Here is a 57,671-nt window from a genome sequence, read left to right on the forward strand (position 1 = left end):
TTGGACTGCAGGTTGAGGTTCGTGTCGAGGATGGTCGAGACGAGGTCGCGGAGCGAGTCGTTCTGCTCGGCGACCCTGATGACGTGGTCGTAGACGTCCTGGTAGTAGGGCTGCATCACCGGGTCGAGGTCGTGCAGGTCGCGGCGCAGCAGCGTGTTGAGCACCTCGCGCATGGGGGAGGCGACCCGCCTCAGCCGGACGAGGCTCTTCCGCAGGGCGAACGAGCGCTTCTGCACGTCGAGGGTGCGCGGCGCAGGGTCGAACAGGTCGTCGGCGATGCCCTCGATCTCGTCGTCGAGCGCGTCGACGGCCTCGAAGTGCCGGTCGACGACGACGTCGAGCACGCCCCAGAGCAAGAAGGAGACGCCGTGGGCGGCGAGGTCGGGGCTCTGGTCGAACGCCTTCTCGAGCCGCGAGACGTCGAAGTCGGCGTGGTGGATGGTCACGAGGGCCTTCGCGGTCAGGAACGCCTTGACCTCGCTCGTCGTCAGCTCGCCCGAGGCCGCGTCGAACGAGACGTCGTACAGCGCGGTGAAGAGGTGGTTCTCGTAGCGGTCGACCTTCGGCCGCTGGCCGTCCTGCAGGGCGTCCTCGACGGCCAGCTCGTGCAGCCCGAGCTCGTCCTCGAGGTCGTCGAAGTCCGCCTCCGTGGGGTCGGTCAGGTCGACCCAGACGGTGCAGCCCTCGGTCTCCAGGTGATCGCTCACCTCGGCCAGCGGGAACCCCTGCGCCACGAGCCGCCCCTCCCGGTACGCCCGGGTCTGCGTCGGGGTGCGGGTCGTGGTCGGGGCCTCGGTCATGGGGGCATGCTATCCACGTGACCCCACACGTTAAGCAGCGCGCCGACGCCCCTGAGCACTTCTTCGAGGCGGAGGCGGCAGGGCTCGCGTGGCTCGCCGAGGCCACGCCCCTGGGAGGCGCCGTGATCGTGGCCGTCGAGTCGGTCTCGCCGGGGCGGATCGCGCTCGAGACCGTGCGCGAGACGCGTCCGACGCCCGAGACGGCACGGCAGTTCGGCGCGGCGCTCGCGGTCACCCACGCGGCCGGTGCGGACGCCTTCGGGGCGCCTCCTACGGGCTGGCAGGGCCCCGTGTTCATCGGCCGACGGCAGCAGGAGTGCACGCCCCGCGCCAGCTGGGGCGAGTTCTACGCCGCCCAGCGGGTGCTGCCGTTCGCCCGCACGGCCCTCGAGGCAGGCTCGCTCACACGGGACGAGCTCGACCTCGTCGAGCGCGCCTGCGACCTCGTCGCCGGGGGCGCCCTCGACGACGACCAGCCGCCGGCTCGCCTGCACGGCGACCTCTGGAGCGGCAACGTCCTCTTCGGCGCGGACGGCGTCGTCCTGATCGACCCGGCCGCGCACGGCGGCCATCCCGAGACCGACCTGGCGATGCTGCAGCTGTTCGGCCTGCCCTGGCTCGAGGAGGCGCTGGCCGGCTACCAGGACGCGGCCCCGCTCCGGGACGGCTGGCGCGACCGCGTGCCGCTCCACCAGCTGCACCCGCTCGCGGTGCACGCGGCGGGCCACGGGCGCAGCTACGGCCGGGCGCTCGCCGAGGCCGCGGCGCAGGTGCTCCGGCTCGTCTGAGCCAGGGGCACGGGAGACCGGTCGCCCGGCGGAGGGCCGGCCGGCGGAGGGCCGCCCGGGGGACAGGCCTCGCCGGGGTCGCCGACGGGCGCGCTGATAATCTGGCCGTCCCCCGTCTCCCGGGGGTCGAACGGAGCTGATCACCCCCATGCCTGACACCGCTGAGCGCTACGGCTTCGTCGTCGTCTCCAACCGCCTGCCCGTCGACCGCGTCATCGCCGAGGACGGCTCCGCGTCGTGGCAGCACTCGCCAGGCGGACTCGTGACCGCCCTCGAGCCCGTGATGAAGGCGAACGACGGCGCCTGGGTCGGCTGGGCCGGCCAGCCCGACCTCGAGTTCGAGCCGTTCGTCGACGAGGGCATCCACATCGTGCCCGTGCCCCTCAGCGCCGAGGAGGTGCAGCGCTACTACGAGGGCTTCAGCAACGACACGCTCTGGCCGCTCTACCACGACGTCATCGCCGCACCGACGTACCACCGCCTCTGGTGGGAGGCGTACGTGCAGGTGAACCAGCGCTTCGCCGACCGGGCCGCCGAGATCACCGAGGAGGGCGGCACGATCTGGGTGCAGGACTACCAGCTGCAGCTCGTCCCGAAGATGCTGCGCGAGGCGCGACCCGACGTGACGATCGGCTTCTTCAACCACATCCCGTTCCCGCCGCTCGGCATCTTCTCGCAGCTGCCCTGGCGCCGTCAGATCCTCGAGGGGCTGCTCGGCGCCGACGTGATCGGGTTCCAGCGCGGCGACGACGCGTCGAACTTCTCGCGGGCGGTGCGCCACCTGCTGGGCTACGGGACGACCCGCCCCTACGTCGAGGTGCCGGTCGACGACGACGCGGCCACGGAGTCGTCGCACGTGTCGCGTCGGGGCGCGAAGGTGCGCCGGGTGCTCGCCAAGCACTTCCCGATCTCGATCGACGCCGCCAGCTACGAAGAACTGGCCGCGCGACCCGACATCCAGGCCAGGGCGGCCGAGATCCGCGCCGGCCTCGGCAACCCGAAGACGGTCATGCTCGGCGTCGACCGGCTCGACTACACCAAGGGCATCCGCCACCGCATGAAGGCGTTCGGCGAGCTGCTCGCCGACGGCCGGCTGAGCGTCGAGGACGCGACGCTCGTGCAGGTCGCGAGCCCCAGCCGCGAGCGGGTAGAGACGTACAAGACGCTGCGCGACGAGATCGAGCTGACCGTCGGCCGCATCAACGGCGACTACGCGACGATGAGCCACACGGCCATCAGCTACCACCACCACGGCTACCCGCGCGAGGAGATGGTGGCGCTCTACCTCGCGGCTGACATCATGCTGGTCACGGCCCTCCGCGACGGGATGAACCTCGTCGCGAAGGAGTACGTGGCCGTGCGTCGCGACAACGACGGCGTGCTCGTGCTCAGCGAGTTCGCCGGCGCCGCCGACGAGCTCAAGACCGCGCTGCTGATCAACCCGCACGACATCGGCGGCCTGAAGAACACCATCATGCGGGCGATCGAGATGCCCAAGCGCGACCGGACGACGCGCATGCGCGCCCTCCGTCGCCGCGTGCTCGAGCACGACGTGGCGAGCTGGTCCGCGTCGTTCCTGCAGGCGCTCGAGAACGTGCGCCCCGGCCAGCAGATCACGGCACCCGCCGAGGAGGACGCATCGTGACCACGAACCCCCTGCCCGCCGACCTGCCCGCCGACGACCGGTCGCGAGCCCTCTCGGACGCGCTCGGCCGTCTCGCGACGACGCCGCGCCTCCTCGTCGCCCTCGACTTCGACGGCACCCTCGCGCCCGAGGTCGACCAGCCGATGGCGGCCCGCCCGCTGCCCGAGTCGAAGGAGGCGATCCGTCGCCTCCTCGAGCTGGAGGGCACCTCCGTCGCCCTCGTCTCCGGTCGCGACCTCGCGTCGCTCGACCGGATCAGCGAGATGCCCGAGCAGGTGCTGCTCGTGGGGTCGCACGGGATCGAGGTGCGCATCGGCGGCGAGGTGACGTCGCTGACCGACGACGAGCTCGCTCGTCGCGAGGTCATCTCCGAGGCGCTGCACACGGCGGCCGACGGCCGCGACGGCGTCTTCGTCGAGGAGAAGCCGGCGGGCCTGGCCCTGCACACGCGGCTCGCGGACGAGGCGACGACGACGGAGGTGCGCGAGGCGGTCCGCGCCCGCCTCGCCGACGAGCCGGGGGTGCACGCCCGTGAGGGCAAGAACGTGCGCGAGTACGCCGTCCGCCCGACCGGCAAGGACGACGGGGTCGCGCGGCTCCGCGAGGCCGTGGGAGCCACCGCCGTGCTGTTCGCCGGCGACGACGTCACCGACGAGGACGCCCTGCGGTCGCTCGGCGACGGCGACCTCGGCATCCGGGTCGGGCCCGGCGAGACCGCCGCGAGCCACCGCGTCGCGGACCCCGCGGCGATCGGCCGGCTGCTCGGCGAGCTAGCCGACCTCCGCGAGCACCTGGGGCATGCCTGATCGCGCATGCGTCCCCGAGGGCCGTGCCCTTCGGGCGGTCTTCCCAGGTGACTGCAAGGTAAGCTGACCTCTCCGCCCGACTCCTCGTCGCCGATCAGCCCGAACGACCGACGAACTCGCCAGCCGACGGAGGTGCACCTTGATGATCGCTGCTCTCGCGGCCTTCGCGGCCGCCTCGATCGTCGTCGCCGCACTCGGTCGCCGACTCGGGCCGTCGCTGTTCCTCTGGGCCTCGGCCGTGCCCTTCGCCGCCATGGTGATGACCGCCCTGCAGGGGCCGCAGGTCCTCTCGCAGGGGCAGGTCGTCGAGTCGGTCCCGTGGATCCCGCAGCTCGGCATCACGCTGACGCTCCGCCTCGACGTGCTGTCGTGGGTGCTCGCCCTGGTGGTCACCGGCGTGGGCGGGCTGGTGCTCGTCTACTGCTCCCGCTACTTCAAGCCGGGGGAGAAGAGCCTCGCCCGCTTCGCCGCCGTGCTGGTCGCCTTCGCCGGCGCCATGTACGGCCTCGTGACGAGCGACGACGTCTTCGTCCTCTTCGTGTTCTGGGAGGCCACGAGCGTCTTCTCGTACCTGCTGATCGGGCACTACACGAACAAGCAGGCGAGCCGTGGGGCGGCGCTCCAGGCGCTGATCGTCACCACGGCGGGCGGGCTGGCCATGCTGGTCGGGCTCGTGATCCTCAGCGTCCAGGGCGGCACCTCCTCGATCGAGGCCCTCGTGGCGTCGCCGCCGAGCGGCACGGCCGTCACCGTCGCCGTGATCCTGGTGCTCGTCGGGGCGCTGTCGAAGTCGGCACTCGTGCCGTTCCACTTCTGGCTGCCCGCGGCCATGGCGGCGCCCACCCCCGTCAGCGCGTACCTGCACGCCGCGGCCATGGTCAAGGCCGGCATCTACCTCGTCGCTCGCTTCGCGCCCGGCTACCACGACTCGCCCGGCTGGCAGGAGGTCGTGGTCACGGTCGGCGTCGTCACGATGCTGCTCGGCGGCTACCGTGCCCTCCGCCAGCACGACCTCAAGCTCGTCCTCGCCTACGGCACGGTCAGCCAGCTCGGCTTCCTCACGATCATCGCGGGCTACGGCACCCGGGACGCGGGGCTCGCGGCCCTCGCCCTGCTAGTCGCGCACGCCCTGTTCAAGGCGACGCTCTTCCTCGTCGTCGGCATCGTCGACCACCGCACCGGCACACGCGACCTCCGCAAGCTGAGCGGCCTGGGCCGCCAGGCGCCCGTGCTCGTCGTCATCACCGTGATCGCGCTCGCGTCGATGGCCGGCGTGCCCCCGACGTTCGGCTTCGTGGCGAAGGAGGCGGTGCTCTCGGCCCTGCTCGCCGACGCCGAGCACGGCAGCGCCTGGGGCGTGATCGCGCTGGTCGGCGTCGTCGTGGGCTCCGTCCTCACGACGGCCTACAGCCTGCGGTTCCTCTGGGGGGCGTTCGCCCGCAAGCGCGACGTCGCCCCGGTCGACTTCGTCCGCGAGCACATCGACTTCCTCGCCGCGCCGGCCGTGCTGGCGGCCCTCAGCCTCGCGCTCGGCTTCGCCGCGGCGCCGGTCGACTCCGTCATGGCGCGCTACGCGGACACGCTGCCGCACGTCGAGGGCGAGCACGGCCCGTACCACCTGGCGCTCTGGCACGGCTTCGAGCCCGCACTCGGCCTCACCGTGCTCTCGCTCGTGCTCGGCGCCGTGATGTTCTGGCAGCGTGACCGGGTGTCCGCGGTGCAGAAGGCGGTCTCGTTCCTGCCCCGCGCCTCCGACGGCTACGTCCGCATCATGACCGGCATCGACAAGACGGCGTCGCGCACGACGGCGACGACCCAGCGCGGCTCGCTGCCGTTCTACCTCGGCACGATCCTCGTGGTTTTCGTCGTCTCGAGCATCGTGACCCTGTCGTCGAACCGCAGCTGGCCCGACGCGGCCGTCATCTGGGACTACCCAGCCCAGCTGGCCGTCGGCAGCCTGATGATCGTCGGCGCCGTGGCCGCTGCCCGGTCGAACAAGCGCTTCCAGGCCGTCGTGCTCGTCGGCGTGACCGGCTACGGCATGGCCGCGCTGTTCGCCCTGCACGGTGCTCCCGACCTCGCGCTCACCCAGGCGCTGATCGAGACGATCACCCTCATCGCCTTCGTGCTGGTGCTCCGACGCCTGCCGGCCCGCCTGGGCGACCGCAACGGACGCTCGCACCGCGCGCTCCGTGCCGTCATCGGCATCTCGGTCGGCTGCGTGATGGCGACCATCGCCGTCGTCGCCCTCGGCGCCCGCAGCGGCGGCACGATCTCGAGCGCGTTCCCGGAGCTCGCCGTCGTCGGCGGGCACGGCAAGAACGTCGTCAACGTCACCCTCGTCGACATCCGCGGCTGGGACACCATGGGCGAGATCAGCGTGCTGATCGCCGCCGCCACCGGCGTCGCGAGCCTCGTCTTCCTTACGTCGCGCACGGACATGCTGCCGCGTCCGGCCCGCCGCACCCGCGCCCAGCGCTTCCTGGCCCGCGTGCGCCCGGCCCTCGAGCCTGCTCCCGTCGTCCCCGGTACCGGGGGCGGCGGCAGCCAGGCGGACCGGGCCGACGCCTCCTCGAGCACGGCGGTCGGGTCAGAGGTCGAGGGCGACCGGCGTGCCTGGCTGCTCGCCGGCCGCAAGCTGGCGCCGCAGAACCGCTCGATCCTGCTCGAGGTCGTCGTCCGGCTGCTGTTCCACGCCATCGTCGTCGTCTCGATCTACCTGCTCTTCGCGGGTCACAACCTGCCGGGCGGCGGCTTCGCCGGTGGATTGGTCGCGGGCATGGCGTTCGTGGCGCGCTACCTCGCGGGCGGACGGTTCGAGCTCGGCGCCGCGGCGCCCCTCGACGCCGGCAAGGTGCTCGGCAGCGGTCTGCTGATCGTCGTCGCCACGGCAGTCGTGCCCCTCTTCTTCGGCGTCGACGCGCTGACCTCGACCTGGTTCGAGGGCGAGGTGCCGCTGCTCGGCCACGTCGAGTTCGTCACGTCGACGTTCTTCGACATCGGCGTCTACCTCGTCGTCGTGGGCCTCGTGCTCGACGTGCTCCGCAGCCTGGGGGCCGAGGTCGACCGTCAAGAAGAGGAAGACGACCGCGGCGACGCCTCGGTCACGGCCACCACCAAGGCGGAGGGTCCCGCATGAGCGCGTCGCTGGTCCTGATCGTCGTGATGGCCGCGCTCTACGCGTGCGGCATCTACCTCATGCTCGAGCGCAGCATGACGCGCGTGCTGCTCGGGTTCCTGCTCGTGGGCAACGCGACGAACATCCTCATCCTCACGATGTCCGGCCGCAGCGGCGAGGCCCCGATCGCCGACGGCCAGGTGCCGGAGTCGACCTTCGCCGACCCCCTGCCGCAGGCCCTCATCCTCACGGCCATCGTCATCACCTTCGGCGTGTCCGCGTTCCTCCTCGCGCTCATCTACCGCTCCTGGCGGCTCGCCCAGGAGGACGACGTGGCGGACGACCTCGAGGACCTCGAGATCGGCATCCGCGGGGTGCCCGCCGAGGACGAGACGCAGGGCGACGGCGACGACGAGAGCGACGGGGACACCGAGTTCGGCCCCGACGCCGAGGCGGCCGTCCCGAAGACGTCCTTCGACGACGACGACCCGTGGGACCACGCCCCGAACGAGACGATCCCGGTCGCCGACCCGGAGCACGCTCCCGACCACGACCCGGCCCACCCCGAACGAGACCGCGACCGCGGCACCTACCGTGACGACCCGAGAGGAGGCCGGCCGTGAACCTCGACTTCCTCGTCCCCCTCGTGGTCCTCGTGCCCCTCATGGGCGCGGGCGCAGCCCTCGTCGCCACGAGGCGGCCCCGGCTCCAGGCCGTCCTCACGATCGCGGCCCTCGCGATCGTCGTGGCCATCAGCGCCGTCCTCCTCGTCGTCGTCGACCGTGACGGCGCCATCGCGGTGCAGATCGGCGGGTGGGAGGCGCCCTTCGGCATCCTCCTCGTGGTCGACCGGCTCGCGGCGCTGATGCTCACCATCTCGTCGATCGTGCTGCTGGCGGTCTTCGTGTTCTCGGTCGGGCAGGGCTCGGCGGACGGCGACGGCGACGCCCCCGTCTCGATCTACAACCCCACGTACCTGATCCTCGCCGCCGGCGTCTTCGACGCGTTCGCGGCAGGCGACCTCTTCAACCTCTACGTCGGCTTCGAGATGCTGCTGATCGCGAGCTACGTGCTGATCACCCTCGGCGGCACCGAGCAGCGGATCCGGGCCGGCGTCACGTACATCGTCGTGAGCCTGCTCTCGAGCGTGCTGTTCCTGGCCTCGATCGCGATGATCTACGGCGCCCTCGGCACCGTCAACATCGCGGACATCGCGCAGAAGATGGACACGATCCCGCCGGACGTCCAGACGATCATCCACGTGATGCTGCTGACGGCCTTCGGCATCAAGGCCGCGATCTTCCCGCTGTCGTTCTGGCTGCCCGACTCGTACCCGACCGCGCCGGCCCCGGTCACGGCAGTGTTCGCGGGCCTGCTGACGAAGGTCGGCGTCTACGCCATCATCCGGACCGAGACCGTTCTCTTCGTCGAGAGCAACGTGAACGTCTACCTGCTGATCATCTCGTTGCTGACGATGGTGATCGGGATCCTGGGCGCGGTGGCGCAGGCGGACATCAAGCGCCTCCTGTCGTTCACCCTCGTCAGCCACATCGGCTACATGATCTTCGGCATCGCCCTCGGCACCGTCGAGGGGCTCGCGGCGACGATCTACTACGTCGTGCACCACATCACGGTGCAGACGACGCTCTTCCTCGCGGCGGGGCTGATCGAGCGGCGCGGCGGGACGGCCTCGGTGCTGCGTCTCGGCGGGCTGCTCAAGGCGGCGCCCGTGGTGGCGGTGCTGTTCTTCATCCCGGCCCTCAACCTCGGCGGCATCCCGCCGTTCTCCGGCTTCATCGGCAAGGTGGCGCTCTTCGACGCCGGCGCTCGCCTCGACGACCCGCTCGTCTACGTGCTGATCGGCGCCGGCGCGGTCACGTCGCTGCTCACGCTGTACGCCCTGATGCGAGCCTGGAACCTGGCCTTCTGGCGTCCCGGCAGCGACGTCGAAGATCATGAGTCGCCCCTCACCGAGCGCCTCGAGGAGGCGCCCGGCCGCACCGCGGTCCAGGCGAAGCGAGCCAACCCGCGCACCATGATCGGCGCCACCGTCGGCATGGTCGGCGTCTCGCTCGTGCTGACCGTCTTCGCGGGCCCGCTCTACGGGGTCGCCGAGCGCGCGGCCGGCAAGGTCTACGGGTCGAACTCCTACGTCCAGCTCGTCTTCCCCTCCGGTGAGGGCGACACCGCCGAGAACGAGGGGAGCGCACCGTGACCGCCCGGCCCTCGGCCCACGAGGTCGGACGCAGCCTGCTCCGTCAGCTGCCCCTCCTCGTCGGCCTCGTCGTCCTCTGGATGTTCCTCTGGAACCAGCTGACCGTGCTCTCGTTCGTCACGGGCGTGCTCGTCGCGCTGCTCGTCACCCGGGTGTTCTTCCTGCCGCCGGTCGAGCTGAGCGGGCGGTTCAACCTCGGCTGGGCGCTCGTGTTCCTCGGCCGGTTCCTGTTCGACCTCGTCGTCGCGTCGGTCGAGGTCGCCTGGAAGGCCGTACGGCCCCGGGGCGTGCAGAGCAACGCGATCGTCGCCGTGCAGCTGCACACCCGCTCGGACTTCATCATGACGCTGGTCGCCGAGGCCGTCTCGCTGGTGCCGGGGTCGCTCGTCGTCGAGGCCGACCGCGAGCGGTCGATCCTCTACATGCACGCCCTCGCGGTCGAGGACGCCGACGGAGTCGAGGAGGTGCGGCACAGCGTGCTCGGCTTCGAGAAGCGCATCGCGCGCGCCCTCGGCAGCGCCGACGACCTGCGCCGCATCGCCGACGGCACGCCCGCCACCGAGGACGCGCCCACCGACCGGTCCGGCGCCGAGGTGCCCGTGAACGAGAAGAACAAGGGGGTCGCCTCGTGACGATCGTCTCCTGGGTCGTCGGCGTGCTCTTCGCGTTCGCCGCGCTCGCGTCCGTGCTGCGGATCGTGCGGGGGCCGTCCATCCTCGACCGCATGATCGCGAGCGACATGCTGCTCACGACCCTCATCTGCGTGCTCGCCGCCGACATGGTGCTCGGGAACCACACGCGCACCCTCCCGGTCATCATCGTGCTCGCCCTGACTGCCGTGTTCGGCTCGATCACCGTGGCGCGCTACGTGTCGAGGCAGGACCCGTCATGAGCGAGCAGTTCTACACGATCTCGAGCGCGGTGCTGCTCGTCGCGGGCGCGACCCTCTCCGCGGCCGCCGGCGTCGGCCTGCTCCGGTTCCCCGACGCCCTCACCCGGATGCACGCCGCCACGAAGCCGCAGATCTTCGGGCTGATCCTGATGCTGTCGGCGATCGCGCTGGACCAGCACAACCTCGGGACCATCGCCTCCTTGCTGGTCGTGCTCGTCTTCCAGATGCTCACGGCGCCGATCTCGGCGCACATGATCGGCCGGGCCGGCTACCGCAACGGCGACCTCCGCCGCGACATGCTCGTCGTGGACGAGCTCGACGAGGCCGTCGCCCGCGCGGGGGAAGAGCTCGTGGCCGACGGGCAGTCGCTGTCGGACGTCGACCCCGCGACCCTCCCGGTGGGCTCGGCCGACGCGCTGGCCGTCGAGCTCGACCGCGCGGACGGGCTCGACGACTCCGAGGGCGACGACGACGCCCACGACGACGAGGCCAGGGAGCGCGAGCACGACGCCCCGCTGCACGTCAAGGGCGGCCACCACCACGCCCCCGATCCCGGCCTCGGCTGAGGGGCGCGTCCGCTGGCCCTAAACTCGACCCATGCCCGTGAATGACAGCCAGCCGTCGGACGCAGCCGCCCGATGCCCCATCGACGCAGCACCCATCGACGCAGCGCCCATCGACATCAAGCCCCGCAGCCGCGTCGTCACCGACGGGGTCGAGGCCACCACCTCGCGCGGCATGCTCCGCGCCGTCGGCATGGGCGACGAAGACTGGGAGAAGCCGCAGATCGGCATCGCCAGCAGCTGGAACGAGATCACCCCCTGCAACCTGTCGCTCGACCGGCTCGCCCAGGGCGCGAAAGAGGGAGTGCACGGCGGCGGCGGCTACCCGCTGCAGTTCGGCACCGTCTCGGTCTCCGACGGCATCTCGATGGGCCACGAGGGCATGCACTTCTCCCTCGTCTCGCGCGAGGTCATCGCCGACAGCGTCGAGGTCGTGATGAACGCCGAGCGTCTCGACGGCTCGGTGCTGCTGGCCGGCTGCGACAAGTCGCTGCCGGGCATGCTGATGGCGGCCGCTCGCCTCGACCTCGCCAGCGTGTTCCTCTACGCGGGCAGCGTCGCCCCCGGCTGGGTCAAGCTCAGCGACGGCACCGAGAAGAACGTCACGATCATCGACTCGTTCGAGGCCGTCGGCGCCCACAAGGCCGGCACCATCAGCGACGAGGACCTCAAGGCCATCGAGTGCGCCATCGTGCCCGGCGAGGGCGCCTGCGGCGGCATGTACACCGCCAACACGATGGCGAGCGTCGCCGAGGCGCTCGGCATGAGCCTGCCCGGCTCGGCCTCGCCGCCCTCGGCCGACCGCCGTCGCGACTATTTCGCCCACCGCTCGGGCGAGGCCGTGGTGAACTTGCTGCGCCTCGGCATCACCACCCGCGACATCCTCACGAAGGAGGCGTTCGAGAACGCCATCGCCGTGGCCATGGCGTTCGGCGGGTCGACGAACGTCGTGCTGCACCTGCTGGCGATCGCCTACGAGGCCGAGGTCGACCTCACCATCGACGACTTCAACCGCATCGGCGACACGATCCCGCACATCGGCGACCTCAAGCCCTTCGGCAAGTACGTGATGAACGACGTCGACCGCATGGGCGGCGTCCCCGTCGTCATGAAGGCCCTGCTCGACGCGGGCCTGCTCCACGGCGACTGCCTCACCGTCACGGGCAAGACCGTGAGGGAGAACCTCGAGGCGATCAAGCCGAAGCCGCTCGACGGCGAGGTGCTGCGCACCCTCGAGAACCCGATCCACGCGACCGGCGGGCTCACCGTGCTGAGCGGCTCGTTCGCCCCGGAGGGCGCCGTCGTCAAGACCGCGGGCTTCGACGCCTCCGTCTTCGAGGGCCCTGCCAAGGTCTTCGAGCGCGAGCGCGGCGCGATGGACGCCCTCACCGCCGGGCGGATCGAGGCCGGGGACGTCGTCGTCATCCGCTACGAGGGCCCCAAGGGCGGCCCCGGCATGCGCGAGATGCTCGCCATCACCGCCGCCATCAAGGGCGCTGGGCTCGGCAAGGATGTACTACTCTTGACGGACGGGCGATTCTCAGGCGGCACAACCGGCCTCTGCATCGGCCACATAGCACCCGAAGCGGTGGACTCCGGTCCCATCGCCTTCGTGCGTGATGGCGACCTCATCCGTGTCGACATCGCCGCTCGCTCGATCGACCTACTCGTCGACGCCGCTGAGCTCGAGGCCCGCCGAGAAGGCTGGGCTCCCCTCCCTCCGCGCTACACCCGCGGCGTCCTCGCCAAGTACGCGCGCCAGGTCCGCTCCGCGGCCGAGGGCGCGGTCACGTACTGACCACCACCACGAAGAGGGACTCGGCACTGATGCCCCACGACACGACCCCCCAGCCCGGCACGCCCGTGCGCCCCGCCGCCCGACCGGCCCCCGCGGCCGGCCAGACGAGCCCCGCGACGACGACGCAGCCCGTCGTCCTCACGGGCTCCGGCGCGATCCTCAAGTCGCTCGAGCACCTCGGGGTGACCGACGTCTTCGGCCTGCCCGGCGGCGCGATCATCCCGTTCTACGACGAGCTGATGGCGTCGACCGCGATCCGGCACATCCTGGTGCGGCACGAGCAGGGCGCCGGCCACGCGGCCGAGGGCTATGCGGCGGCGTCCGGCCGGGTCGGCGTGGCGATCGCCACCTCCGGGCCGGGTGCCACCAACCTCGTCACCGCCATCGCGGACGCCTACATGGACAGCATGCCGCTGCTCGCGATCACGGGCCAGGTCTTCTCGACCCTGATGGGCACCGACGCGTTCCAGGAGGCCGACATCGTCGGCATCACGATGCCGATCACGAAGCACTCTTTCCTCGTGACGAAGCCGGAGGACATCCCGGCCACGCTGGCCGCCGCGTACCAGATCGCGAGCACCGGCCGGCCCGGCCCCGTGCTCGTCGACATCACGAAGGACGCCCAGCAGAACTCGGCGCCCTTCGTGTGGCCGCCCGTCGTCGACCTGCCCGGCTACCGGCCGGTCACGAAGGCGCACGGCAAGCAGATCGCCGCCGCGGCCCAGCTGATGGCCGAGGCGCGGCAGCCCGTCTTCTACGTCGGCGGGGGAGTCATCCGTGCCGGCGCCTCGGCCGAGCTCGCGGCCCTGGTCGAGCTGACCGGCGCCCCCGTCGTCACGACGCTGATGGCGCGCGGCGCGTTCCCCGACACCCACGCCCAGCACCTCGGCATGCCCGGCATGCACGGCACAGTGCCCGCCGTGCTCGGCCTGCAGGAGAGCGACCTCATCATCGCGCTCGGCGCCCGCTTCGACGACCGCGTCACCGGCAAGGCCGACCTCTTCGCGCCCGGCGCCAAGGTCGTCCACGTCGACGTCGACCCGGCCGAGATCTCGAAGATCCGACTCGCCGACGTGCCCATCGTGGGCGACGCGAAGGTCGTCATCCCCGACCTGGCCGCGGCGTTCGCCGAGATCCCCGTCGCCGACCGTGCCGACACGTCGGCCTGGTGGGAGAAGCTGAACGGCCTCCGCGAGCAGTTCCCGCTCGGCTACACGCAGCCCGACGACGGGCTGCTGTCGCCCCAGGCAGTCATCCAGCGCATCGGCCAGCTCTCCGGCCCCGAGGCGATCTACGCCTCCGGCGTCGGCCAGCACCAGATGTGGGCCGCCCAGTTCATCGAGTACGAGCGTCCCCACGCCTGGCTGAACTCGGGAGGCGCGGGCACGATGGGCTACTCGGTGCCGGCCGCCATGGGCGCGAAGGTGGCCCAGCCCGACCGCGTCGTCTGGGCGATCGACGGCGACGGCTGCTTCCAGATGACCAACCAGGAGCTCGCGACCTGCGTCATCAACGACATCCCGATCAAGGTCGCGATCATCAACAACTCGTCGCTCGGCATGGTGCGCCAGTGGCAGACCCTGTTCTACGAGGGCCGCCACTCGTTCACCGACCTGAACACGGGCCACGAGACGCGGATGGTGCCCGACTTCGTCAAGCTCGCCGACGCGTACGGCGCCCTCGGCATCCGCGTCAGGCGGGAGGACGAGGTCGACGACGCCATCAAGCTGGCACTCGAGACGAACGACCGTCCGGTCGTCATCGACTTCGTGGTCAGCCGCGACGCCATGGTCTGGCCGATGGTGCCCCAGGGCGTGTCGAACTCCGAGATCCAGCACGCCCGCGCGCTCGCGCCCGAGTGGGACGACGAGGCCCCCGGCACCAGCGCCTCCGACACGACCCGTGACGGCGACATGACAGGAGAGCACGCATGAGCCACGTCCTGAGCCTCCTCGTCGAGGACAAGCCCGGTCTGCTGACCCGCGTCGCCGGTCTCTTCGCCCGGCGAGGGTTCAACATCGAGAGCCTCGCGGTCGGCAAGAGCGAGGTCGAGGGCCTCAGCCGAATCACCGTCGTCGTCGACGTCGAAGAACTGCCGCTCGAGCAGGTGACGAAGCAGCTGAACAAGCTGATCAACGTCATCAAGATCGTCGAGCTCGACTACTCGCAGTCGGTGCAGCGCGAGCACATGCTGATCAAGGTGCGGGTCGACGCCACCACCCGGTCCCAGGTGCTCGAGGCCGTCACGCTCTTCCGCGCGTCGGTGGTCGACGTCTCGACCGACTCGCTGGTGATCGAGGTCACCGGCGACACCGGCAAGACGACCGCCCTGCTCCGCGTGCTCGAGCCCTACGGCATCCGCGAGATCTCGCAGTCCGGCCTGCTGGCCATCGGCCGCGGCTCGAAGGCGATCACCGACCGGGTCCCCAGGGCCCAGTGACCTGCGCGGGCCCGCCGCCCGCCGCCTCCCTGCTCCATCCCACCGCCCCACACAAGGAGAACCACCACCGTGACTGAGATCGTGTACGACACCGACGCAGACCTGTCGATCATCCAGGGCAAGAAGGTCGCCGTCATCGGCTACGGCTCGCAGGGCCACGCCCACGCGCTGAACCTGCGCGACTCGGGCGTCGAGGTCGTCATCGGCCTGAAGGAGGGCTCGAAGAGCCGTGCCAAGGCCGAGGAGGCCGGCTTCACGGTGCACACCCCCGCCGAGGCATCGGCCTGGGGCGACGTGATCGTCGTCCTCGCGCCCGACCAGGTGCAGCGCCACGTCTACGCGGACGACATCGCCCCGAACCTCACCGAGGGCAAGGCGCTCGTCTTCGGCCACGGCTTCAACATCCGCTTCGGCTACATCCAGGCGCCCGAGAACGTCGACGTGCTGCTCGTCGCCCCCAAGGGCCCCGGCCACACCGTCCGCCGCGAGTTCGAGGCCGGCCGTGGCGTCCCCGTCATCGTCGCCGTCGAGAACGACGCCTCCGGCTCGGCCTGGGACCTCGCCTGGTCGTACTCCAAGGGCATCGGCGGCCTCCGTGCCGGCGGCATCAAGACGACCTTCACCGAAGAGACCGAGACCGACCTCTTCGGCGAGCAGGCCGTCCTCTGCGGCGGCACCTCGCAGCTGATCCAGTACGGCTTCGAGACCCTCACCGAGGCTGGCTACCAGCCGCAGATCGCCTACTTCGAGGTGCTGCACGAGCTGAAGCTCATCGTCGACCTCATCTGGGAGGGCGGCCTGGCCAAGCAGCGCTGGAGCGTCTCCGACACCGCCGAGTACGGCGACTACGTCTCCGGCCCCCGCGTCATCACGCCGGACGTGAAGGAGAACATGAAGGCCGTGCTCGCCGACATCCAGTCGGGCGCCTTCGCCAAGCGCTTCATCGACGACCAGGACGCCGGCGCGCCCGAGTTCGCCGCCCTGCGCAAGAAGGGCGAGGAGCACCCCATCGAGGCCACCGGCCAGGAGCTCCGCGCCCTGTTCGCCTGGAAGCAGACCGACACGGACTACGTCGACGGCAGCGCTGCGCGCTGACGACCCTCTCCACCTCGGCATCACCCGCAGGGGCCCTTCTCCACCCGGAGGAGGGCCCCTCGGCCGTCCGGGGCTCACGGGCTGTCGTGGCATGATCTAGGGCATGGCAGCGAGCAAGAAGGCAGTGCACTTCGGTGCGGGGAACATCGGTCGGGGCTTCGTGGCGCAGTTCCTGCACGCGAGCGGCTACGAGGTCGTGTTCGCCGACGTCAACGACGAGCTGATCGGCCTGCTGCAGCAGCAGCCGTCGTTCGAGGTGCACGAGGTCGGCGAAGAGAGCCGCACCAACGTCGTCGACGGCTACCGGGCGATCAACAGCCGAACCGACGAGGAGGCGCTGGTCGCCGAGATCGCGACCGCCGACGTCGTCACCACGGCCGTGGGCGCCCGCATCCTCCCGTTCGTCGCCCCGGTGATCGCCCGCGGGCTCGCCGCGCGCGACGCCTCGCTCCCCGCCCTCGCCGTCATCGCGTGCGAGAACGCGATCAACGCCACCGACTCCCTGGCCGAGGCCGTCCGTCAGGCCGACCCTGCCGACAACGCCGTCTTCGCCAACTGCGCCATCGACCGCATCGTCCCCGAGCAGCCCGCCGGCTCGCTCGACGTGACCATCGAGTCGTTCTTCGAGTGGGTCGTCGAGAGCGGGCCCTTCGGTGCCGACCGCCCCGACATCGCCGGCGTCACCTGGGTCGACGACCTGGAGCCGTTCATCGAGCGGAAGCTCTTCACGGTCAACACCGCCCACGCGGCCGCCGCGTACCACGGCTTCTCCCGCGGGCTCGGCAGCATCCGCGAGGCGCTGGCCGACGAGTCGGTGCTGGCCGAGGTCCGCGGCGCGCTCCGCGAGACCACCGAGCTGCTCGTCGCCAAGCACGATCTCGACCTCGACGAGCAGCAGGCCTACGTCGAGAAGAACCTCGTGCGCATCTCGAACCCCCACCTGCCCGACACGACAGAGCGCGTCGGCCGTGGTCCGCTGCGCAAGCTCAGCCGCCACGAGCGCTTCGTCGGCCCTGCGACCCAGCTCGCCGAGCGCGGCCTCGGCCACGACGCGCTCGTCCGCGCCGTCCGCGCCGCCCTCGACTTCGACGTGTCGGACGACTCCGAGAGCGTCGAGCTGCAGGCGCTGCTCACCTCCGGCCTGCCCGATGCAGAGCTGACCGTCACGCTGACGGGCGTCGAGCAGGGCCACCCGCTCTTCCCGGCCCTGCTGGAGGCGGTCTCGTCGAAGACGGCGGCATGACCGACCCGTCCCCGGCCCGCCGAGAGCCTGACGGGCCCTCGGAGGCCCCCGAGCTCGACGAGCACGACGACGACGCCCTGAGCTGGGGCGACGAGCGGGACACCAGCCACGTCGAGGGCCCCACGCCCGTCGAGCACGGCGACGCCGAGGCGGACGACCAGCTCCCCGGGGGCATGAGCAGCGCCTCCCTGGTGGGCCACGGCGTCTTCGGCGGCGTCGCGCTGCTCTCGTGCGTCGGCTGGCTCGTCTCGCGCGACCAGTTCCTGACGTCGTTCGGCGGGACGGCCGTCGACCGCGTGCAGACGGCCCTGTGGCTGCTGGGGGTCGCGCTGGCGATCGTCGCCCCCGCGGTGTGGTTCGTGACCACGATGCTCCTGGTGCCGCAGTCTCGGTCGTCGCGCCGCCTCCTCGTCTTCGCCGTCGGGGCGGTCGCCCTCGCCCCCTGGCCGCTGGTCATCGGAGGAGGCGCGTGACCGCCCGCGAGACCGGCCCGGTCATGCAGCCGGCCGGCTCCGCCGAGGCCCCGCGCCGTCGCGGACCCCGCATCGGCGTCGTCGTGGTCGCCGCAGTGGCCGCGCTCTTCTTCGCCTACGACCTGTACGAGGCGATCACCAACCTCGTGCTCGTGCCGCAGGACGTCCGCTACCAGAACAACGAGTTCTTCGACGAGGTCGGGGTCGACGGTCTCGCGGCCTCGCCGCCCTGGGCCGCGCTCGTCGCCAACGTGCTGCTGCCGGTCGTCGCGTGGGTCGGCGCCCTGGTGGTCGCGCGCAGGCGGCCGCTCTGGCAGGTCGTGCTCGCCTTCGTCGCGGGGCTCGCCCTCGTCGGCTCGGTGTCGCTCACGATCACGGCGTACGTGCTCAGCATCTGATCTGACCTGGCCTGACGTGCTCAGCCCCGGCTCGACGCGCGCCCCGCTGCACGCCTCGACGGCGGACAGGACAGGGGCGTCATGTGCGCGTGGTGTCCCGCCCGAGTCGATAGAGTGCACAGCAGCCGCGCCCACGGCGCGTCGCGGCGTTCACCCCGACCTCTCTCGTTAGGACATCGTCTCCGTGGCCAAGCCCGTCGTGCTGATCGCAGAAGAACTCTCACCCGCCACCGTCGAGGCCCTCGGCCCCGACTTCGACGTCCGGTCGGTGGACGGCACCGACCGCACGGCGCTGCTGGCGGCCCTCGCGGGGGCCGACGCGGTCCTCGTGCGCTCGGCGACGCAGATGGACGCCGAGGCCATCGCGGCGGCCCCCGGGCTCAGGGTGATCGCCCGTGCGGGCGTCGGGCTCGACAACGTCGACATCAAGGCGGCCACGACGGCCGGCGTCATGGTGGTCAACGCGCCCACCTCGAACATCATCTCCGCGGCCGAGCTCACGGTCGGGCACATCCTGAGCCTCGCGCGGCACATCCCCGCAGCGCACTCCGCCCTGTCGCAGGGGCAGTGGAAGCGCTCGAAGTACACCGGCGTCGAGCTGTTCGAGAAGACGGTGGGCATCGTCGGCCTCGGCCGCATCGGCGCGCTCATCACGGCCCGCCTGCAGGCCTTCGGGGTGAACGTGGTCGCCTACGACCCCTACGTGACCCCGGCCCGCGCCCAGCAGCTCGGCGTCACGCTGCTCTCGCTCGACGAGCTGCTCGCCACGGCCGACTTCGTCACCATCCACATGCCGAAGACGGCCGAGACGACGGGCATGATCGGCCTCGAGCAGATGAAGGCGATGAAGCCGACCGCCTTCGTCGTCAACGTCGCCCGCGGCGGCCTGATCGACGAGGACGACCTCTACACGGCGCTCACCACCGGCGAGATCGCCGGCGCGGGCCTCGACGTCTTCGTCTCGGAGCCCCCCGTCGACCAGAAGCTCCTCGGCCTCGAGAACGTGGTCGTCACCCCGCACCTCGGCGCCTCGACGGACGAGGCACAGGAGAAGGCGGGCGTCTCGGTCGCGCGCTCGGTGCGCCTCGCCCTCGGCGGCGAGCTGGTGCCCGACGCCGTCAACGTCGCCGGCGGGGTCATCGACCCCTACGTCCGCCCCGGCATCCCGCTGCTCGAGAAGATCGGCCAGGTCTTCGCCGCCCTCGCCGACTCGCCCCTCACCAGCGTCGACGTCGAGGTCCGAGGCGACCTCGTCGAGTACGACGTGAGCGTCCTGAAGCTCGCCGCGCTCAAGGGCATCTTCACGAACATCGTCAGCGAGTCGGTCAGCTACGTGAACGCGCCCTTGCTCGCCGAGCAGCGCGGGATCACCGTGCGCCTGCTCACCGACCCCACGAGCGAGGAGTACCGCAACGTCCTCACCGTGCGCGGCTCGCTCGCCGACGGCGGTCAGATCTCGGTCTCGGGCACCCTGACGGGCACCAAGCAGGTCGAGAAGATCGTCGAGATCAACGGCTACGACGTCGAGGTCCCGATCGCCGCCCACCACCTCGTGATGGTCTACGGCGACCGTCCCGGCATCGTCGCGGTCTACGGCAAGGAGTTCGGCGACGCCGGCATCAACATCGCCGGGATGCAGATCGCCCGCCGCAGCGCCGGTGGCCAGGCCCTCAGCGTGCTCACGATCGACAGCCCCGCGCCCGACGACCTGCTCGAGAAGGTGCGCACGGCGATCGACGCCGAGGTCCTCCGCGAGATCGACGTCACGCTGTAGCCCTTCCCGCGCACGCGCCTCGCGCGACGCGACGACGCCCCGGTGTCGGTCCTCTGACCGCCACCGGGGCGTCGTGCTGCGCCTCACTGCTGTCCCCAATCCCTTCCGGAGCATTGATCCGATCCGTGAAACGTGACACTGTGCGTATCGGACGCATCTCGAGTCAGATGAGATCGGAGATCACATGTCACATCAGACCGCGATCACTGAAATAGCTCTTGAGGGTGCATCCGCCCTGAGTGCCCGTCGTCAGCCTCGGAGAGCAGGGGCGTCAGCATGAATCGACACGTGCTCTTCACCGCAGACAGCTCGACTGCACATCGGAGTCGGATGGAGGTGCGTCCTTGGCCCTCGACTGGGCGTCTCATCCCGTTGGCGGTCCTGATGTGTCTCACCGTGCTGACCGCCAGTGTCGGTCTGGGCGCATCTGCCGTCCACGCTCATGTCGATCCACGATTCGTCGGATCGGAGATCGTCGCGGAGGCTCTCGAGAACGTCGAGGGTGACTTAGTCAAGGTGCCCCGTGTCGGCCTCCCGACGGCCCTGTCTTCGGATGCGGAAGGAACTGCAACCGATGCCGCGATGGTCGGTGTCGTCGTGCCTGACGAGGCAACGGACGGAATTACCTTGTCGGCGGGGGACTTCACGATGAACATCGGCCTTCCCAACGCCGATGAGGCGGGACCGAGCGTGCCCTCGGGGCAGGGGAGCATGGTCTATCCGTCCGCGCACTCGACTGCCAGTGCTGTCATCCCCACAGGTGACGGCGTACAGCTTCTCTCCGTCATCAATTCCGAGAAGGCCGCGGAGTCGTTCGCGTACGATCTAGGCCTGCTCCCCGGGCACCTCCTCGAGGCGACGGCAGACGGTGGAGCACGCGTGGTCGATCAGGAGGGTGTCGTCAAGGCCGAGTTCGAGCCAGCATGGGCGCAAGACGCTGCGGGCATCGATGTCCCCACGCGCTATTCCGTGGAGGGGAACACCCTGACTCAGATCGTCGACCACAAGGGTCTGGAAGGGGTCGCGTACCCGGTCGTCGCAGACCCGCTGCCAGTCGTCGTGATCGTCATCACTGCCGCAGCGTTGATCGTCGTTGCAGCGGCTGCTCTAGGCGTGGCCGTGTGGCTCGTGGTCAGCTGGTGGAACACTTGCCGTGCGCAGAACAAGTACCCGCAGCTCTCCACCATCAACGGGTTCACAGCACGCTGCGTCCGGTGACATGAGGAAGCGCGAAGGAGGCATCATGGACACGGAGAGAGGCTCGGGCTTGGCGGTGGGACTCGTCTCGGCGTGTTCCCTGGTGATGGCGATACTGGTCTTGGGCACGGTCGCCATGTTGCTCGCGGCTCAAGCCTTCACGAACGGAAACACGATCGGCATCCCCGTCCTGGTCACCTTCGACGGGTCCAGAGCCATGGTCGACGCGCCGAGCGTCCACATCAGCGGTTCCGTGGCCGGCATGGTCGGCTCCGTCCTTCTTCTCGCGCTCCCACTTCCGCTCTGGTTCATCGGGCTCACCCGGCGCGAGCAGACAGCAACGAGTGAGTAAAGGCAGCCGCTGCAGCGACGAGGGGCTTCAGGGGAACGGCTGGTCACCCGTGAAGAACGCTTGAGAGGCGAGTGCTCCAGAAAAAGATCAGCAACGATGCGACGCTCCGGTGTCGGTCCTCGGACCGGTGCCGGGGCGTCGTGCTGTGCGGGGGGAGCGGGGGAGCGGCTGCGCCTAGAGCTCGATGGACTCGTGCGCCGCGAGCTGCACGGCGTCGCCGCCGACCGACTGCGCGCTCGCCTTCATCCGGTCGAAGTGCATCGCCAGACCGGGGCCGGAGAGGGTCTGCTCGTGCGTCGGGAAGGCCAGCGCCGGCTTCACCGCCGCCACGTAGTCGATGACCTCGGACACCTTCAGCCACGGAGCGCCCACCGGTGTCGCGAGCGTCTGGACAGGCACGTTCGGGACGGTGAACTGGTCGCCCGGGTAGAACAGCGACCCGTCGACCATGACGCCGACGTTGTCGATCACAGGGATGCTCTCGTGGATCACCGCGTGCCGCGTGCCGTGGAACGACAGGCTGAAGGGCCCGGCCTCGACAGTGTCGCCGTCGGTGACGACGTGGACCTCGAACCCGTCGGCCGCGTCCGCGACGCCCTGCGGCCCGTACAGGACCGCGTCGGGGTTCGTCTCGCGGAGGTGGGCGAGCTGGTCGGGCGTCCAGTGGTCGGCGTGCTCGTGGGTCACGACGACGGCGTCGACGTCGTGCAGGTCGACGAGGGGAGCGGTGAACGAGCCGGGATCGATGACGAGCTTGCGCCCGTCCTTCTCGACGACGAGGCAGGCGTGTTCGAGTTTCGTGAGGCGCATGAGGCCGACTGTACGCCCGCGGGGGTTCCCGACGACCCCTGGCCGCCCCGCCTCCCGCGCGCTCCTGCTGCCTCCTGGACTGCCCGCGACACGCGGGGCGGCCTCGATTTGTGACCGGCTCGACAGCTGTGGCATACTCGACGAGTTGCAAATACGGCCCCATCGTATAGCGGCCTAGTACGTCGCCCTCTCACGGCGGTAACACGGGTTCGAATCCCGTTGGGGTCACCACCACGAACCGCCCGGCACTCGCCGGGCGGTTTCGTCGTTCCGGGGCCGGTCTGAAGGCCCCTCCGGTCAGCTCCCGTGGCGAGTGGTCAGTTTCGGTCCTGCCGGTGTCGCGGCAAGACCGCAACTGACCACTCGCCGCGCAGCCCGGACGGGGACGGCCCCGGAGGCGTCGAGGTGACGTCGCCGGGGCCGTCCCGCCAGGCGGCAGGTCGAGCACCGCAGGGCGGTCTAGCCCTTCGTGGCGCCGGCCAGCAGGCCGCGGACGAAGAACCGCTGCAGGGCGAAGAACACGATCAGCGGCACGATGATCGAGATGAACGCCCCGGCCGTGAGCAGCTCCCACGACTGGCCGTACGAGCCCGAGAGGTCCTGCAGGGCCTTGGTGATCGGCAGCCCCTGCCCCGAGGTGAACACCGTCGCCACGAGCAGGTCGTTCCACACCCACAGGAACTGGAAGATGCCGAAGGAGGCGATGGCCGGCATCGACAGCGGCAGCACGATGCGGAAGAAGACCTGGCCGTGACCGGCGCCGTCCATGCGGGCCGCCTCGATCACCTCCGCCGGGATCTCGGAGATGAAGTTGTGCAGCATGAAGATCGCCAGGGGGAGGGCGAAGATCGTGTGCGCGATCCACACCTTGGCGAACGAGCCGTCGAGCCCGTTCACCCCGAGGCCGGGGAGGATGTACAGGCCGCCGACCCGGAGACCGTCGGAGAAGAGCCGGAGCAGCGGCACGAGGGCCATCTGGATCGGCACGATCTGCAGGGCGAAGACGAGCACGAACATCGTGTTGCGGCCCTTGAAGTCGATCCAGGCGAAGGCGTAGGCCGCGAGGCTGGCGATCGTGATCGGGATGAGCGCCGCGGGCAGCGTGATGACGAGCGAGTTGAAGAACGCCTTGCCGAGGGTGAGGCTGTCGCCCGAGTTGAACGCGTTGACGTAGTTGTCGAGCGTGAACCCCGGGTTGGCGAAGACGGTCCACCAGCCGGTCGTCTTGATGTCGTTCGCGGGGCGGAACGACGAGATGAACAGGCCGGCGGTCGGCAGCGTCCAGATGGCGGCGATGATCAGCGCCGCGATGGTGGCGCCACGGCTCGTGGTGCCCTTCTTCAGCTTGCCGCTCGAGCTCTCGACGGCGGCGAGGCCGCGCTTCAGCTGGCGCTCGGTGCCCGAGCCGACGGCGACCCCGACGGGGGTGGGGGTGGCGGTCATCGGATCTCCCTCTGCTTCTGGATCTGGCGGGCGTTGTAGATGACGATCGGCAGGACGAGCACGAACAGGATCACGGCCAGCGCCGAGCTGTAGCCGGTGCGGCTGCCGAGCTGGAACTGGCGCACCATCTCGAACGCGAGGATGGTCGTGTCGTTCCGGCCGCCGGTCATCGCCGAGACGATGTCGTAGACCTTCAGCGAGGCGATCGAGATGGTCGTGAGCACGACGATGATCGTGGTGCGGATGCCGGGGACGGTGATGTGCCGGAACGCCTGGAAACCGTTCGTCCCGTCGAGCGAGGCAGCTTCGAGCTGCTCGGCGGGGACGCCCTTGATGGCCGCGGACAGCACGGTCATCGCGAAGCCGGCCTGGGTCCAGATCAGCACGATCACGAGCAGCAGGGTGTTCCACGGCTCGAGGCCGAGCCAGTCGACGGGCTGGCCGCCGAAGCCGACGAGGATGCCGTTCAGCAGGCCGATCTGGTCGCCCTGGCGGATGTCGTAGAAGAACTTGAAGATGATCGACGCGCCCACGAACGAGATGGCCATGGGCATGAAGACGAGCAGCTTGAGGAACTTCTCGCCGCGGCTCTTGTCGATGAACACCGCGTAGGCGAGGCCGATCGCGGTGGCGGTGATCGGGGCGAGCAGCACCCAGACCAGCGTGTTGCCGAAGGCGGTGAGCCCGTCGGGGCTGGTGAAGACCCAGATGAAGTTGTCGAGGCCGGCGAAGCCCGACCCGTCGTTCTTCATGAACGCCTGGCCTGCCGTGGTGATGGTGGGGTAGATCAGGCCGATCAGCAGGAAGAACACGGCCGGCGTCATGAACGCGATGAGCTGGAGCGAGTAGCCGGCCCCGCGCTTCGAGCGGTAGTCGAGCAGGAACAGCCCGCCGCCGAGGACGGCCGCGATCGCCGCGACCCAGATGACCGACTGGTAGAGGCCGAAGGCGAGCAGCACCACGACGGGCACGACGACGCAGACGGCGAGGCGGAGGATCGTGTACTGCAGGCCGCGGCGGGGCGCGAACTCGACGAAGACGAGCACGACGCCGACCAGCGCCGCGAAGGCGAGCAGGATCAGGGGGATCTGGGCCAGGGGCGGGATGCCCGCCAACCACTGGAAGAAACTGGACATCGCTGTCCCTTTCACGTTCGGGTACCAGGGCGTTCGGGCGCAGGCGAGGGGAGGGGAGGGCTGCGCCCGACGGGGATGCGTGAGGGGCCGCCGCCGCACGGCGACGGCCCCTCACGGCGGGGTTGCTGGCTAGCTGGTGTAGCCGGCCTGGATCTCCTCCAGAACCGAGTCGGTGTCCGTGCCGTCGATCCAGTCGACCATGCCCTTCCAGAAGCTGTCGGAGCCGACCGACTTGGGCATCAGGTCGGACCCGTCGAAGCGGAACGTGGTGTCGGTGCCCTGCAGGATCTCGACGGCGCTCTTCAGCAGGTCGCTGCCGGCGTTCTCCGGGTCGAGGCCCTTGTTGGCCGAGATGACGCCTCCGAGCGAGACGCGGCTGTTGGCCCAGTCGGCGCTGGCGAGGTACGCCTGCACCTTGGCGGTGTCGTCGTCGTTCGAGAACGCGGCGACGAACTCACCGCCGCCGGTGACGGCAGCCGGGTCGTCCTCCTTCATCGGCGGGGTCAGGAAGGCCCAGACGTCGCCGTCCTCGGCGACCGTGGCCGGTGTGCCGTCGGCGTTGTTCGCGGCGGTCAGGAAGCCCTCGAAGAACGAGGCCTGGTGCGTCAGCGCGCAGCTGCCGTTCGCCACGTTCGTGGCGACGTCGCCGAACGCCGTGGAGTTGATCGACTTCACGTCGCCGTAGCCGGCGTTGACCATCGTCGGGTCCTGCAGGATCGTGCCGACGGAGTCGAACGCGGCCTTGATCTCGGGGTCGGTGAACTTCGTGTCGCCCGAGACCCACGAGTCGTAGGCGTCGGGGCCGGCCTCGCGGAGCACGAGGTCCTCGACCCAGTCGGTGCCGGGCCAGCCCGAGGCCTCGCCCGAGTTGAAGCCGGCGCACCAGGGCGCCGTGCCGGTCTTCTCCTGGATGGTCTTCGAGACCTCGACGAGCTCGTCGTAGGTCTTGGGGATCTCGACGCCCCACTCCGCGAACTTGGCGGGGGAGTACCAGACGTAGCCCTTGACGCTGGCCATCAGCGGAGCGCCGTACTGGGTGCCGTCGACCTGGCCGTACTTCTGCCAGTCCTCCGACCAGCCTTCCTTGACGTTCGCGAGCGCGTCGGCCGGGAGCTCCTGCACCTTGCCCGACTTCACCGTGTCGGCGAGCAGGCCGGGCTGAGGGAAGATCGCGAGGTCGGGGGTGTCGCCGCCCTGGACCTTGATGCCGATCTGCTTCTCGAACTCCTTGTCGCCCGTGTACTTGATGTCGATGTCGTTCTGCTTCTCCCAGTCCGCCCAGGACTGCTCGAGCAGGGTCGCCTCGTCGCCGTTGATCGTGCCGTAGATGTTCACGACGCCGTCGGCCGTGCCGACGGATCCGCCCGCGTCGCCGCCGGCGTTCGGGTCGTTGGGGTCCGCGCTTCCGGAGCAGCCGACCAGCAGGAAGCTGGATGCGGCCAGGATGGCCAGGGGGCCGGTGAACCTGCGGTGCAGGGATGCTCGCATGGTGATCTCCTCATCGAGTTGCGATGCACCTGACCTGCTCGTGCTGCCGAGCCGGGCCAGTGCCGCGCACGTCGTCGTCGACGCGCGTCGACGATGAGTGTCACACACGCGCAGGAGGCGCGCAACAAGGCTTCTTAGCGGCGCGCCGCACCGGGACGCTCAGAAGACGCGGCGGCGGCGCGGGGACCGCTCGACGCCGGCGCCGAGCTGCCCCGCACCACGAGCTGAGGGGCGACCAGGAGGTGCGGCGCGTCCTGACGGCGCCCCTCCAGCCGGTCGACGAGATGGTCCACCGCGGCCGCCGCGAGCTCGACCCCGGGCGGCGAGACCGTGGTCAGGGGCGGCGAGGTCATGTCCGCGGCGAGGTCGCCGATGCTCAGGGCCACCACCGACACGTCCCGGGGGACGGAGCAGCCCGCGAAGGCCGCCGCCTGGACGAAGCCGGCCAGCGCGGTCTCGTTGAACGCGACCACCGCGGTGGGACGCGCCGGTGACGCCTCGAAGACGTCGAAGGCCGCGCGGCCTCCCGTGACGGAGACGGCGGCGTGGTGCACCTCGAGGGCGAGGCCGGCGGCGCACGCGGCGTCGCCGAGCGAGCGGGACGCCCGGGCGAGCGGGCCCGAGCCGCGCTCGTGCGGGCCGACCGACTGGCTGAGGAAGAACGCCCGCTCGTGGCCGAGGCTCGTCAGGTGCTCGACGGCGAGGCGCCCCAGGGCCTCGTAGTCGGCGTCGACGAACCAGAGGCCGGCCACGTCGTCGGGGCGGCCGATGTTCGTGAACGGGACCCGCGCCTCCGTCAGGACCGCGACCCGGTCGTCCTCGGGCGTCAGCTCCATCAGCACGACCCCGTCGACGAGGCCCTCGCTCACGAGGCTCTCGAGACCCTCGACGTCGTCGATCGGCGTCGACCAGAGGAGGAGGTGGTAGCCGCGTTCCCGGGCCCGGTCCGTGGCCGCGGCGACGTACTCGAACTCCGACGACGTGACGCCGCGCCGCCCGTACGGGTAGTGCAGTGCCAGGATGCCGCCCCGAGACCCGGCGAGGCCCCTGGCGAACGCGTTCGGCGTGTAGTTGAGCTCGACCATGGCAGCCTCGACCCGGCGCCGGGTCGCGTCCGAGATGGTCCGACGGCCGCTGAGGGCGTACGAGACGGTGCTCGACGAGACGCCGGCCAGGCGCGCCACGTCGTCACGGGTCGCTGGTGCCATGCTCGTCCACCTCGTCGTCGGTCGTGCGCTCAGCATACGAGCGCAGACCGTGATGAGCGACGAGCGTCGGGTGGGGGCCGCGGCCTGCGCGGGCCACACCGGCCGCGGTGCCTGTTGGTCCAGACCGGCGCGGCCCGCTCCGGCCGTGGGCGGCCTACGCGGGCCACACCGGTCTGAACTGCACGGAGATGCGCGGACCGACGGCCTTGCGGGTCTTGGCGATCGCGTGCTCGTGGGTGCGCTGGCAGCTGCCGCCCATCACGAGCAGGTCGCCGTGGCCGAGGGGGAAGCGCTGCACCCGGCCCGTGCGCCGTGACCGGACCGCCAGGGTGCGCGGCGCGCCCAGCGACAGGATGCCCACCATCGTGTCGCGGTCGATCGTGCGGCCGACCCGGTCGCCGTGCCAGGCGATGCTGTCGTCGCCCGTGCGGTAGAAACAGAGCCCCGCGCGGCGGAACAGCTGCTCGGCGGGGGCAGCCCGTCGGGTCGAGTACCACTGGTTGAGCTCGTCACGCGCCGTGCCGAGCACGGGGTCGGGCAGGACGTCGTGCTCGCCGTACGACGACACCAGCCGCGGCACCTCGACCACGCGGTCGTACATCGTCCGGGTGTCGGCCTGCCACGAGACCTCGGCGACGAGGCGCTCGAACATGGCGTCGCTGCCCGTCGCCCAGCCGGGCACGAGGTCGAGCCACGCGCCGTCGTCGAGGGGCAGGTGCTGCACGGCCCCGTCGAGGTCGCGGAGCCCCGTGCCGTGCCCCGGTCCGGAGCCTGCCTCGTCGTCGAGGCCGTCCAGCAGCGAGGAGGTGAAGGTCGTGGTCATGCTCCGCAGCCTAGCCGATCGTTCGAACACGCGTTCGATCGACGTGGACGTCACCAGCGGGGCGACACGACGTCGCGCGCCGCGGGCCCCGTGAGCTCGTGGGCCACCCCGTCGACGTCGACGTCGACCAGCACCCCGCCCCAGAACGACACCTGCAGTCGACCTTGGTAGACCCAGAGCCGTTCGCCGGAGGACCGGTCGAAGGCCACGACCGTCGAGCGGCCGCCCGAGCTGCCGTAGGCGAACGCGTACCCGACGGTGCGTCCGGTCGCCGCCGGCACCGCACCTCCCGGCAGCTCGACGACCGACGTCGTCGCCCCGTCCGCGCCGTCGAGCACGCGGAGGGCCAGCGCCCCGTCGCCCCCGGTCGGCGCCGCGGCGAAGAGGTCGTCGTCGGTCTGGCCGGCGAGGCCGTCGACGCTGACGGCTCCCCGGCGCTCGTGGCTCCAGCGGGTCTCGCCCGTGTCCCAGTCGACGCAGCTCACGCGGTCCTCCGCGACGTCGGTCACCACGAGGCAGCTGCGCGCCGCGCTCGGCGCCCCCTGCAGCTCGGACGACGTCGTCCACCGGGTGCGACCGTCGAGGTCGACGGCCGTGAAGCCGCCCGAGCGGCCCGACGTCGACACGATCAGGTCGTCGTGCACGAGCGGCCCGACCAGGGCGTCGAGCCGGGTGCCCCAGTCGCGCTGGCGCCCCGTCGTCGGGTCGACGGCGACCGTGCCCTCCGAGGTCGAGACCAGGGCGCGGTCCGGCAGCGCGAGGACGACGCCCGTCGTCGTGCCGGCACCCCGCCACGTCACGTGCCCCAGGTCGCTCGCGTCCCGGACCTCGTAGCGGTAGGCGCCGCCCGCTGACGGCTGCCGTCCCGTGAGGACGACCTGCCCCTCCGACTGGAACTGGTCGCTGTCCGTGGTCCTCCAGGGCGCGGAGCCGTCGACGACCCTCCCCGTCGCCGGGTCGAGGGACACGAGCTTCGAGAGCGTGCCGCCGGACGTCCGCAGGAGGAGCCGGTCGGGGGCGCCCTCCGGGCCGATCGCCGACGCGGACAGCACCTCGGCGCCCTCGAGGTCGCCCAGGTCGTCGAAGTCGTCCCGTGCGTCGTGCACCCAGGCGATCCGGCCGTCCCGCGTGTCGAGCAGCGCGACCCGCGACCCCACCCGGCTCGTGTCGCTGCCGCAGCCCGAGTCGTTGGCGAACCCGTAGGTCCAGGCCGGGGCGGCGCGCACGAGCACGAGGCCGTCGTCGCCGACCGGCACCGACGGGAACCGCAGGCAGAGCGCGGGCGCGCCGGGGGCGAGCGCGCCGGCGAGGTCGGCGGTCCAGCCGGAGGCGGTCGGCGCCTCCCGCAGGTCGACGGTCGAGGTGCCCTGCCAGGGCGAGAGCCCGCCGTAGACCGGCTGGCCGGGCACGAGGGCGGCGGTGACCGCCACGGCGGCGACCACCAGGGCGAGGTAGCCGAGCCCGAGGCGACGAGCGGGGGCGAGCCCGCGCCACCACCGCGGGCCGGGCTCCGGCGGACGGCGCGACGGGCTGCCGGGCGTGGGCGGGTGCTGCTGCCCGGCCGCCGCCTCCTCGGCAGCTGTCGCTCGTCCGTCGGGCGTCGTCGTCGGCTTCTCCCAGACCACGGCGGCGCTCGGCCGGGAGGGCAGCCACCGGTCGTCCGGCGCCGTCACGACGTGCTCCCGACCCTGGTGCGGTCGACGAGGCGGGTGGCGGCGGCCGTGTCGTCCACGACGACCAGCGCGCCGCCCCAGAACGACGCACGGCCGGCCGACGTCGAGGTCCAGAGCCGCCGTCCGCCCGACGCGTCGTACGCGGTGACGGCGTCGGGACGGATCCCGGAGTCATCGGTCTCGACGTAGACCACGGTGCGCGACGCGGCGACGACGTCGTCGGACGGGCCGAGCGGCAGGGCGACGCGGCGCGAGCCGTCCCCGGCGTCGAGAGCGGCGAGCTCGGGGCCGTCGTCCCGCTGCGCCACGACCCAGACGTCGTCCCGCGACTGCCCCGGCACGGGGACGACCCTGGCGGGGCCGCCGAGGTCGCGGCTCCAGAGCGTGCGGCCGTCGCCGCGGTCGAGGCAGGTCACGGAGGAGGCGTCGGCCGAGAGGGCGAGGACGCACCGGTCCGTCACGGCGAGGGCACCTGCCTCGACGGCGGTCGTCCACCGCCGGTCGCCGAGCGGGTCGACGGCCGACACGGTCGGACGGTCCCGCCCCGCCCGCTCGACCAGGTACAGGGAGTCGTCGCCCGCCGGGCCCGTCGCGGCCGTCTCGACGGTCGTGCCCCTGCCCTGCTCGAGCGGACGGGAGAGGCCCGTCCTCCCGTCGACGAACGAGCTGCGGCCGTCGGTCTCGACCACGACTCCCGCGTCCAGCAGCAGGGGCGTCGTGCCGACGTCGGCGCGGCCCTGCCAGACGGGCGAGGTCAGGTCGCCCGCGTCGACGAGGGAGAAGCGGCGCGACGCGTCGTCGGTCCCGCCGACGGCCCGGAGCTGCAGGCGCCCGACGGCGGCGACGCTCACGGCGGGCAGGTCGCGGCGCCCGCGCGCCACCTCCTGGGCGGCCCCGTCGGCGATGTCGAGCGCGACCTGGGCGGCGCCGCCGGAGGTCTGGACCTGGACCAGCACGCGACGGGCGCCCGGCACGACCTGCGTGGCGGGGATCGCCAGGGCGTCGGCGTCGGGGACGTCCCCGGCGAGGTCGTGCACCCATCGGACACGACCCGTCGCGGCCTCGACGAGCGCGACGCGGCTCGTGTTCCCGGAGACGGCGGAGCGGCGACAGCCGGTCGCGGACGCCGCGTCGTCGGTCTCGAGGTCGACCGAGGTGCCGACGGCGACGAGGCCGTCGGCCGCGGCGGAGGGCCAGACGTGCACGCATGCCGGGGGCACGTCGGGCGCCAGGAGGGCCGCGAGGTCGAGGGTCCACGCGGCGTCCGTCGGCAGGCGCCGCAGCTCGTCGGCCGCCGCCGCGCCGCCCGGCGGGCCGCCGTCCCCGTAGCGGGGGACGACGGCGACGCCGACGACGAGGACCAGCGCGGTCGCGGCGGCGAGCGAGAGGTAGGCGGCGCGCAGGCGGGACGACGATGAGGCGGTCGTCCGGCGCCGGCGGCGGGGCGCCTCCTCGACGGGTGCGACAGGTGCGACGGGTGCGACGGGTGCATCGGGCGCCACGGATGCGACAGGCGCGGCGGGTACGACTGGGCCCGGCTCGTCGGCCCGACGGCCCGCACGCGGACGGGGCGGCAGCCAGGGAGCGTCGTCTCGCGCCATGCTCGGTCGACCTCCTCGTCGGGCGGCCCCGTCGCGGAGCGACGATCGACCTGGTACCAGTCAGGACCCGCAGGGAGGCGGGCGCCCACCTCGTGTTCGGAGACGTCGCCTGCGGCGCTCGCCGTGTCGCTCGCCGCGTCGTCCGACGTGTCGCTCGACGTGTCGCTCGACGGGGGAATGCGGCGTGCCAGGAGCCGCGTTGCACCCCGCAGCGCGTCGGGCAGGGGCCGGGAGGCGCTGGCGTAGACTTCGACGATCATTCCGACCGAGACACCCGAGGAGAGGGGCGTGCCCGTGGGCAGGACGCTTGCCGAGAAAGTGTGGGACGACCACGTCGTCGTCAAGGGCGAGGACGGCGCCCCCGACCTTCTCTACATCGACCTCCACCTCCTCCACGAGGTCACGAGCCCGCAGGCCTTCGACGGGCTCCGGCAGGCAGGGCGGCCGATGCGGCGCACCGACCTGACGATCGCCACCGAGGACCACAACACCCCGACCCTCGCGATCGACAAGCCGATCGCCGACCTCACCAGCCGCACGCAGATCGAGACGCTCCGCCGCAACACGGCCGAGTTCGGCGTCCGCCTGCACCCGCTCGGCGACGCCGAGCAGGGCATCGTCCACGTCGTGGGGCCGCAGCTCGGCCTCACCATGCCGGGCATCACCGTCGTCTGCGGCGACTCGCACACCTCGACGCACGGCGCGTTCGGCGCGATGGCCTTCGGCATCGGCACGAGCGAGGTCGAGCACGTCATGGCGACGCAGACCCTGCCCCTCAAGCCCTTCAAGACGATGGCGGTCACCGTCGAGGGCACGTTGCGCCCCGGCGTGACGGCGAAGGACATCATCCTGGCGGTCATCGCGCAGATCGGCACCGGCGGCGGGCAGGGCTACGTGCTCGAGTACCGCGGCAGCGCGATCCGCGCCCTCTCGATGGAGGGTCGCATGACGATCTGCAACATGTCCATCGAGGCTGGCGCCCGCGCGGGCATGGTCGCTCCCGACCAGATCACCTTCGACTACCTCGAGGGCCGTGACCACGCCCCGACAGGCGCCGACTGGGACGAGGCGGTCGCGTACTGGAAGACCCTGCCGACCGACGACGACGCCGTCTTCGACGCCGAGGTGTTCCTCGACGCCGACTCGCTCGAGCCGTTCGTCACCTGGGGCACGAACCCCGGCCAGGGCGTGTCGCTGAGCGACTCGGTGCCCGATCCGTCGGCCGTCGTCGACCCCAACGAGCGCGCCGCCGCCGAGCGCGCCCTCGAGTACATGGCCCTCGAGGCCGGCACCCCGATGAAGCAGATCCCCGTCGACGCGGTGTTCATGGGCTCGTGCACCAACAGCCGCATCGAGGACCTGCGAGCGTTCGCGTCGATCGTCAAGGGAAAGAAGAAGGCCGACGGCGTCCGCGTCATGGTCGTGCCGGGCTCGGCCCGCGTGCGGCTCGAGGCCGAGGCCGAGGGCCTCGACGAGGTCTTCACCGACTTCGGCGCCGAGTGGCGCTTCGCCGGCTGCTCGATGTGCCTCGGCATGAACCCCGACCAGCTCGCCCCGGGCGAGCGCTGCGCGTCGACCTCGAACCGCAACTTCGAGGGTCGCCAGGGCAAGGGCGGGCGCACCCACCTGGTGTCGCCGCTCGTCGCGGCCGCCACCGCGGTCCGCGGCACCCTGTCGTCCCCGTGGGACCTGTCGGCCGACGAGGCAGGCGCCGGTGGTGCTGCTGCCGGAGCCGGCGACGCCACGGCGACCCCGATCCACGACCAGGTCGCCGCCGAGCTGGCAGGCCAGACCGCAGGAGGCGCGTCCTAGTGCAGAAGTTCACCGTCGTCACCGGCGTGGCCGCGCCCCTGAAGCGCTCGAACGTCGACACCGACCAGATCATCCCGGCCGAGTTCCTCAAGCGGGTCACCAAGACCGGCTTCGAGGACGCGCTCTTCTTCTCGGCACGCCAGGACCCGGACTTCGTGCTCAACCGCCCGGAGTACCAGGGCGCCCGGGTGCTGGTGGCTGGCCCCGACTTCGGCACCGGCTCGAGCCGCGAGCACGCTGTCTGGGCGCTCCGCGACTTCGGCTTCGACGTCGTGCTGAGCTCGCGCTTCGGCGACATCTTCCGGGGCAACTCGGGCAAGCAGGGTCTGCTGAGCGCCGTCGTGGCCGAGGACGACATCGAGCGGATCTGGGCGGTCGTCGAGGCGAGCCCCGGCGTCGAGATCACGGTCGACCTCGCCGCGCAGACCGCCACGGTCGGTGACCTCACGGTCTCGTTCGAGGTCGATGCCTACACTAAGTGGCGCCTCCTCGAGGGTCTCGACGACATCGGACTGACCCTCCGCGACGAAGCCGCGATCACAGAATTCGAAACCCGCCGCGCCGCCTGGCGCCCGAAGACATTGCCGGTGAAGTAAGTGAACTCTCTCGTCCAAGACGCAGCAGCTGCAGGGGCCCGTGTCGGCCTGAAGTCCGATGAGATCGTCATCCGCGGCGGCAAGCCGCTGATCGGTCGGATCGAGGTGCGCGGGGCGAAGAACCTCGCCACGAAGGCGATGGTCGCCGCGTTGCTCGGCGACACCCCGAGCATCCTGCGCGACGTCCCGGACATCAGCGACGTCAACGTCGTCCGCGGGCTGCTGTCGGTGCACGGCGTCCGCATCACCGACCCGGCCCGAGGCGAGATGATCCTCGACCCGGCCAACGTCGAGTCGGCGCACTTCGCCGAGATCGACGCGCACGCGGGCTCGAGCCGCATCCCGATCCTCTTCTGCGGCCCGCTGCTGCACCGACTGGGCGAGGCGTTCATCCCCGACCTCGGCGGCTGCCGCATCGGCGACCGTCCCATCGACTTCCACCTCGACGCCCTCCGGGCCTTCGGCGCGGTCGTCGACAAGTCGTACAACGGCATCCACCTGACCGCGCCCGACGGCCTCAAGGGCGCCAACATCGAGCTGCCCTACCCGAGCGTCGGCGCGACCGAGCAGGTCCTGCTCACGGCGGTGCTCGCCGACGGCGTCACCGAGCTCCGCAACGCGGCCATCGAGCCCGAGATCATGGACCTCATCGCCATCCTGCAGAAGATGGGCGCCATCGTCTCGGTCGAGCCGAACCGCGTCATCTTCATCGAGGGCGTGAAGACGCTCCGCGGCTACACGCACCGGGCCATCAACGACCGCAACGAGGCCGCCAGCTGGGCCAGCGCCGCGCTGGCGACCAAGGGCGACATCTTCGTCGAGGGTGCCGACCAGAAAGACCTGATGACGTTCCTCAACGTCTTCCGCAAGGTCGGCGGCGACTTCGACGTCCACGAGGACGGCATCCGCTTCTTCCACCCCGGCGGCGAGCTCAAGCCCGTCGTCGTCGAGACCGACGTGCACCCCGGCTTCATGACCGACTGGCAGCAGCCGCTCATCGTGGCGCTGACCCAGGCGCAGGGCACCTCGATCGTGCACGAGACGGTCTACGAGAACCGCTTCCAGTTCACCGAGGCGCTGAACGACATGGGCGCCGACATCACCGTCCACAAAGAGGGCCTGCCCGGCCACGACCGCCGGGTCGCCCGCCGCGAGTTCGAGCAGGCGGCCGTCATCAACGGCCCCACCGCCCTGCACGGAGCCGACATCCGCGTGCCCGACCTGCGCGGCGGCTTCAGCCACCTCATCGCCGCCCTGACGGCCGAGGGCGAGTCCAAGATCAGCAACGTCGGCATCATCAGCCGCGGCTACGAGCACTTCATCGCGAAGCTGCGCAAGCTGGGCGCCGACTTCGACTTCCAGGGCTGATCGCGACGTGAGCGACGCCTCCTCGCCGACCCCGCCGGCCGGCGGCGTCGACGCGCCCCTCGTCCAGACGCCTCGCCGGGTCGGCCGCTTCGGTCGCGGCAAGGAGAAGAGCGCCGTGTTCCGGGGCGTCGCCGCCGTCGGCGCACCGCTCTTCGACCGGCTCGCCCGGATCGAGGTCCGCGGCGCCGAGAAGCTGCCGGCCGAGGGCGCGTTCGTGCTCGCGCCGAACCACTACACCAACATCGACCCCGTCGTCGTGGCGCGGCTGATGTGGACGATCGGGCGCGTTCCGAGGTTCCTCGCCAAGGCCTCGCTGTTCCGCGTGCCCCTCTTCGGCTCGCTGATGCGCGCGATGGGGCACGTGCCCGTCGAGCGCGGCGGACGCACGCACGACAGCGACCCCCTCCAGGCCGGCCGTGCGCTGGCGACCAGTGGCGGGGGAGTGATCATCTACCCCGAGGGGACGCTGACGCGCGATCCCGACCTGTGGCCCATGAAGGGCAAGAGCGGCGCCGTCCGCCTCGCCCTCCAGGCGGGGGTGCCGCTCATCCCGATGGCGCACTGGGGCAGCCAGCACGTGATGGGCCGCTACTCGGCGAAGATCAGCCTGTTCCCGCGCAAGCGCATCGTGGCCGCGATCGGCGACCCCGTCGACCTGTCGCCGTGGCGCGGCCGCCACCTCGACCAGGCCGCCTACACCGAGGCCACGGCCCTCGTCATGCAGCGCATCACCGAGCTGCTGGCCGGCCTCCGCGACGAGGAGGCGCCCGCCGAGCAGTGGGACCCGCACACGAAGCACCAGAAGGAGACCGGACGCTTTGAGCAGCCGTGACGTGAGCAGCCGTGACGTGAACAGCGACGCAGGTCGAGGGGCCGGGTCGCGGGAGGACGCGATCGGGGCGCTCGGCGAGGGCGCGGTGACGACGGAGGCGATCTCGGTCGTGATGCGCAGCGCGGTGCCCCGTACGGTGGCCGTCCTCGGCTCGGGCAGCTGGGGCACCACGTTCGCCAAGGTCCTCGCCGAGGGCGGGGCGGACGTCACCCTCTGGGCCCGGCGTCCCGAGGTCGCGCGCGAGATCACCGAGTCCAAGCGCAACAGCGACTACCTGCCGGGCATCAACCTGCCGCGCACCCTCGTGGCCACGCCCGACGTGGCCGCGGCGCTCCGCGGAGCCGAGCAGGTCTACCTCTCGGTGCCCAGCCAGACCCTCCGCGAGAACCTGGCCGCGATCCGTGAGCTGGTGCCGTCCGGCGTCCCCGTCGTGAGCCTCATGAAGGGCGTCGAGAAGGCGACCGGGCTGCGCATGAGCCAGGTCGTCGAGCAGGAGCTCGACATCGACCCCGACCTGATCGCCGTCGCGTCGGGCCCGAACCTCGCCCTCGAGATCGCGAAGCGCCAGCCGACCGCCGCCGTCGTCTCGTCGCAGAGCCTCGAGACTGCCACGGCCGTCGCCGCGACCGCGACGAACCCGTACTTCCGCTCGTTCGTGAACACCGACGTGATCGGCACCGAGTTCGGCGGGGTGCTCAAGAACCTCATCGCGGTCGCCATCGGCATCGTCGACGGTGTCGGCTACGGCGAGAACACCAAGGCCTCGATCATCACGCGCGGCCTCGCCGAGATGACCTCGTTCGCCGTCTCGTTCGGGGCGAAGGCCGAGACGCTCGCGGGGCTCGCTGGCCTCGGCGACCTGATCGCGACGTGCGAGTCGCCGCTGTCGCGCAACAACACGGCCGGCCGCCTCCTCGGCCAGGGCTACGCCTTCGGCGACGTCGTCCGGCAGATGAACCAGACGGCCGAGGGGCTCAGCTCGGTCGCGCCGATCCTCGAGCTGGCTCGCTCACGAGGCGTCGACATGCCCATCGTGCAGCAGGTCGCCGAGGTGCTCGCCGGTACGCTCGACCCGCGGAACATCGCGCCGCACCTGACCGAGACCGACGAGCCCCAGGGCGAGTAGCGGCACAAGGCGCGGCGTCCGTCACGGACGCGACCTGCGCCTCCTGCCCGCTCACGCCGGGCCGCGGCGCCGAACCACCCGAAGGGCCCCTCGATGACCACCACCACCCCCGCCACGGCTGCGGCCCCTGCGACCGAGGCTCCGGCGCCTGCCGAGAAGCAGACCGTCGTCGTCCTGTTCGGCGGCCGCTCGAGCGAGCACTCGATCAGCTGCGCCACCGCCGGCGGAGTGCTCGCCGCGATCGACCGCGACCGCTTCGACGTGGTGCCCGTCGGCATCACCCGCGAGGGCGCCTTCACGCTGCAGCCCGACGACGCGGCCCTCTTCGCGCTCGACGCCGAGTCACTGCCCGAGGTGCGGGACAACGGCACCCGCGTCCGCTGGCCCGAGACCGCCACGAGCCGGGGGCTGAGCGTCGTCGAGCCCGACGGCGACGTCCGCCTCCTCGGCGACGTCGACGTGGTGTTCCCGATCCTGCACGGCAGGTTCGGCGAGGACGGCACCGTGCAGGGCCTGCTCGAGCTCGCCGGGCTGCCCTACGTGGGCGCGGGCCTGCTCGCCTCGGCCGTCGGCATGGACAAGCACTTCACCAAGACCGTGCTGCAGCAGGCCGGCATCGCTGTCGCCCCCTGGCGGACGGTGCGCCGTGCCGAGTGGACCAGCGCTCCGGAGGCGGTGGCCGCCGAGGTCGCACAGCTCGGCTTCCCGCTCTTCGTCAAGCCCGCCCGTGCCGGGTCGAGCGTCGGCGTCTCGCGCGTCGACGGCCCAGAGCAGCTGGCCGCCGCCATGGAGGTCGGCCTCGCGGAGGACCACAAGGTGCTCGTCGAGGCTGGCGTCGTCGGCCGCGAGATCGAGTGCGCGGTGCTCGGCGGGCGCGACGGGGGAGCGCCGCGCACCTCCGTCGCCGGCGAGATCGTGCTCGGCGACGAGACCTTCTACGACTTCGAGTCGAAGTACCTGGGCGGTGCCGGCGCCGACCTGCTGTGCCCGGCGCCGCTGTCGGACGACGAGCTCGCCGAGATGCAGCGCCTCGCCGCGCTCGCCTTCGAGTCCATCGACGGCACCGGGCTCGCCCGGGTCGACTTCTTCCTCACCGACGAGGGGTGGGTCGTCAACGAGGTCAACACGATGCCCGGCTTCACGCCGATCTCGATGTTCCCGGCCTGCTGGCTCGCGAGCGGCCTGAGCTACCCCGAGCTGATCACGGAGCTCGTCGAGCTGGGGCTCGCCACCGACCGCTGAGCCGGCCGCCGCGCCCCCAGGCGAGCACCGCGCTGGCGCGCACCGCAGCGGGTCTCGGACACGGCACCGGGTTTCGTACATCGCACCGCGTCCAGACCCGGTGCAGTGTACGAAACCCGGTGCGGCAGCGACTGCCGCAGGCGGCTGAGGCCGAAGCCAGCTCAGGGGGCGGGCGACTCCGAGGGCACGTCGGTCGACGTGTCGGCCGGGTCTCCGACGCTCGGCAGGTCGTCGACGCCGACGCAGCCGCGGCCGTCCTCCGGCAGGTAGCCGACGGCGTCCGCGAGGTCGAAGAGCGCGGTGCTGCCGACCTCGGCGCTGACGACGACCTGCACGGCGGGCGTCCGGCCGTAGGTCGTGAAGGTGAAGGTGTCGCCGTCCTCAGGGCCGTCGTCGGACAGCCAGTCGACGCCCTGCACGTCGTTGCACGGCAGGTCGGAGATCGCGGGCGACTCGACGCCGCAGCGCAACAGCACAGTCGAGGGCGTGCCCCAGGCCCCGGTGCCCTGCGCGTCGGTCTCGCGCCGCTGCTGCGGGTCGGAGTCGGGCCCGACCGTGTCGGGCAGGTGCACGACGACCTGGGCGCAGTCGGGGTCGTTCGCACCGTCGGCCGACTGCATCGGCACGGCGGCCGTGCAGCCCGAGAGGATCGACACGGCGACCACGCCGAGGGCGGCGACGACAGAAGGGCGCAGGAGGCGGCGGTACGGTGCGGACATCCCGGCCAGGCTACCGTCGACCCCATGGAACGATCCTCCAGGTCTCTCGACGCTGCCGACACCGCCGACGCTGCCGACACCGTCGATTCTGCCGACGCCGCTGCTGCCGACACCGTCCAGTCCGTCGGCGAGCTGGCGACCCTCGCGCGCATCCTGCCCCGCCTGCCGCGGGGTCTCGACACGCAGCTCGGCCCGGGCGACGACGCGGCCGTCGTCGCCGCGCCCGACGGCCGCTTCGTCGTGACGACCGACCTGATGGTGCACGGGCCGGACTTCCGGCGTGCGTGGTCGACGCCGCACGACCTCGGCTGGAAGGCCGCCGCCTCGAACCTCTCGGACGTGGCGGCGATGGGGGCCCGGCCCACGGCTCTCGTCGTCGCCCTGGCCGTGCCGGGCGACACGCCCGTGGCCGACCTGGAGGGGCTCGCCGACGGGCTCCGCGACGCCTGCGCGGCCATGGCGCCGGGGTGTGGCGTCGTCGGCGGCGACCTCTCCGTCTCGGCGGTCTTCACCGTCGCGGTCACGGCGTTCGGCGACCTCGACGGGCATCACCCGGTCCGGCGCGACGGAGCCGGCGTCGGCGACGTGGTCGCCGTGTCCGGGCCGCTCGGCCGGGCGGCGCGGGGCCTCGACCTGCTCTTCCGTCTCGGCGTCGACCACGAGGGCGTCCCCGACGCTGGCCTCGCCCGTGAGGTGCGCGACCGCGACGCCGACGTCGGCTGGCAGCTCGCGCCGACGCCCCCGATCGCCGACGGGCCTGCCGCCGCCCTGGCCGGCGCGACGGCGATGCTCGACCTCTCCGACGGCCTCGCGCTCGACGCGTCCCGGCTGGCCCGCGCCTCCGGCGTCGTGCTCGACCTCGAGTCCTCCGCGCTCGGAGCCGATCCGCACGCCGCCCTCGCCGGAGGAGAGGACCACTCCCTGCTCGCGACGTTCCCGGCGGGGACCGACCTGCCGGGAGGCTTCCGGCCTGTCGGCACGGTCCGCGACCTCGCAGGAGGCGCCCCCCGCGTCGCCGTCGACGGCCGCGACCTCGGCGAGCCCGGCGGCTGGGACCCCTACCGCCTCTGGACCGGCCAGCAGGGCTGACCAGCCCCCGCCGCGCCTCCTCGTGCCCCGCCGCGTCCCCCCTCGGCCCCGACGATCTCGCTGCCCCGTAATTTGAGAGTCATCCGCCCCGAGGGGTGCCCGGGGCCTGCCTGCGGCGGCCCTGCCGAGGCGGATCTGTCTCGCATTGAGATCCTGCGGGTCCCTCAGCGGCAGCTGCAGCCGCACCCACGGCGGCAGCCGCACCGGCACCGGCACCGGCATCCGCAGCCGCAGCCGCACCCACAGCAGCCGCAACCGCCCCTCAGGCGTCGCGCGTCGCGAACCAGACCGTCGTGTCGCCGTACGACTTGCGGGCGTCGAGCGTGAGCCCGGCGGGCCAGCCGGGCTCCCCGTCTCGGGAGGCGCGCTCGACGACGACCAGCGCCTCCTCGGCCAGCGACGGCAGCAGGGCGGCGAGGTCGGCGGCGAGCTCGGCCGCCGACAGCTCGTAGGGCGGGTCGAAGAACACCAGGTCGACGACCGAGGCGCCGCCCGCGAGGTACGACCTGACCGGCTGGGCGACGACGTCGACCCGTGGCGCCCGCCCGGCGGGGGCCCGCCGCACGACCGCGTCGACGTTCTTCCGCAGCGCCTTCGCGGCAGCGGGCGCCTTCTCGACGAGCACGACCGAGGCAGCACCGCGCGACGCCGCCTCGAGCCCGAGCCCGCCCGTGCCGGCGTAGAGGTCGAGCACGCGGCGTCCGGCGATCTCGTCGCGGGCGTCGAGCGACGAGAACAGCGCCTCGCGCACCCGGTCGCTCGTCGGTCGCGTGCCCGTCTTCGGCACGGCCAGGGTCAGGTTGTCGGCGAAGCCGGAGATGATGCGGGACACGCCCCCATCCTGGTGCATCGCCGCAGCCGTTCGAGCAAGTCGACAACGCGGCCCCGAGGAGGCGCGCGACCGGTCGTGGGACCCGCACAAGCGAGTTGTCGGCCGTCTCGACGGCAGGCACGATCGCCCCATGACCAGCGTCGATCGAATCGTCCGCCCCTCCTTCACCAAGTCGCTCTTCGCGGGGCGGATCGCGTCCGAGCTCGTCTTCCCGTACCCGCACATGTCGGCGGCTGAGGCAGCGAGGGTCGAGACGGTCTCCGCGTCGGCGCGCGAGGTGCTGGCCGACTACGACCCGCTGCGCGCCGAGCGCGAGGGCTGGATCGGCGACGACACGGTGCGGGCCCTCGGCGAGCGAGGGCTGATGGGCCTGTTCGTCTCCGAGGAGTACGGCGGGCTCGGCCTCAGCCAGAGCGCCTACTGCCGCGTCTACGAGGAGTTCGGCCGGGTCGACGGCACCCTCGCCACCGTGATGGGCGTGCACCAGTCGATCGGCACGAAGCCGCTGCACCTGTTCGGCACGGACGACCAGAAGGCCCGCTGGCTGCCCGACCTGGCGAGCGGCCGCAAGCTGGCCGCGTTCGTCCTCACCGAGCCGAACGTGGGCAGCGACGCCTACGCGCTCGAGACGAGGGCCGAGCGGCAGAGCGACGGCAGCTGGCTGTTGAACGGCGAGAAGCGCTGGATCGGCAACGGCGACAAGGACGTCCTGACGGTCTTCGCCCAGAGCGACCTCGGGCACGTCGCCCTCATCGTCGAGAAGGGCATGGACGGGCTGAGCACCGGCCCGCGCTTCGAGACGCACGGCCTGAAGGCCAACCACCTCCAGCGCGTGCACTTCAAAGATGTGAGGGTGCCCGCCGAGAACCTGCTCGGCGAGCCGGGCGACGGCTTCCGCATCGCGGTGAACACGCTGAACAACGGCCGGATGTCGATGGGGACGGCCATCGCGGGCGGCATGAAGCGGTTCCTCGAGCTGAGCCTCACGCACACGGAGGCGCGGCACCAGTTCGGCCGCCCCCTCGCCGACTTCGAGATGGTCGGCGACAAGCTCGCGTGGATGACGCAGCAGATCTACGGCGTCGAGTCGATGTCGTACCTGACCACCGGCCTCGTCGACCGCGGCGACACCGACTTCGCCCTCGAGTCGGCCATGACGAAGGTCACGGCCAGCGACACCGGCTGGTACGCGCTCAACCGCGCCGTCCAGCTGCACGGCGGCGAGGCCTACATGGAGGGGCACCCGCTGTCGAAGGCCCTGCGCGACTTCCGCATCTTCCCGATCTTCGAGGGCGCGAACGACGTCCTCCGTGCCTTCGTCGCGCTCAACGGCCTCAAGGCGCTCAGCGAGGAGCTGCCCGACGTCGCGTCCCTGAGCATCGGCGATCCCGGTCGAGCGATCGGCGTGCTTGCCCCCTACGTGACCGGCCGCGTCCAGCGGCGCATCAAGCCGGAGCGGCCGGTGGGCGTTCACCCGCAGCTCGCGCGTGCCGCGGCGCAGGTGGGCGAGCAGGTCTCCCAGCTGCGCGAGCGGGCCGAGGGCGCCCTCCGCAAGCACGGCAAGCGCGTCCAGGAGGCCCAGCTGGTGCAGAAGCGCCTCGCCGACGCGGCGTCAGGCATCTACGCGCAGACGGCCGTGCTCTCGCGGGCGTCGGTCGCCCTCGAGGAGGCGCGGGCCGACTCCGACGCCGAGCGTCACCTGGCGATCGGGTTCTGCAAGCAGTCTGCCCGCCAGGTCGCACGGCAGCTACGGGCGCTCGAGGTGAACGACGACCGGCACGTGACCGCGCTCGCGGCGTCGACCCGCGCCTCCGGCGGCTACGCGTTCCGGCTCTGAGGAACGGGCCGAGCCGCGTTCCGGCTCTGAGGTCAGCTCCCTGGCCGGCTGCGGGCCGGTCCCTGTCGGGGGCGCGCAGTAGCGTGGAGGCGTGCCTGCGCCCCTGCCCGACCCGTCGCCGCTCGACGCCGCGCTCTCGAGCGCGCTCGGCGGCCGCACGGCGCAGGCGATGCAGAAGGCGTTCGGCCTGCGGACGGTCGGCGACCTGCTGTCGCACTACCCGCGGCGGTACGCCCGTCGGGGCGAGCTGACGGCGCTCGACTCCCTGCCGCTCGGCGAGTCCGTGACGATCGTCGCCGAGGTGCTCGACGTGCGCGAGCGCACGATGCGTGCCCGCCGCGGGTCGATCCTCGAGGTGCGCATCGGCGACGGCGAGGGCATCCTCACGCTCACCTTCTTCAACCAGGCCTGGCGCTCGCGCGACCTCGTGCCCGGCGCTCGCGGCATCTTCGCCGGCAAGGTGGGCGACTACCGCGGCCTGCGGCAGCTGGCGCACCCCGACTACGAGCTGTTCGACGCGTCGCACGAGGCCGTGGCCGGGGTCGGCGACGCCGAGGCGCAGGCCTTCGCCCGCCAGCCGATCCCGATCTACCCGGCCAGCGCCTCCGTGGCGTCGTGGCAGGTGCAGAAGTCGGTCGAGGTGGTGCTCGACACGCTGCCGCCCCTCGACGACCCCGTGCCGGCGTCGGTCCGTGCCGAGCTCGAGCTCGTCCCGCTGCGTGAGGCGCTCGAGCTGGTGCACCGGCCCGACAAGGACAGGGACCACCTGAGGGGTCGAGACGCCCTCCGCTTCCAGGAGGCGTTCGTGCTGCAGAGCGCGCTGCTGCAGCAGCGGGCCCTGCTCCGCAGGACGAAGGCGACCGCGCGCTCGGCACGGCCGGGCGGCCTGCTCGAGCGCCTCGACGCGGCGCTGCCGTTCGAGCGCACCGCCGACCAGGTGCTGGTCGGCTCCGAGATCGACCGCGACCTCGCGGCCGACGTCCCGATGAACCGCCTGGTGCAGGGCGAGGTCGGCTCGGGCAAGACCCTCGTGGCGCTCAGGGCGATGCTCGCCGTCGCCGAGAGCGGCGGCCAGTCGGCGCTGCTCGCCCCGACCGAGGTGCTCGCCGGGCAGCACCTGCGCTCGATCGTGCGGTCCCTCGGCCCGGACCTCGCGGCCGAGCTGCGCCCCGTGCTGCTGACCGGGCAGATGAGCACCGCCGAGCGCCGCAAGGCCACCCTCGCCGTGGTCAGCGGGCAGGCCAGGATCGTCGTGGGCACGCACGCCCTGATCAGCGACGCCGTCGAGTTCTGGGACCTCGGCCTCGTCGTCGTCGACGAGCAGCACCGCTTCGGCGTCGAGCAGCGCGAGGCGCTCCGCCGCAAGGGGGCCGCCCCGCCGCACGTGCTCGTGCTCACTGCGACGCCCATCCCGCGCACCGTCGCGATGACCGTCTTCGGCGACCTCGACGTGTCGACCATCACCGAGCTGCCGGCCGGTCGCCAGCCGATCGAGTCGTTCGTCGTGCCGCTCGCCGACCGGCCCGGCTGGGCCGACCGCATCTGGCAGCGCTCCGCAGAAGAGATCGCGAAGGGACGCCAGGTCTTCGTGGTCTGCCCGGCCATCGACGCGGCGACCGTCGAGCAGGGCGAGCCGGCCGCCGAGGCCGGTGCGGGGCCTGCCGCGGCCGAGGGGCCCGGGGGAGGCGCGCCTCCTGCCCCGGAACGCGCCAGCGTCGAGGCCGTCACGGCCCTCGCCCGCTCGCTGCCCGTGCTCGCGGGCGCCAGGGTCGAACCGCTGCACGGCCGCATGTCGGCCGACGAGAAGGACGACGTCATGCAGCGCTTCGCGCGCGGCGAGATCGATCTGCTCGTGGCCACGACGGTGATCGAGGTCGGCGTCGACGTGCCCAACGCCTCGACGATGGTGGTGCTCGACGCCGACCGGTTCGGCATCTCCCAGCTGCACCAGCTCCGCGGCCGCGTCGGTCGCGGCGGTCACCCCGGCCTCTGCCTCCTCGTGACGCACGCCCCCGTCGACTCGACGGCGCGCGAGCGGGTCGACGCCGTCGCCGCCACCCTCGACGGCTTCGAGCTCGCCCAGGTCGACCTCGAGCTGCGGCGCGAGGGCGACGTCCTCAGCAGCCTGCAGTCGGGCGGCCGGTCGTCGCTGCGACTGCTGCGGGTGACGACCGACGGCGACCTGATCGGCATCGCGCGCGAGCACGCGGCCGAGCTGCTCGAGGCCGACCCGACGCTGACCGAGCACCCCGCGCTCGCAGCGGCCATCGCGCGCCGACTCGACGACTCGAGCCGCGACTTCATGGCGGCGGGCTGAGGGTGTCTCCCGGGCCACCGGCTAGGGTGACGGGATGAGCAGGATCGCCGTCGTCCCGGGGTCGTTCGACCCCGTCACCCTCGGCCACGTCGACGTCATCGCGAGGGCTGCGGGCATCTTCGACGAGGTCCACGTGCTGGTCGTGCACAACCCCGACAAGACCGCGCTCCTGCCGCTGCCGCAGCGGGTCTCGCTGCTCGAGCGCTCGCTCCGCGACGCGGGGCTGCCGAGCACCGTGACCGTGCACAGCTGGAGCGTCGGCCTGCTGGTCGACTACTGCACCGAGGTCGGCGCGTCCGTGCTCGTCAAGGGCATCCGCTCCCAGGTCGACGTGGCGTATGAAACTCCCATGGCGATCATGAACCGCAGCCTGGCCGGGGTCGAGACGGTCTTCCTGCTGCCCGACCCGGCCCACGCCCACGTGTCGAGCTCGCTCGTCCGCCAGGTGGCGTCGCTCGGCGGCGACGTGCGGCCCTACGTCCCGACCGCCGTGGCCGACTACCTCGCGACGGGCTGACCCACCACCGACTCACTGGCCCACCCGACCCACCGCCCGACCCACCTGGCCCACCCGACCCACCTCAGCCGCACCGCACTCCGAACACACGACGCACCAGATCACGACGCACCACGGACCGATCCAGATCACGCCCGGCACCCGAGAGACGACGACGATGACGACGACCACGACCAGCACCCCCGGCAGCGACGCCCGGCGCGAGCGCCGCAGGCCGGAGGCCGCCGTCGCGGGGCCGCCGATGTCGCTCGACGAGGTGCAGCAGAAGGCACGCGGCATCCTCGAGGCCGTCGCGACTGTCATCGACGGCAAGGACGGCGCCATCAGCACGGCCCTGACCGTCCTGCTGGCGGAGGGGCACCTCCTGATCGAGGACGTCCCCGGCGTCGGCAAGACCCAGCTCGCCCGGGCGCTCGCCAAGGCGGTCGACGCGACCGTCACCCGCATCCAGTTCACGCCCGACCTGCTGCCGAGCGACATCACCGGCGTCTCGGTCTACGACCGGGAGCGGGGCGGCTTCCAGTTCGTCCCCGGGCCCGTGTTCGCGAACGTCGTCATCGGCGACGAGATCAACCGTGCGTCGCCCAAGACCCAGTCGGCCCTGCTCGAGAGCCTCGAGGAGCGGCAGGTCACGGTCGACGGCATCACGCACCCGCTGCCGCAGCCGTTCCTCGTCGTCGCGACGCAGAACCCCGTCGAGATGGAGGGCACCTACGCGCTGCCCGAGGCGCAGCGCGACCGGTTCATGGCCCGCATCTCGCTCGGCTACCCCGACGCCGAGAGCGAGCTGCGGATGCTGCGGCAGCGAGAGCGCACCAGCCCGCTCGACGTGCTGCAGCCGCTGGTCTCGCTCGACGACCTCACCCGCATGATCGCCGCGGTGCGCGGCGTCTACGCCGCCGAGGCCGTCGAGCGGTACGCGGTCCGCATCGTGCAGGCGACCAGGGTGCACCCCGACGTCCGGCTCGGCGCGAGCCCGCGCGCGACGCTCCAGCTGATGCGCGCCGCGAAGTCGTGGGCCGCGCTCAACGGCCGCTCGTTCGTCGTGCCGGACGACGTCGACGCCCTCAGCGGCCCCGTCCTCGGCCACCGGATCATCCTCGCCGGCCGTGCCGGGGCGGGGGCCGTCACCGCGGCGTACGACCTCGTCGCCGACGTGGTCGAGGCGACCGACGTGCCGCTCGGCGACCCCGCCGACGCGCGCTGACCGTGGCGCTCGGGCAGGCGCCGCGCCCCACGGCGCGGGGAGTCGGCGTCGTCGTCGCGGGAGTCGTCGTCGTGGTGGCCGGCGTGCTCCTCGACTCGACGCCGCTCGTCTTCGCCGGGTTCGTGCTGGTGCTGCTCGTCGTCGCGGTGCTCGTCTCGCTCCTCCTGCGTCGGCCCGACCTCGACGTCGCCCGGCGCTTCAGCCCCGGCCGTGGCGTCGCGGGCTGGTCGGTCGTCGAGACCCTCTCCCTCACGCCGAGGGGGCGGAGCCAGGTCGTCGTGCTCCGCGAGGGGCTGCCCTGGAGGGGCGGTCCGTCCGCCGAGTCCGCGACCGTGTCGCTCGAGCCGGGTCGCGCCTCCACCGCGGTGTTCCGCCACGTCGACCTGATCCGCGGCCGTCACCGCGTCGGACCGCTGACCGTCGACCTCGTCGAGTCGTTCGGCGTCGGCCGTCGCCGGACGTCGGTGCAGGGCACGCACGAGCTCGTCGTCGTGCCCGAGGTGCTCGACCTCGGTCTCGCCCGCGAGTCGCGGGCCCTCGGCGACGGGGCCCGCCGCCAACGCGGGCAGAGCCTCACCGGCGCGGAGGACGACCCCGTCACCCGCGAGTACCGCCGGGGCGACCCCATGCGCCGCGTGCACTGGAAGGCCTCCGCCCGGCACGACGACCTGATGGTGCGTCAGGAGGAGCAGCACGGCCTGCCGCACGTCCGGCTCGTCCTGCCGACGTCACTCGAGTCCTGGGACGACGCCACGACCGGCCCGGGAGGCGCGGGCCGGCACAGCGACGCGTTCGAGTGGGCGCTGTCGGTCGTCGCCACCCTCGCGGTCGAGTGGGGCCACGCCGGCTCGGTCGCGCTCCTCACGACTCCCGCCGGCGACCTCGTCGCCCGCCACGACCCCGAGACCACGACCGCGTTCCTCGACTCGCTCGCCGACGTCGTCCTCGACGACCCGGCAGGGCCGCCCGCACCGCCCGCCGCCGCTCGTGAGCCGGTCGTCGCCGTCGTGTCCAGCCTCCGGCGCCGCGACCTCGACGTCCTGCTGCGGTCACGCGCGGTCGGCGCCTCCGCCGTGGCCGTCGTCGTGTCCCCGACCCTGGGCTTCACCCACACGGGTCGTTCGACCACGGGCGACGGGCGTGACGCGCCGCTCGGTCCCGACCAGGTCGCGGCCGAGCTGCGGAGCTCCCGGTGGCGGGTCGTCGAGGCGGGGGCGCACGACAGCGTCGCCGACGTCGTCAGAGGGGCAGGGCTGCTCGATGGCTGACCGCACCGCGACCGACCGTGCCGCCGACCGCACCACGACCGACCGTGCCGCCGGCTCCTCGGCGCCGCGCCAGTCGAGTCCGCGTCCGCCGGACCGTGTGTCGTCCGCCCGCCGGCGCCCGACCTCCCCTCCGACGGGCTGGGCGACGAGCCTGCTCGTCTGGCTCACCCTCGCGGCGTCTCTTGCGAGCCTCTCCTCCCTGTTCCAGGGAGCCGGCTGGTGGTTCGCGGGAGCCGGCGTCGCGGCCGTCGTGCTGGGCGCCTCCCTCGGAGCCAGGGCGCTGGGCGCCGGCCCGGTGCTCGGCTGGGTCGCGGGCCTCGTCTCGGGGCTGCTCGTCACGTCGGCGCTCGTCTCGGGCGGCACCGCCGTGCTCGGCGTCGTGCCCACGGCCGCGACGCTGCAGCGCCTCCGCGACCTCGGCGACCAGGCGACGACGACGATCGTCGAGGGCACAGCGCCCGTCGAGGTGCAGGACGGCCTGCTCGCCGTCGTGGTCGCCGCGGTGCTCGGCGTGGCCGTGATCAGCGACCTCGTGTCGACCGTCGGCCGGATGCCGGGGCTCACGGGGGCGTTCCCCGCCGTCGTGCTGGCCGTGCCCTCGTTCGTGCCCGGCACCTCCGTCCGCTGGCCGTGGGTGGTCCTCGCCGTGCTCTGCTGGATCGCGCTCCTGGCCGTCTCGACGGGACGGCGTCCCACCAGGGCGACGGCCGTCGGGGGAGTGGCCGCGGTCGGCGTCGCCGCCCTGCTCACCGCCGTGGTGCCCTTCGGCGGCGTCGCGCCGCTGACCGGCGTCGGCACCGGCACCGGGCTGGCGACGGGGGTCAACCCCGTGGTCGACCTCGGCGACGACCTCCGGCGAGGGGCACCGCTGACGGTGCTCACCTACCGGTCGTCCGACACCGACGGCACCTACCTCAAGCTGGTCGACCTGGTCGACTTCAGCGGCCGCACCTGGAGCCCCGCCGACGCCGACGTCGACCCGGACGACGGCCTCGACGCGATCCCCGACGCGCCGGGCATCGCCGAGGGCACCTCGCGCCGCGTGGTCAGCACCGAGGTGCAGATCGGCGCGCTCCGCAGCCCGTACCTGCCGGTGCCCGTGCCCCCGCAGACCATCACGGGCCTCGACGACGGCTGGTCGTTCGTCGACCAGTCGGGCGTGACGGTGCGCAGCACGAGCGAGAGCACCCAGGGCCTCGAGTACACGGTCGAGAGCCGTCCCGTCGACCCGAGCCCTGAGCAGGTCGTCGCCGCGCTGAGCGACCAGGGCACCGACATGTCGACGTACCTCTCGGTCGACGGCGTGCCCCAGACCGTCGCCGACCTCGCGGCCCAGGTCACGGCCGACGCGGCGAACCCCTTCGACGCCGCGGTCGCCCTGCAGGACTGGTTCCGGGACGGCGACTTCACCTACTCGGAGGACACCCCGGTCGACGAGGGCTACGACGGCAACGGGCTCGACGCCGTCGAGCGGTTCCTCGAGGTCAAGAGCGGCTACTGCGTGCACTTCGCCTCCGCGATGGCAGTCATGGCGCGCACCCTCGGCATCCCGTCACGGATGGCCGTCGGGTTCCTGCCCGGCACGCCCACGGGCTTCGGGGACGACACCGCCAGGGCCGTCAGCAGCGACGACCTGCACACCTGGCCGGAGCTGTACTTCGAGGGCCTCGGCTGGGTGCCCTTCGAGCCGACGGTCGGGCTCGGCACGCCGCAGTCGTACCTGCAGGAGACCGGCGTCGAGCCGACGGCCGCGCCCAGCGCACCCGACGAGGCGACCCCGCAGCCCTCGGCCGACGAGCCCTCCGCCGCGCCGAGCGCGGCAGGCCCGACTGCCGGCGCCGACGAGACGCAGGGCGCGTCCGCGCAGTCGGGCGCCCCGGGGCCCGTGCCCGTGGTCGGCGGGGCCCTCGGCCTCGCGGTCCTCGCCGCCCTGCTCGTCGTCCCGTCCGGCATGCGTCTCGCGCGTCGCCGGCGTCGCCTCACGGCCAGCCCGCCCGACCGGGCCCTCGGCGCCTGGCGCGAGGTGCTCGACACCGCCCTCGACCTCGGCGTCGCGCCGCCGGCCGGCGCCACTCCCGCGGTCGCCGCGGCCGCGCTCGACGGCGTCCTCCGCGGGGCGGCCCGTCCCGACGAGGAGGCGCGACGCGCCCTGGCCTCGCTGGCGGCGGCGCTCGAGGCGGAGCGGTTCGGCGCCGACCCTGCCGACAGCCGGGTGGCCGACGACGCGCTCCGGGTGCTCGGTGCCCTCCGCGCCTCCTCGCCCCCGGGTCGCCGCGTGGCGGCCACCCTGGCGCCGCGCTCGCTCGTGAAGTCCTCGGAGGCGAGATCCGGCGCGGGTGCGTAGACTCTCCCCTCGTGCCTCACTACACCAAGACCCCCTGGACGCTGTCGGTCTACGACCTCCTGCACCGAGCGGGCGAGATGCGCGAGCACTCGGTCGAGGTCGTGGTGCCCGAGCGGCTCGGCGAGGGCCAGGTCGCCGTGCAGGCGGGCGCCGTGCTCGACCTCGACGTGCGGCTCGAGGGCCTGCACGACGGCATCCTCGTGTCCGCGACCGTCACCGGCACCGCGACCGGCGAGTGCAGCCGGTGCCTGAAGCCGATCGCCGAGCCTGTCGAAGTCGATATCGCCGAGCTTTTCGCGTACGATGTCGACGAAGCTTTTGACTACCAGGTTCATGAAGACCATGTCGACCTCGAACCTGTCGTCAGAGACGCAGTGGTCCTGTCACTGCCCTTCCAGCCGGTCTGTCGTCCGGACTGCCCTGGACTCGACCCGGTGACGGGCGAACGAGTAGAGGACATCCCCGACTACCAGCCCCGTGAAGGCGTCGATCCCCGGTGGTCGGCCCTCGCAGGGTTCCAGGCTGAGGCACCTGCCGACACCGAACCGGGCGACACCACGTCGCGGCCCGACACGTCGGCCTGAGACCACCCGCGTCACCTACCCACGTCAGACCCAGGCCCCCGCGGGGGCCGCAACAGAGAAGAGAACCTCATGGCCGTTCCCAAGAGGAAGCAGTCACGCTCGAACACCCACGCACGTCGGTCGCAGTGGAAGGCCACTCCCGTCCAGCTGGTGAAGACCATCGAGAACGGCAAGGTCACCTACAGCCTCCCTCACCGTGCCAAGGTCGTCGAGGACAGCGCCGGCACCGCCCTGTACATGGAGTACAAGGGCCGCAAGGTCGCCGACGTCTGAACCCGTCACCCGTGACCACGTCACACTCCGATCAGCCCGCGTCGAGCATCCGTGCCGACCGGGCTGATCTGTTGTCCCAGCTCGGCATCGAGGTGCGAGAGGACCTGATCGAGCTCGCCCTCACCCACCGGTCGTACGCGTACGAGCACGGCGGCATCGCCAACAACGAGCGCCTCGAGTTCCTCGGCGACTCGATCCTCGGGCAGGCCGTCACGGTCATGCTCTTCACCGAGAACCCCGACCTCGACGAGGGCGAGCTGGCCAAGCGCCGAGCGAGCCTCGTCAGCACGGTCGCCCTCGCCGAGGTCGCCCGCAACATCGGGCTCGGCGCACACCTCCGCCTCGGTCGCGGCGAAGAGCTGACCGGCGGGCGCGACAAGCCGTCGATCCTCGCCGACACCGTCGAGGCCATCATCGGCGCTACCTACCTCGACGCCGGGGGCGAGGCCGCCACCGCCTTCGTCCTGCGCCTCGTCGCGCCGCTCCTCGTCGACCCCGCGCGCTTCGGCGCGGCGATGGACCCGAAGACGAGCCTGCAAGAACTCAGCGCGGCCCGCGGTCGCGGGATGCCGTCGTACCACGTGACCGACAGCGGGCCCGATCACGACAAGCGGTTCCACGCGGCCGTGCGCCTCGGCGACTCGCCGGACGACGTCGCCCGCGGCACCGGCAGCAGCAAGAAGCAGGCCGAGATGGCCGCGGCGCTCGAGGCCTGGACGCGGCTCTCGAGCACCGACCGCTAGCCCGTGCCCGAGCTCCCCGAGGTCGAGGTCGTCCGCGCGGGCCTCGCGCCCGTCGTGGCCGGCGCCGTCGTCACGGGCGTCACCGTGCTCGACGACCGGTCGCTCAAGCGGCACCGTGGCCCGTCCGACGACTTCGTCGACCGCCTCGTCGGCGGCACCCTCGACTCGGCGGTGCGCCGTGGCAAGTTCCTCTGGTTCCCGTTCGAGCCTGCCGAGCGGCACGACCATCCCCTCGCCCTCGTGGCGCACCTCGGCATGAGCGGCCAGGTGCTGCTCCGCAGCTCCGACCACCCTGCCGACCGGCTGATGCGGATCAAGCTCGACGTCGACAGCCCGCAGCTCGGCGCCGTCCGGCTGGCCTTCGTCGATCAGCGGATCTTCGGCTCGATGGCCCTCGACGAGACCGTGCCCACGCCGGACGGCCGGGCGGCCGGCTACGCGGGGGCGCACCTGCTCGGGTCGGCAGCGGCGGCGCCTGCCGCTGCTGCAGAGCCAGAGCCAGCGGTAGAGGCAGCGGCACAGGCCGCCGCTCCCGGTCCTCCGACAGGGGAGTGGCTCGCCCGCGTCCCGCAGCAGGTCGCCCACATCGCCCGCGACCCGCTCGACCCCGCCTTCGACGAGGCAGCCGTCATCACGCGCCTCCTGGCCCGCCGCACCGGCGTCAAGCGCGCCCTGCTCGACCAGGGCCTGCTCAGCGGCGTGGGCAACATCTACGCCGACGAGAGCCTGTGGGCGGCGCGCGTGCACCCCGAGCAGCCGACGGAGGCGCTCTCGCGGACCCGCGCGCGCCTCCTGCTGTCCGAGGTCAGGGCCGTGCTGCTCAAGGCCCTCGGCGAGGGCGGCACGAGCTTCGACGCGCAGTACGTCAACGTCAACGGGCAGTCCGGCTACTTCAGCCACAGCCTCGCCGCCTACGGGCAGCAGGGCCGCCCGTGTCCGCGCTGCGGCACCCTGATCGTCCGCGAGGCGTTCATGAACCGCTCGAGCCACCTCTGTCCGCGCTGCCAGCGTGTCCGCGTCGCCTGACGCCCCCGCCGCTAAGCGTCCCGCCGCGCCCCGCCGCTCCGCGCCCCGCCGCGCCCCGCCCCGCCGCTCCGCGTCCCGCCGCGCCCCGCGCCCGCTCCTCCCTCTGCGCCTCCCGACCCGCGCAGCCGCGCCCGCGCCGTCGTACCCGCACCCGCACCCCACGTGAGTCGAGGGCGGGTCAACGGCACCGAGGGCGGGTCGCCGCCTACCCGCCCTCGACGCAGTCGACCCGCCCTCGACGAGATCACGCGGCAGCCGTGCCGGCCTGCGCCGCCCTGCCCGCGCCTCCCGGGCCGGAGGCCGCCGCTCGCCTATCCTCGGAGGGACGCCGCAGACCGTGTCGACACGTCACCTGACGGAGGGGAGGAGGGGCGCGTGCACCTGAAGAGCCTCACCCTCAAGGGCTTCAAGTCGTTCGCCTCGCCGACCACCTTCGCGTTCGAGCCGGGCGTCACCTGCGTGGTCGGGCCCAACGGCTCTGGCAAGAGCAACGTCGTCGACGCGCTCGCCTGGGTGATGGGCGAGCAGGGCGTGAAGTCGCTCCGCGGCGGGACCATGGCCGACGTCATCTTCGCGGGCACCTCGACCAGGGGCCCGCTCGGCCGGGCGCAGGTCGTGCTGACGATCGACAACTCCGACGGCGCGCTGCCGATCGACTACGCCGAGGTGACGATCAGCCGCACCCTCTTCCGCAACGGGGGCAGCGAGTACGCGATCAACGGCGAGGGCTGCCGGCTGCTCGACGTGCAGGAGCTGCTGAGCGACTCCGGCCTCGGCCGCGAGATGCACGTCATCGTCGGCCAGGGCCAGCTCGACGCGGTGCTGAGGGCCACGCCGGAGGAGCGGCGCGGCTTCGTGGAGGAGGCTGCGGGCATCCTGAAGCACCGGCGCCGCAAGGAGAAGACCCTCCGCAAGCTCGACGCCATGCAGGCGAACCTGACCCGGCTGAGCGACCTCGCCGGCGAGATCCGCCGTCAGCTCAAGCCGCTGGGCCGTCAGGCCGAGGTCGCGCGCGAGGCGCAGACCATCGCGGCCGTCGTGCGCGACGCGAAGGCGCGCCTCCTCGCCGACGAGGTCGTGGGCCTCCGCGACGTGCTCGCCCGCCAGTCGAGCAGCGAGGCCGAGCGCCGAAGCGAGCGGAACGTGCTGCAGGAGCAGCTCGACCAGGCGAAGGCCCGCGAGCAGCGGCTCGAGCAGCAGATGGTCGGCGACGCCGTCGACGAGGCGCGCCGGGTCGCCTTCGGGCTCGAGTCGGTCGAGGAGCGCCTCCGGGGCACCTCGAGCCTGGCCCGTCAGCGACTCCAGCTGCTCGCCGAGCAGTCCGACCAGCCCGAGCTGCCCAGCACCGTGAGCGCCGGCATGATCGCCGACGCCCGGGACGAGGCCGAGAGGCTCCAAGGAGGTGTGGCCCAGGGCGAGCAGGCCCTCGCCGACGCGCGCGCCGCCACCGTCGCCGCCCGGGCCGTGCTCGAGGCGCTCGACGACGAGATCGCCGCCCAGAGCGCGCTCGTCTCCCGACACGACCTGGTGCTCGGCCAGCTGCGGGGCGCACTCGAGGTCGCGCAGTCGCGGCTGGCGGCCGTCCGAGGCGAGGTGCTCCGGCAGGGGGCGGCGCGGGAGGCGGCGGTCGCGCGCCGGGACGCGGGCCGGGCCGAGCTCGCCCAGCTCGAGGAGGAACGGGCGGGCGCATCGGCGGGCGACGCCCACAACGACGCGGACGATGCAGACGACAGCGCCGACGGGGCCGGCGACGTGGCCGACGGGGCAGGTGGCGACCCGGTCGACCACGAGGCCGTCCGTGCCGAGGCCGAGCGCGCCTCCCTCGAGCTGCAGGCCGAGGTCGACGACCTCCGCGACCGCCTCCACACGGCCGAGCGCGAGCGCGACGCCCTGGCCGCGCGCCGTGGTGCCCTGACGATGGCGCTCGACCGAGCGGACGGCACGACGGCCCTCGTGGCCGCCGAACGCCCGGGAGTCCGCGGTGCCGTCGCCGAGCACGTCCAGGTGCGGCCGGGCTACGAGGCCGCCGTCGCCGCAGCTCTCGGCAGCGTGGTCGACTCCGTCCTCGTCGACGACCTCGACGCTGCGTTCGCCGCAGTCGCGCACGCGACCGACGCCGAGCTGGGGCGGGTGGAGGTCGTCGTGGCTACGCCCGAGCGGGTGCTGCCCGTCCTCGACGTCGAGCTGCCGCCGGGGGCCGTGACCGCCTCGTCGGTCGTCGACGCGCCTCCTGGCGTCCTCGGCCTGCTCGCGAGCACGGTCGTCGCCGACGACCTGCCCACGGCCCGCGCCGCCTGGGCTGCCCTGGCCGCGCACCCGCTCCCGGTCACCGTCATCACGCGCTCCGGCGAGGTGCTCACCGACTTCGTCCTCCGTGGCGGCTCGGGCGTCGAGCGCTCCCGCCTCGAGCTGGTCGCCGAGCGCGACGCCGCGGCCGAGCGTCTCGGCGAGGTCGAGGCCGAGGTCGCCCGGCTCTCCGCCCTGCACAGCACCGCGGAGGAGGCGCTGGCCTCGTCCCGCGCAGAGGCTGCGGAGGCCGCCCGCTCGGCCCGCGAGCAGGCTGCGGAGGCCGCGCGGTCGGCCGCGGAGGCCGCCCGCCTGGCCCGCGAGCAGCAGGCGGCCGTCGCGGCCGCCGAGCAGCAGCTCGCCCGTCTGCGCGCCCAGGTCGACGCGGCCGAGGCGGAGGAGGCGCGGCTGGGGGAGTCGCTGGCGGCCGCGGAGCAGGGGGCCGTCACGGCCCAGGCCGCGGTCGACGAGGCCCGCGCCGGGCTCGACGCGCACGCCTCTCGTCCGCGTCCGATCCTCGACGCCTCGGCCCGGGACGGGGTGCTCGCCGAACTCGAGCAGGCCAGGGCCGCGGAGATCGAGCGCCGGGTGCAGCTCGAGACGATCCGTGAGCGGGTGCGTGCCGAGGCGGCCCGCGCCGTCGACCTGCAGCGCCAGCTCGACGAGCAGCGGGCCGCCGCCGACGAGCACGCCAGGCGCACCGTCGTCCGTCAGCGCGAGATGCGGCGCACGTCAGGTGTGCTCGCGGCGCTGCCCGCGGTGCTGGACGCCGTCGGCCGGTCGCTTGCCGAGGCGCGGCGGGAGCTCGCCAGGCAGGAGGCGGCGCGGACGCAGCAGAACGAGGAGCTCATGACGCTCCGGCGCGACGAGCGAGCCCTGCGCGAGCGGCTGCACGGCGTGACCGAGAACGTGCACGGCCTCGAGATGGAGATCTACGAGAAGAAGCTGCACCTCGGGCAGCTGCTGGAGCGCGCGGCGTCCGAGCTCGGGCTCGACGACGAGGTGCTCGTGGCCGAGTACGGCCCCGACGTGCTCGTGCCCGTGCCGGGCGCGGGCGCCGGCGCCGGTGCGAGCTCGGCTGACGGCCCCGACGGCGGTCCCGACGGGGCCGCAGCCGAGGGCACGCCGTACGACCGAGCCGAGCAGACGGCCCGGCTCGAGGCGGCGAGCCGCAAGCTCGCCCAGCTCGGCCGGGTCAACCCGCTCGCCCTCGAGGAGTTCTCGGCCCTCGAGCAGCGCCACGCTTTCCTCACCGAGCAGCTCGCCGACCTCACGAGGACGCGGCGCGACCTGCTCGCGATCATCGACGAGATCGACGAGAAGATGCAGACGGTCTTCGCGAGCGCGTTCGCGGACACGCAGGCCGCGTTCGACCGCGTGTTCCCCGTGCTCTTCCCCGGGGGCAGCGGCTCGCTGCTGCTCACCGACCCCGACGACCTGCTGACGACCGGCATCGAGGTCTCGGTGCGACCGGCAGGCAAGAAGATCGAGCGGCTGTCGCTGCTGTCGGGCGGGGAGCGCTCGCTGGCCGCGGTCGCACTGCTGATCGCCATCTTCAAGGCCCGGCCGAGCCCGTTCTACATCATGGACGAGGTGGAGGCGGCGCTCGACGACGCGAACCTCGGCCGCCTCCTGGCGATCTTCGAGGACCTCCGCGAGACCAGCCAGCTCATCGTCATCACGCACCAGAAGCGCACGATGGAGATCGCCGACGCTCTCTACGGCGTCTCGATGCGGCAGGACGGCGTGAGCGCCGTCGTCGGCCAGCGAGTCGTCACCGACCGCACGACGAGCGACCGTGCCGTCGGGCAGGGGGCCGAGGCCCCGGCCCAGGCCCCGACGGGCGCGTCGAGCTAGACGGTCCGGTCGTTGAT

The 57,671-nt window shown here is 72.4% G+C and carries 49 protein-coding genes and 1 tRNA gene (2 of these 50 cut by a window edge); 38 read left to right on the top strand and 12 right to left on the bottom strand.

Going from position 1 to position 57,671, the window contains the following annotated elements; all coding sequences use genetic code 11:
• A protein-coding gene (locus tag JOE35_RS06795) for a magnesium transporter CorA family protein (protein WP_209560454.1) crosses the window boundary here: on the bottom strand, nucleotides 1-800 show its 5' portion. The gene continues 199 nt to the left of window position 1, outside the view; the window shows 800 of its 999 coding nt (coding positions 1-800); the start codon lies at nucleotides 798-800; the stop codon falls past the left edge of the window.
• A 17-nt stretch (nucleotides 801-817) separates the two neighbouring features.
• Between JOE35_RS06795 and JOE35_RS06800 the strand changes: the two genes are divergently transcribed.
• The 19 genes from JOE35_RS06800 to JOE35_RS06890 all read left to right on the top strand — a co-directional run bounded on the left by JOE35_RS06800 (nucleotide 818) and on the right by JOE35_RS06890 (nucleotide 21,597).
• Nucleotides 818-1,588 (top strand): fructosamine kinase family protein, encoded by a 771-nt coding sequence (locus JOE35_RS06800; RefSeq protein WP_209560455.1) that lies wholly within the window; start codon nucleotides 818-820, stop codon nucleotides 1,586-1,588.
• A gap of 148 nt (nucleotides 1,589-1,736) precedes the next feature.
• Nucleotides 1,737-3,233, top strand: a complete 1,497-nt coding sequence (locus tag JOE35_RS06805) for a trehalose-6-phosphate synthase (protein WP_209560456.1) — start codon at nucleotides 1,737-1,739, stop codon at nucleotides 3,231-3,233.
• Entirely contained in the window at nucleotides 3,230-4,039 is an 810-nt protein-coding gene (otsB, locus tag JOE35_RS06810; RefSeq protein WP_307802975.1) for a trehalose-phosphatase, read from the top strand. The genes JOE35_RS06805 and otsB overlap by 4 nt, the downstream gene beginning before the upstream one ends.
• 142 nt (nucleotides 4,040-4,181) lie before the next feature.
• Nucleotides 4,182-7,178 carry a Na+/H+ antiporter subunit A gene (locus JOE35_RS06815; protein WP_209560457.1) on the top strand — a complete coding sequence of 999 codons (2,997 nt, stop codon included), beginning with the start codon at nucleotides 4,182-4,184 and terminating at the stop codon, nucleotides 7,176-7,178.
• Nucleotides 7,175-7,780, top strand: coding sequence for a Na(+)/H(+) antiporter subunit C (locus JOE35_RS06820; protein WP_209560458.1), 606 nt, complete (start codon nucleotides 7,175-7,177; stop codon nucleotides 7,778-7,780). The genes JOE35_RS06815 and JOE35_RS06820 overlap by 4 nt, the downstream gene beginning before the upstream one ends.
• The gene (locus JOE35_RS06825; protein ID WP_307802976.1) at nucleotides 7,777-9,372 is read left to right on the top strand and encodes a Na+/H+ antiporter subunit D; all 1,596 of its coding nucleotides are present in this window, start codon (nucleotides 7,777-7,779) and stop codon (nucleotides 9,370-9,372) included. The genes JOE35_RS06820 and JOE35_RS06825 overlap by 4 nt, the downstream gene beginning before the upstream one ends.
• Entirely contained in the window at nucleotides 9,369-10,004 is a 636-nt protein-coding gene (locus JOE35_RS06830) for a Na+/H+ antiporter subunit E (protein ID WP_209560459.1), read from the top strand. The genes JOE35_RS06825 and JOE35_RS06830 overlap by 4 nt, the downstream gene beginning before the upstream one ends.
• The gene (locus JOE35_RS06835) at nucleotides 10,001-10,264 is read left to right on the top strand and encodes a monovalent cation/H+ antiporter complex subunit F (protein ID WP_123546477.1); all 264 of its coding nucleotides are present in this window, start codon (nucleotides 10,001-10,003) and stop codon (nucleotides 10,262-10,264) included. Before JOE35_RS06830 ends, JOE35_RS06835 begins: the two co-directional genes overlap by 4 nt.
• Nucleotides 10,261-10,830: a monovalent cation/H(+) antiporter subunit G gene (mnhG, locus tag JOE35_RS06840; protein WP_209560460.1), complete on the top strand. Its 570-nt coding sequence runs from the start codon at nucleotides 10,261-10,263 to the stop codon at nucleotides 10,828-10,830. The genes JOE35_RS06835 and mnhG overlap by 4 nt, the downstream gene beginning before the upstream one ends.
• Before the next feature lie 31 nt (nucleotides 10,831-10,861).
• The gene (gene ilvD, locus JOE35_RS06845; protein WP_209560461.1) at nucleotides 10,862-12,625 is read left to right on the top strand and encodes a dihydroxy-acid dehydratase; all 1,764 of its coding nucleotides are present in this window, start codon (nucleotides 10,862-10,864) and stop codon (nucleotides 12,623-12,625) included.
• 29 nt (nucleotides 12,626-12,654) lie between these two features.
• Nucleotides 12,655-14,559, top strand: coding sequence for an acetolactate synthase large subunit (locus JOE35_RS06850; RefSeq protein ID WP_209560462.1), 1,905 nt, complete (start codon nucleotides 12,655-12,657; stop codon nucleotides 14,557-14,559).
• On the top strand, nucleotides 14,556-15,065 hold the full coding sequence (gene ilvN, locus JOE35_RS06855; protein WP_209560463.1) for an acetolactate synthase small subunit: 510 nt from the start codon (nucleotides 14,556-14,558) through the stop codon (nucleotides 15,063-15,065). Before JOE35_RS06850 ends, ilvN begins: the two co-directional genes overlap by 4 nt.
• Nucleotides 15,066-15,134: 69 nt before the next feature.
• The gene (gene ilvC / locus JOE35_RS06860) at nucleotides 15,135-16,160 is read left to right on the top strand and encodes a ketol-acid reductoisomerase (protein WP_209560464.1); all 1,026 of its coding nucleotides are present in this window, start codon (nucleotides 15,135-15,137) and stop codon (nucleotides 16,158-16,160) included.
• A 103-nt stretch (nucleotides 16,161-16,263) separates the two neighbouring features.
• Nucleotides 16,264-17,403, top strand: coding sequence for a mannitol-1-phosphate 5-dehydrogenase (locus tag JOE35_RS06865; protein ID WP_209560465.1), 1,140 nt, complete (start codon nucleotides 16,264-16,266; stop codon nucleotides 17,401-17,403).
• Nucleotides 17,400-17,876, top strand: coding sequence for a hypothetical protein (locus tag JOE35_RS06870; protein WP_209560466.1), 477 nt, complete (start codon nucleotides 17,400-17,402; stop codon nucleotides 17,874-17,876). The genes JOE35_RS06865 and JOE35_RS06870 overlap by 4 nt, the downstream gene beginning before the upstream one ends.
• Nucleotides 17,873-18,274 carry a hypothetical protein gene (locus JOE35_RS06875; protein WP_209560467.1) on the top strand — a complete coding sequence of 134 codons (402 nt, stop codon included), beginning with the start codon at nucleotides 17,873-17,875 and terminating at the stop codon, nucleotides 18,272-18,274. Before JOE35_RS06870 ends, JOE35_RS06875 begins: the two co-directional genes overlap by 4 nt.
• A 184-nt stretch (nucleotides 18,275-18,458) precedes the next feature.
• Nucleotides 18,459-20,048 carry a phosphoglycerate dehydrogenase gene (gene serA / locus JOE35_RS06880; RefSeq protein ID WP_209560468.1) on the top strand — a complete coding sequence of 530 codons (1,590 nt, stop codon included), beginning with the start codon at nucleotides 18,459-18,461 and terminating at the stop codon, nucleotides 20,046-20,048.
• Between the two features lie 384 nt (nucleotides 20,049-20,432).
• On the top strand, nucleotides 20,433-21,266 hold the full coding sequence (locus tag JOE35_RS06885; protein ID WP_209560469.1) for a hypothetical protein: 834 nt from the start codon (nucleotides 20,433-20,435) through the stop codon (nucleotides 21,264-21,266).
• Between the two features lie 25 nt (nucleotides 21,267-21,291).
• Nucleotides 21,292-21,597 (top strand): hypothetical protein, encoded by a 306-nt coding sequence (locus JOE35_RS06890; protein WP_209560470.1) that lies wholly within the window; start codon nucleotides 21,292-21,294, stop codon nucleotides 21,595-21,597.
• Nucleotides 21,598-21,771: 174 nt separating this feature from the next.
• Here JOE35_RS06890 and JOE35_RS06895 read toward each other — a convergent pair whose 3' ends face one another.
• Complete coding sequence (locus tag JOE35_RS06895; RefSeq protein ID WP_209560471.1) at nucleotides 21,772-22,407, bottom strand: MBL fold metallo-hydrolase; 636 nt, start codon at nucleotides 22,405-22,407, stop codon at nucleotides 21,772-21,774.
• 155 nt (nucleotides 22,408-22,562) lie between these two features.
• On the opposite strand from JOE35_RS06895, the gene JOE35_RS06900 reads away from it, so the two are divergent.
• Nucleotides 22,563-22,638 (top strand) — tRNA-Glu (locus JOE35_RS06900).
• Nucleotides 22,639-22,866: 228 nt separating this feature from the next.
• On the opposite strand, the gene JOE35_RS06905 is transcribed toward JOE35_RS06900, so the two are convergent.
• The 7 genes from JOE35_RS06905 to JOE35_RS06935 form a co-directional block, all read right to left on the bottom strand.
• Nucleotides 22,867-23,850, bottom strand: coding sequence for a carbohydrate ABC transporter permease (locus tag JOE35_RS06905; protein WP_133737753.1), 984 nt, complete (start codon nucleotides 23,848-23,850; stop codon nucleotides 22,867-22,869).
• Nucleotides 23,847-24,986, bottom strand: a complete 1,140-nt coding sequence (locus tag JOE35_RS06910) for a carbohydrate ABC transporter permease (protein ID WP_209560472.1) — start codon at nucleotides 24,984-24,986, stop codon at nucleotides 23,847-23,849. The genes JOE35_RS06905 and JOE35_RS06910 overlap by 4 nt, the downstream gene beginning before the upstream one ends.
• Before the next feature lie 129 nt (nucleotides 24,987-25,115).
• Entirely contained in the window at nucleotides 25,116-26,474 is a 1,359-nt protein-coding gene (locus JOE35_RS06915) for an ABC transporter substrate-binding protein (RefSeq protein WP_209560473.1), read from the bottom strand.
• A 134-nt stretch (nucleotides 26,475-26,608) separates the two neighbouring features.
• Nucleotides 26,609-27,682 (bottom strand): LacI family DNA-binding transcriptional regulator, encoded by a 1,074-nt coding sequence (locus JOE35_RS06920; RefSeq protein WP_209560474.1) that lies wholly within the window; start codon nucleotides 27,680-27,682, stop codon nucleotides 26,609-26,611.
• 154 nt (nucleotides 27,683-27,836) lie between these two features.
• Nucleotides 27,837-28,505, bottom strand: a complete 669-nt coding sequence (locus tag JOE35_RS06925; RefSeq protein ID WP_209560475.1) for an alpha-ketoglutarate-dependent dioxygenase AlkB — start codon at nucleotides 28,503-28,505, stop codon at nucleotides 27,837-27,839.
• 50 nt (nucleotides 28,506-28,555) lie between these two features.
• Nucleotides 28,556-30,178 (bottom strand): PQQ-binding-like beta-propeller repeat protein, encoded by a 1,623-nt coding sequence (locus JOE35_RS06930; RefSeq protein ID WP_209560476.1) that lies wholly within the window; start codon nucleotides 30,176-30,178, stop codon nucleotides 28,556-28,558.
• Nucleotides 30,175-31,680, bottom strand: coding sequence for a PQQ-binding-like beta-propeller repeat protein (locus JOE35_RS06935; RefSeq protein WP_209560477.1), 1,506 nt, complete (start codon nucleotides 31,678-31,680; stop codon nucleotides 30,175-30,177). The genes JOE35_RS06930 and JOE35_RS06935 overlap by 4 nt, the downstream gene beginning before the upstream one ends.
• Nucleotides 31,681-32,073: 393 nt before the next feature.
• On the opposite strand from JOE35_RS06935, the gene leuC reads away from it, so the two are divergent.
• The 6 genes from leuC to JOE35_RS06965 all read left to right on the top strand — a co-directional run bounded on the left by leuC (nucleotide 32,074) and on the right by JOE35_RS06965 (nucleotide 38,755).
• Nucleotides 32,074-33,591, top strand: a complete 1,518-nt coding sequence (gene leuC, locus JOE35_RS06940) for a 3-isopropylmalate dehydratase large subunit (protein WP_307803125.1) — start codon at nucleotides 32,074-32,076, stop codon at nucleotides 33,589-33,591.
• A complete protein-coding gene (gene leuD, locus JOE35_RS06945; RefSeq protein ID WP_209560478.1) occupies nucleotides 33,591-34,187 on the top strand; it encodes a 3-isopropylmalate dehydratase small subunit in 597 nt (198 codons plus the stop codon). The genes leuC and leuD overlap by 1 nt, the downstream gene beginning before the upstream one ends.
• Nucleotides 34,188-35,555, top strand: coding sequence for a UDP-N-acetylglucosamine 1-carboxyvinyltransferase (gene murA, locus JOE35_RS06950; RefSeq protein ID WP_123546459.1), 1,368 nt, complete (start codon nucleotides 34,188-34,190; stop codon nucleotides 35,553-35,555).
• A gap of 7 nt (nucleotides 35,556-35,562) precedes the next feature.
• Nucleotides 35,563-36,387: a 1-acyl-sn-glycerol-3-phosphate acyltransferase gene (locus JOE35_RS06955; protein WP_209560479.1), complete on the top strand. Its 825-nt coding sequence runs from the start codon at nucleotides 35,563-35,565 to the stop codon at nucleotides 36,385-36,387.
• Nucleotides 36,388-36,499: 112 nt separating this feature from the next.
• A complete protein-coding gene (locus tag JOE35_RS06960; RefSeq protein WP_209561923.1) occupies nucleotides 36,500-37,513 on the top strand; it encodes an NAD(P)H-dependent glycerol-3-phosphate dehydrogenase in 1,014 nt (337 codons plus the stop codon).
• 93 nt (nucleotides 37,514-37,606) lie between these two features.
• A complete protein-coding gene (locus JOE35_RS06965) occupies nucleotides 37,607-38,755 on the top strand; it encodes a D-alanine--D-alanine ligase family protein (RefSeq protein WP_209560480.1) in 1,149 nt (382 codons plus the stop codon).
• A 161-nt stretch (nucleotides 38,756-38,916) separates the two neighbouring features.
• Here the strand turns inward: JOE35_RS06965 and JOE35_RS06970 are convergent, their stop codons facing one another.
• Nucleotides 38,917-39,474: a DUF3515 domain-containing protein gene (locus tag JOE35_RS06970; RefSeq protein WP_209560481.1), complete on the bottom strand. Its 558-nt coding sequence runs from the start codon at nucleotides 39,472-39,474 to the stop codon at nucleotides 38,917-38,919.
• 24 nt (nucleotides 39,475-39,498) lie between these two features.
• Here JOE35_RS06970 and thiL point away from each other — a divergent pair, with 24 nt between their 5' ends.
• Nucleotides 39,499-40,563 (top strand): thiamine-phosphate kinase, encoded by a 1,065-nt coding sequence (thiL, locus tag JOE35_RS06975; RefSeq protein ID WP_209560482.1) that lies wholly within the window; start codon nucleotides 39,499-39,501, stop codon nucleotides 40,561-40,563.
• A gap of 262 nt (nucleotides 40,564-40,825) precedes the next feature.
• On the opposite strand, the gene rsmD is transcribed toward thiL, so the two are convergent.
• The gene (gene rsmD, locus JOE35_RS06980) at nucleotides 40,826-41,395 is read right to left on the bottom strand and encodes a 16S rRNA (guanine(966)-N(2))-methyltransferase RsmD (RefSeq protein WP_209560483.1); all 570 of its coding nucleotides are present in this window, start codon (nucleotides 41,393-41,395) and stop codon (nucleotides 40,826-40,828) included.
• A gap of 130 nt (nucleotides 41,396-41,525) precedes the next feature.
• On the opposite strand from rsmD, the gene JOE35_RS06985 reads away from it, so the two are divergent.
• The 11 genes from JOE35_RS06985 (at nucleotide 41,526) to smc (ending at nucleotide 57,654) form a co-directional block, all read left to right on the top strand.
• The gene (locus JOE35_RS06985) at nucleotides 41,526-43,232 is read left to right on the top strand and encodes an acyl-CoA dehydrogenase family protein (RefSeq protein ID WP_209560484.1); all 1,707 of its coding nucleotides are present in this window, start codon (nucleotides 41,526-41,528) and stop codon (nucleotides 43,230-43,232) included.
• Nucleotides 43,233-43,323: 91 nt separating this feature from the next.
• Nucleotides 43,324-45,549, top strand: coding sequence for an ATP-dependent DNA helicase RecG (locus JOE35_RS06990; protein WP_307802977.1), 2,226 nt, complete (start codon nucleotides 43,324-43,326; stop codon nucleotides 45,547-45,549).
• Between the two features lie 34 nt (nucleotides 45,550-45,583).
• Entirely contained in the window at nucleotides 45,584-46,066 is a 483-nt protein-coding gene (gene coaD / locus JOE35_RS06995; RefSeq protein ID WP_209560485.1) for a pantetheine-phosphate adenylyltransferase, read from the top strand.
• Between the two features lie 157 nt (nucleotides 46,067-46,223).
• Complete coding sequence (locus tag JOE35_RS07000) at nucleotides 46,224-47,273, top strand: AAA family ATPase (protein ID WP_370512318.1); 1,050 nt, start codon at nucleotides 46,224-46,226, stop codon at nucleotides 47,271-47,273.
• Nucleotides 47,274-47,275: 2 nt separating this feature from the next.
• The gene (locus JOE35_RS15580) at nucleotides 47,276-48,541 is read left to right on the top strand and encodes a DUF58 domain-containing protein (protein WP_209560486.1); all 1,266 of its coding nucleotides are present in this window, start codon (nucleotides 47,276-47,278) and stop codon (nucleotides 48,539-48,541) included.
• A complete protein-coding gene (locus JOE35_RS07010) occupies nucleotides 48,534-50,885 on the top strand; it encodes a DUF3488 and transglutaminase-like domain-containing protein (protein WP_209560487.1) in 2,352 nt (783 codons plus the stop codon). The genes JOE35_RS15580 and JOE35_RS07010 overlap by 8 nt, the downstream gene beginning before the upstream one ends.
• 77 nt (nucleotides 50,886-50,962) lie before the next feature.
• Complete coding sequence (locus JOE35_RS07015; protein ID WP_209560488.1) at nucleotides 50,963-51,469, top strand: DUF177 domain-containing protein; 507 nt, start codon at nucleotides 50,963-50,965, stop codon at nucleotides 51,467-51,469.
• A 69-nt stretch (nucleotides 51,470-51,538) separates the two neighbouring features.
• The gene (gene rpmF, locus JOE35_RS07020) at nucleotides 51,539-51,742 is read left to right on the top strand and encodes a 50S ribosomal protein L32 (RefSeq protein ID WP_043593937.1); all 204 of its coding nucleotides are present in this window, start codon (nucleotides 51,539-51,541) and stop codon (nucleotides 51,740-51,742) included.
• A gap of 11 nt (nucleotides 51,743-51,753) precedes the next feature.
• Nucleotides 51,754-52,485, top strand: a complete 732-nt coding sequence (rnc, locus tag JOE35_RS07025) for a ribonuclease III (RefSeq protein ID WP_374099697.1) — start codon at nucleotides 51,754-51,756, stop codon at nucleotides 52,483-52,485.
• Nucleotides 52,486-52,488: 3 nt separating this feature from the next.
• Nucleotides 52,489-53,511, top strand: coding sequence for a DNA-formamidopyrimidine glycosylase family protein (locus tag JOE35_RS07030; RefSeq protein ID WP_209560489.1), 1,023 nt, complete (start codon nucleotides 52,489-52,491; stop codon nucleotides 53,509-53,511).
• Between the two features lie 375 nt (nucleotides 53,512-53,886).
• Nucleotides 53,887-57,654 (top strand): chromosome segregation protein SMC, encoded by a 3,768-nt coding sequence (gene smc, locus JOE35_RS07035; RefSeq protein WP_209560490.1) that lies wholly within the window; start codon nucleotides 53,887-53,889, stop codon nucleotides 57,652-57,654.
• On the opposite strand, the gene JOE35_RS07040 is transcribed toward smc, so the two are convergent.
• On the bottom strand, nucleotides 57,651-57,671 hold the final stretch of the coding sequence (locus tag JOE35_RS07040) for a histidine phosphatase family protein (RefSeq protein ID WP_209560491.1). Its footprint extends 546 nt past the window's final position; the window shows 21 of its 567 coding nt (coding positions 547-567); its start codon lies off the right edge, out of view; its stop codon occupies nucleotides 57,651-57,653. The two genes, smc and JOE35_RS07040, sit on opposite strands and share 4 nt — an antisense overlap.

Source organism: Frigoribacterium sp. PvP032 (assembly GCF_017833035.1).
Lineage (GTDB): Bacteria > Actinomycetota > Actinomycetes > Actinomycetales > Microbacteriaceae > Frigoribacterium.

What these genes read in the sequence shown, in the direction of transcription:
- thiL (WP_209560482.1), top strand. Translation starts at nt 39,499, where the DNA reads ATGGAACGATCCTCCAGGTCTCTCGACGCTGCCGACACCGCCGACGCT.
- JOE35_RS06890 (WP_209560470.1), top strand. Translation starts at nt 21,292, where the DNA reads ATGGACACGGAGAGAGGCTCGGGCTTGGCGGTGGGACTCGTCTCGGCG.
- mnhG (WP_209560460.1), top strand. Translation starts at nt 10,261, where the DNA reads ATGAGCGAGCAGTTCTACACGATCTCGAGCGCGGTGCTGCTCGTCGCG.
- JOE35_RS06815 (WP_209560457.1), top strand. Translation starts at nt 4,182, where the DNA reads ATGATCGCTGCTCTCGCGGCCTTCGCGGCCGCCTCGATCGTCGTCGCC.
- JOE35_RS06865 (WP_209560465.1), top strand. Translation starts at nt 16,264, where the DNA reads ATGGCAGCGAGCAAGAAGGCAGTGCACTTCGGTGCGGGGAACATCGGT.
- JOE35_RS06850 (WP_209560462.1), top strand. Translation starts at nt 12,655, where the DNA reads ATGCCCCACGACACGACCCCCCAGCCCGGCACGCCCGTGCGCCCCGCC.
- JOE35_RS06905 (WP_133737753.1), bottom strand. Translation starts at nt 23,850, where the DNA reads ATGACCGCCACCCCCACCCCCGTCGGGGTCGCCGTCGGCTCGGGCACC.
- JOE35_RS06885 (WP_209560469.1), top strand. Translation starts at nt 20,433, where the DNA reads ATGTGTCTCACCGTGCTGACCGCCAGTGTCGGTCTGGGCGCATCTGCC.
- JOE35_RS06970 (WP_209560481.1), bottom strand. Translation starts at nt 39,474, where the DNA reads ATGTCCGCACCGTACCGCCGCCTCCTGCGCCCTTCTGTCGTCGCCGCC.
- ilvD (WP_209560461.1), top strand. Translation starts at nt 10,862, where the DNA reads ATGCCCGTGAATGACAGCCAGCCGTCGGACGCAGCCGCCCGATGCCCC.
- JOE35_RS06910 (WP_209560472.1), bottom strand. Translation starts at nt 24,986, where the DNA reads ATGTCCAGTTTCTTCCAGTGGTTGGCGGGCATCCCGCCCCTGGCCCAG.
- JOE35_RS06985 (WP_209560484.1), top strand. Translation starts at nt 41,526, where the DNA reads ATGACCAGCGTCGATCGAATCGTCCGCCCCTCCTTCACCAAGTCGCTC.
- JOE35_RS06920 (WP_209560474.1), bottom strand. Translation starts at nt 27,682, where the DNA reads ATGGCACCAGCGACCCGTGACGACGTGGCGCGCCTGGCCGGCGTCTCG.
- JOE35_RS06965 (WP_209560480.1), top strand. Translation starts at nt 37,607, where the DNA reads ATGACCACCACCACCCCCGCCACGGCTGCGGCCCCTGCGACCGAGGCT.
- JOE35_RS06805 (WP_209560456.1), top strand. Translation starts at nt 1,737, where the DNA reads ATGCCTGACACCGCTGAGCGCTACGGCTTCGTCGTCGTCTCCAACCGC.
- JOE35_RS06895 (WP_209560471.1), bottom strand. Translation starts at nt 22,407, where the DNA reads ATGCGCCTCACGAAACTCGAACACGCCTGCCTCGTCGTCGAGAAGGAC.
- JOE35_RS06870 (WP_209560466.1), top strand. Translation starts at nt 17,400, where the DNA reads ATGACCGACCCGTCCCCGGCCCGCCGAGAGCCTGACGGGCCCTCGGAG.
- rpmF (WP_043593937.1), top strand. Translation starts at nt 51,539, where the DNA reads ATGGCCGTTCCCAAGAGGAAGCAGTCACGCTCGAACACCCACGCACGT.
- coaD (WP_209560485.1), top strand. Translation starts at nt 45,584, where the DNA reads ATGAGCAGGATCGCCGTCGTCCCGGGGTCGTTCGACCCCGTCACCCTC.
- JOE35_RS06925 (WP_209560475.1), bottom strand. Translation starts at nt 28,505, where the DNA reads ATGACCACGACCTTCACCTCCTCGCTGCTGGACGGCCTCGACGACGAG.
- JOE35_RS07010 (WP_209560487.1), top strand. Translation starts at nt 48,534, where the DNA reads ATGGCTGACCGCACCGCGACCGACCGTGCCGCCGACCGCACCACGACC.
- JOE35_RS07015 (WP_209560488.1), top strand. Translation starts at nt 50,963, where the DNA reads ATGCGCGAGCACTCGGTCGAGGTCGTGGTGCCCGAGCGGCTCGGCGAG.
- JOE35_RS07000 (WP_370512318.1), top strand. Translation starts at nt 46,224, where the DNA reads ATGACGACGACCACGACCAGCACCCCCGGCAGCGACGCCCGGCGCGAG.
- JOE35_RS06915 (WP_209560473.1), bottom strand. Translation starts at nt 26,474, where the DNA reads ATGCGAGCATCCCTGCACCGCAGGTTCACCGGCCCCCTGGCCATCCTG.
- ilvN (WP_209560463.1), top strand. Translation starts at nt 14,556, where the DNA reads ATGAGCCACGTCCTGAGCCTCCTCGTCGAGGACAAGCCCGGTCTGCTG.
- JOE35_RS06820 (WP_209560458.1), top strand. Translation starts at nt 7,175, where the DNA reads ATGAGCGCGTCGCTGGTCCTGATCGTCGTGATGGCCGCGCTCTACGCG.
- JOE35_RS06960 (WP_209561923.1), top strand. Translation starts at nt 36,500, where the DNA reads ATGCGCAGCGCGGTGCCCCGTACGGTGGCCGTCCTCGGCTCGGGCAGC.